This is a genomic window from Streptomyces sp. NPDC017520, assembly GCF_044329855.1.
In the GTDB taxonomy this organism is placed as follows: Bacteria; Actinomycetota; Actinomycetes; order Streptomycetales; family Streptomycetaceae; genus Streptomyces.
Map to the genome: position 1 here is coordinate 465,977 of NZ_JBIRKB010000002.1, position 56,330 is coordinate 522,306.

48 protein-coding genes (2 of these 48 running past the window's edge) are annotated in these 56,330 nt (G+C 71.9%); 24 read left to right on the top strand and 24 right to left on the bottom strand.

What is annotated here, in order from left to right:
• The 7 genes from pulA to ACH4KB_RS06190 form a co-directional block, all read right to left on the bottom strand.
• Window positions 1–755: the beginning of a pullulanase-type alpha-1,6-glucosidase gene (pulA, locus tag ACH4KB_RS06160; RefSeq protein WP_398064050.1), read on the bottom strand. The gene continues 4,564 nt to the left of window position 1, outside the view; the window shows 755 of its 5,319 coding nt (coding positions 1–755); its start codon is at window positions 753–755; its stop codon lies beyond the left edge, outside the window.
• 127 nt (window positions 756–882) lie between these two features.
• The gene (locus ACH4KB_RS06165) at window positions 883–2,619 is read right to left on the bottom strand and encodes a carbohydrate-binding module family 20 domain-containing protein (protein ID WP_398064053.1); all 1,737 of its coding nucleotides are present in this window, start codon (window positions 2,617–2,619) and stop codon (window positions 883–885) included.
• 513 nt (window positions 2,620–3,132) lie between these two features.
• Window positions 3,133–4,191, bottom strand: a complete 1,059-nt coding sequence (locus ACH4KB_RS06170) for a LacI family DNA-binding transcriptional regulator (RefSeq protein ID WP_398064055.1) — start codon at window positions 4,189–4,191, stop codon at window positions 3,133–3,135.
• A complete protein-coding gene (locus ACH4KB_RS06175; protein ID WP_398064058.1) occupies window positions 4,176–5,852 on the bottom strand; it encodes a glycoside hydrolase family 13 protein in 1,677 nt (558 codons plus the stop codon). Before ACH4KB_RS06175 ends, ACH4KB_RS06170 begins: the two co-directional genes overlap by 16 nt.
• A gap of 118 nt (window positions 5,853–5,970) precedes the next feature.
• Window positions 5,971–6,849 carry a sugar ABC transporter permease gene (locus ACH4KB_RS06180; protein WP_398064061.1) on the bottom strand — a complete coding sequence of 293 codons (879 nt, stop codon included), beginning with the start codon at window positions 6,847–6,849 and terminating at the stop codon, window positions 5,971–5,973.
• Window positions 6,846–7,865: a carbohydrate ABC transporter permease gene (locus tag ACH4KB_RS06185; RefSeq protein ID WP_398064063.1), complete on the bottom strand. Its 1,020-nt coding sequence runs from the start codon at window positions 7,863–7,865 to the stop codon at window positions 6,846–6,848. The genes ACH4KB_RS06180 and ACH4KB_RS06185 overlap by 4 nt, the downstream gene beginning before the upstream one ends.
• Before the next feature lie 19 nt (window positions 7,866–7,884).
• The gene (locus ACH4KB_RS06190; RefSeq protein ID WP_398064065.1) at window positions 7,885–9,156 is read right to left on the bottom strand and encodes an extracellular solute-binding protein; all 1,272 of its coding nucleotides are present in this window, start codon (window positions 9,154–9,156) and stop codon (window positions 7,885–7,887) included.
• A 346-nt stretch (window positions 9,157–9,502) separates the two neighbouring features.
• Between ACH4KB_RS06190 and ACH4KB_RS06195 the strand changes: the two genes are divergently transcribed.
• Window positions 9,503–10,546 carry a LacI family DNA-binding transcriptional regulator gene (locus tag ACH4KB_RS06195; protein ID WP_398064067.1) on the top strand — a complete coding sequence of 348 codons (1,044 nt, stop codon included), beginning with the start codon at window positions 9,503–9,505 and terminating at the stop codon, window positions 10,544–10,546.
• A 76-nt stretch (window positions 10,547–10,622) separates the two neighbouring features.
• The gene (locus ACH4KB_RS06200) at window positions 10,623–11,591 is read left to right on the top strand and encodes a phosphatase PAP2 family protein (RefSeq protein WP_398064070.1); all 969 of its coding nucleotides are present in this window, start codon (window positions 10,623–10,625) and stop codon (window positions 11,589–11,591) included.
• Window positions 11,592–11,984: 393 nt separating this feature from the next.
• Here the strand turns inward: ACH4KB_RS06200 and ACH4KB_RS06205 are convergent, their stop codons facing one another.
• From ACH4KB_RS06205 to ACH4KB_RS06215, 3 genes are all read right to left on the bottom strand, one after another.
• Window positions 11,985–14,981 (bottom strand): bifunctional [glutamine synthetase] adenylyltransferase/[glutamine synthetase]-adenylyl-L-tyrosine phosphorylase, encoded by a 2,997-nt coding sequence (locus ACH4KB_RS06205; protein WP_398064073.1) that lies wholly within the window; start codon window positions 14,979–14,981, stop codon window positions 11,985–11,987.
• An 86-nt stretch (window positions 14,982–15,067) separates the two neighbouring features.
• On the bottom strand, window positions 15,068–15,925 hold the full coding sequence (locus ACH4KB_RS06210; RefSeq protein ID WP_398064075.1) for a putative protein N(5)-glutamine methyltransferase: 858 nt from the start codon (window positions 15,923–15,925) through the stop codon (window positions 15,068–15,070).
• A gap of 255 nt (window positions 15,926–16,180) precedes the next feature.
• Window positions 16,181–17,680, bottom strand: a complete 1,500-nt coding sequence (locus tag ACH4KB_RS06215; RefSeq protein ID WP_398064656.1) for an MFS transporter — start codon at window positions 17,678–17,680, stop codon at window positions 16,181–16,183.
• Window positions 17,681–17,893: 213 nt separating this feature from the next.
• Here ACH4KB_RS06215 and ACH4KB_RS06220 point away from each other — a divergent pair, with 213 nt between their 5' ends.
• Window positions 17,894–18,505 (top strand): TetR family transcriptional regulator, encoded by a 612-nt coding sequence (locus ACH4KB_RS06220; RefSeq protein WP_398064078.1) that lies wholly within the window; start codon window positions 17,894–17,896, stop codon window positions 18,503–18,505.
• A gap of 123 nt (window positions 18,506–18,628) precedes the next feature.
• Here ACH4KB_RS06220 and ACH4KB_RS06225 read toward each other — a convergent pair whose 3' ends face one another.
• Complete coding sequence (locus ACH4KB_RS06225; protein WP_398064081.1) at window positions 18,629–19,393, bottom strand: GntR family transcriptional regulator; 765 nt, start codon at window positions 19,391–19,393, stop codon at window positions 18,629–18,631.
• A gap of 159 nt (window positions 19,394–19,552) precedes the next feature.
• Here ACH4KB_RS06225 and ACH4KB_RS06230 point away from each other — a divergent pair, with 159 nt between their 5' ends.
• A complete protein-coding gene (locus ACH4KB_RS06230) occupies window positions 19,553–19,891 on the top strand; it encodes a hypothetical protein (protein ID WP_398064658.1) in 339 nt (112 codons plus the stop codon).
• Window positions 19,892–20,102: 211 nt separating this feature from the next.
• The gene (locus tag ACH4KB_RS06235; protein ID WP_398064083.1) at window positions 20,103–20,399 is read left to right on the top strand and encodes a hypothetical protein; all 297 of its coding nucleotides are present in this window, start codon (window positions 20,103–20,105) and stop codon (window positions 20,397–20,399) included.
• A gap of 156 nt (window positions 20,400–20,555) precedes the next feature.
• On the opposite strand, the gene ACH4KB_RS06240 is transcribed toward ACH4KB_RS06235, so the two are convergent.
• On the bottom strand, window positions 20,556–20,693 hold the full coding sequence (locus tag ACH4KB_RS06240; protein ID WP_398064085.1) for a hypothetical protein: 138 nt from the start codon (window positions 20,691–20,693) through the stop codon (window positions 20,556–20,558).
• A gap of 57 nt (window positions 20,694–20,750) precedes the next feature.
• Here ACH4KB_RS06240 and ACH4KB_RS06245 point away from each other — a divergent pair, with 57 nt between their 5' ends.
• The gene (locus tag ACH4KB_RS06245; protein WP_398064087.1) at window positions 20,751–21,482 is read left to right on the top strand and encodes an alpha/beta fold hydrolase; all 732 of its coding nucleotides are present in this window, start codon (window positions 20,751–20,753) and stop codon (window positions 21,480–21,482) included.
• A gap of 295 nt (window positions 21,483–21,777) precedes the next feature.
• Here the strand turns inward: ACH4KB_RS06245 and glnA are convergent, their stop codons facing one another.
• Window positions 21,778–23,139: a type I glutamate--ammonia ligase gene (glnA, locus tag ACH4KB_RS06250; RefSeq protein ID WP_003969536.1), complete on the bottom strand. Its 1,362-nt coding sequence runs from the start codon at window positions 23,137–23,139 to the stop codon at window positions 21,778–21,780.
• A 288-nt stretch (window positions 23,140–23,427) separates the two neighbouring features.
• Between glnA and ACH4KB_RS06255 the strand changes: the two genes are divergently transcribed.
• From ACH4KB_RS06255 to ACH4KB_RS06280, 6 genes are all read left to right on the top strand, one after another.
• Entirely contained in the window at window positions 23,428–24,120 is a 693-nt protein-coding gene (locus ACH4KB_RS06255) for a DUF3105 domain-containing protein (protein WP_398064089.1), read from the top strand.
• A 53-nt stretch (window positions 24,121–24,173) separates the two neighbouring features.
• Entirely contained in the window at window positions 24,174–24,917 is a 744-nt protein-coding gene (locus ACH4KB_RS06260) for a DUF305 domain-containing protein (RefSeq protein ID WP_398064660.1), read from the top strand.
• Between the two features lie 211 nt (window positions 24,918–25,128).
• Window positions 25,129–25,554 carry a CBS domain-containing protein gene (locus ACH4KB_RS06265; RefSeq protein ID WP_050357946.1) on the top strand — a complete coding sequence of 142 codons (426 nt, stop codon included), beginning with the start codon at window positions 25,129–25,131 and terminating at the stop codon, window positions 25,552–25,554.
• A gap of 141 nt (window positions 25,555–25,695) precedes the next feature.
• Window positions 25,696–26,163: a hypothetical protein gene (locus ACH4KB_RS06270; protein WP_398064091.1), complete on the top strand. Its 468-nt coding sequence runs from the start codon at window positions 25,696–25,698 to the stop codon at window positions 26,161–26,163.
• Between the two features lie 93 nt (window positions 26,164–26,256).
• On the top strand, window positions 26,257–27,885 hold the full coding sequence (locus tag ACH4KB_RS06275) for a multicopper oxidase family protein (RefSeq protein ID WP_398064093.1): 1,629 nt from the start codon (window positions 26,257–26,259) through the stop codon (window positions 27,883–27,885).
• A 121-nt stretch (window positions 27,886–28,006) separates the two neighbouring features.
• Complete coding sequence (locus tag ACH4KB_RS06280) at window positions 28,007–29,761, top strand: NAD+ synthase (protein ID WP_398064094.1); 1,755 nt, start codon at window positions 28,007–28,009, stop codon at window positions 29,759–29,761.
• A gap of 201 nt (window positions 29,762–29,962) precedes the next feature.
• Here the strand turns inward: ACH4KB_RS06280 and ACH4KB_RS06285 are convergent, their stop codons facing one another.
• Both ACH4KB_RS06285 and ACH4KB_RS06290 read right to left on the bottom strand, forming a co-directional pair.
• Window positions 29,963–31,204: an MFS transporter gene (locus tag ACH4KB_RS06285; RefSeq protein ID WP_398064096.1), complete on the bottom strand. Its 1,242-nt coding sequence runs from the start codon at window positions 31,202–31,204 to the stop codon at window positions 29,963–29,965.
• A gap of 163 nt (window positions 31,205–31,367) precedes the next feature.
• Window positions 31,368–32,393: an endonuclease/exonuclease/phosphatase family protein gene (locus ACH4KB_RS06290; protein WP_398064098.1), complete on the bottom strand. Its 1,026-nt coding sequence runs from the start codon at window positions 32,391–32,393 to the stop codon at window positions 31,368–31,370.
• A 380-nt stretch (window positions 32,394–32,773) separates the two neighbouring features.
• Between ACH4KB_RS06290 and panB the strand changes: the two genes are divergently transcribed.
• The 3 genes from panB to ACH4KB_RS06305 all read left to right on the top strand — a co-directional run bounded on the left by panB (window position 32,774) and on the right by ACH4KB_RS06305 (window position 35,729).
• Window positions 32,774–33,673 carry a 3-methyl-2-oxobutanoate hydroxymethyltransferase gene (gene panB, locus ACH4KB_RS06295; protein WP_398064100.1) on the top strand — a complete coding sequence of 300 codons (900 nt, stop codon included), beginning with the start codon at window positions 32,774–32,776 and terminating at the stop codon, window positions 33,671–33,673.
• A gap of 185 nt (window positions 33,674–33,858) precedes the next feature.
• The gene (locus ACH4KB_RS06300) at window positions 33,859–34,872 is read left to right on the top strand and encodes an ATP-binding cassette domain-containing protein (RefSeq protein ID WP_398064102.1); all 1,014 of its coding nucleotides are present in this window, start codon (window positions 33,859–33,861) and stop codon (window positions 34,870–34,872) included.
• Entirely contained in the window at window positions 34,869–35,729 is an 861-nt protein-coding gene (locus tag ACH4KB_RS06305) for an ABC transporter permease (protein WP_398064105.1), read from the top strand. The genes ACH4KB_RS06300 and ACH4KB_RS06305 overlap by 4 nt, the downstream gene beginning before the upstream one ends.
• Before the next feature lie 109 nt (window positions 35,730–35,838).
• Here the strand turns inward: ACH4KB_RS06305 and ACH4KB_RS06310 are convergent, their stop codons facing one another.
• Window positions 35,839–39,240: an AfsR/SARP family transcriptional regulator gene (locus tag ACH4KB_RS06310; RefSeq protein WP_398064107.1), complete on the bottom strand. Its 3,402-nt coding sequence runs from the start codon at window positions 39,238–39,240 to the stop codon at window positions 35,839–35,841.
• A gap of 175 nt (window positions 39,241–39,415) precedes the next feature.
• On the opposite strand from ACH4KB_RS06310, the gene ACH4KB_RS06315 reads away from it, so the two are divergent.
• On the top strand, window positions 39,416–40,222 hold the full coding sequence (locus ACH4KB_RS06315; RefSeq protein ID WP_398064108.1) for a site-2 protease family protein: 807 nt from the start codon (window positions 39,416–39,418) through the stop codon (window positions 40,220–40,222).
• Between the two features lie 32 nt (window positions 40,223–40,254).
• Here ACH4KB_RS06315 and ACH4KB_RS06320 read toward each other — a convergent pair whose 3' ends face one another.
• Entirely contained in the window at window positions 40,255–40,437 is a 183-nt protein-coding gene (locus ACH4KB_RS06320) for a hypothetical protein (protein ID WP_361867166.1), read from the bottom strand.
• 149 nt (window positions 40,438–40,586) lie between these two features.
• On the bottom strand, window positions 40,587–41,297 hold the full coding sequence (gene npdG, locus ACH4KB_RS06325; protein ID WP_398064111.1) for an NADPH-dependent F420 reductase: 711 nt from the start codon (window positions 41,295–41,297) through the stop codon (window positions 40,587–40,589).
• A 200-nt stretch (window positions 41,298–41,497) separates the two neighbouring features.
• On the opposite strand from npdG, the gene ACH4KB_RS06330 reads away from it, so the two are divergent.
• Entirely contained in the window at window positions 41,498–42,811 is a 1,314-nt protein-coding gene (locus ACH4KB_RS06330) for an MFS transporter (protein WP_398064113.1), read from the top strand.
• 143 nt (window positions 42,812–42,954) lie between these two features.
• On the opposite strand, the gene ACH4KB_RS06335 is transcribed toward ACH4KB_RS06330, so the two are convergent.
• Window positions 42,955–43,233 carry a hypothetical protein gene (locus tag ACH4KB_RS06335; RefSeq protein ID WP_398064116.1) on the bottom strand — a complete coding sequence of 93 codons (279 nt, stop codon included), beginning with the start codon at window positions 43,231–43,233 and terminating at the stop codon, window positions 42,955–42,957.
• A gap of 58 nt (window positions 43,234–43,291) precedes the next feature.
• Between ACH4KB_RS06335 and map the strand changes: the two genes are divergently transcribed.
• Entirely contained in the window at window positions 43,292–44,149 is an 858-nt protein-coding gene (gene map / locus ACH4KB_RS06340) for a type I methionyl aminopeptidase (RefSeq protein ID WP_398064119.1), read from the top strand.
• Window positions 44,150–44,403: 254 nt separating this feature from the next.
• The gene (locus tag ACH4KB_RS06345; RefSeq protein WP_398064121.1) at window positions 44,404–45,069 is read left to right on the top strand and encodes a heme oxygenase (biliverdin-producing); all 666 of its coding nucleotides are present in this window, start codon (window positions 44,404–44,406) and stop codon (window positions 45,067–45,069) included.
• Between the two features lie 109 nt (window positions 45,070–45,178).
• On the opposite strand, the gene ACH4KB_RS06350 is transcribed toward ACH4KB_RS06345, so the two are convergent.
• The 3 genes from ACH4KB_RS06350 to ACH4KB_RS06360 all read right to left on the bottom strand — a co-directional run bounded on the left by ACH4KB_RS06350 (window position 45,179) and on the right by ACH4KB_RS06360 (window position 49,249).
• Complete coding sequence (locus ACH4KB_RS06350) at window positions 45,179–45,850, bottom strand: PhzF family phenazine biosynthesis protein (RefSeq protein WP_398064123.1); 672 nt, start codon at window positions 45,848–45,850, stop codon at window positions 45,179–45,181.
• Window positions 45,851–45,973: 123 nt separating this feature from the next.
• Window positions 45,974–47,698, bottom strand: coding sequence for an HtaA domain-containing protein (locus ACH4KB_RS06355; protein ID WP_398064125.1), 1,725 nt, complete (start codon window positions 47,696–47,698; stop codon window positions 45,974–45,976).
• A gap of 90 nt (window positions 47,699–47,788) precedes the next feature.
• Complete coding sequence (locus ACH4KB_RS06360) at window positions 47,789–49,249, bottom strand: HtaA domain-containing protein (RefSeq protein WP_398064128.1); 1,461 nt, start codon at window positions 49,247–49,249, stop codon at window positions 47,789–47,791.
• 133 nt (window positions 49,250–49,382) lie between these two features.
• On the opposite strand from ACH4KB_RS06360, the gene ACH4KB_RS06365 reads away from it, so the two are divergent.
• The 4 genes from ACH4KB_RS06365 to ACH4KB_RS06380 all read left to right on the top strand — a co-directional run bounded on the left by ACH4KB_RS06365 (window position 49,383) and on the right by ACH4KB_RS06380 (window position 53,586).
• Window positions 49,383–50,495: a hemin ABC transporter substrate-binding protein gene (locus tag ACH4KB_RS06365; protein ID WP_398064130.1), complete on the top strand. Its 1,113-nt coding sequence runs from the start codon at window positions 49,383–49,385 to the stop codon at window positions 50,493–50,495.
• Window positions 50,492–51,601, top strand: a complete 1,110-nt coding sequence (locus ACH4KB_RS06370; RefSeq protein WP_398064132.1) for a FecCD family ABC transporter permease — start codon at window positions 50,492–50,494, stop codon at window positions 51,599–51,601. The genes ACH4KB_RS06365 and ACH4KB_RS06370 overlap by 4 nt, the downstream gene beginning before the upstream one ends.
• On the top strand, window positions 51,598–52,437 hold the full coding sequence (locus ACH4KB_RS06375; RefSeq protein WP_398064134.1) for a heme ABC transporter ATP-binding protein: 840 nt from the start codon (window positions 51,598–51,600) through the stop codon (window positions 52,435–52,437). Before ACH4KB_RS06370 ends, ACH4KB_RS06375 begins: the two co-directional genes overlap by 4 nt.
• A 120-nt stretch (window positions 52,438–52,557) precedes the next feature.
• Complete coding sequence (locus tag ACH4KB_RS06380; protein WP_398064136.1) at window positions 52,558–53,586, top strand: hypothetical protein; 1,029 nt, start codon at window positions 52,558–52,560, stop codon at window positions 53,584–53,586.
• Between the two features lie 98 nt (window positions 53,587–53,684).
• On the opposite strand, the gene ACH4KB_RS06385 is transcribed toward ACH4KB_RS06380, so the two are convergent.
• Window positions 53,685–54,431 (bottom strand): bifunctional DNA primase/polymerase, encoded by a 747-nt coding sequence (locus tag ACH4KB_RS06385; protein ID WP_398064138.1) that lies wholly within the window; start codon window positions 54,429–54,431, stop codon window positions 53,685–53,687.
• A gap of 197 nt (window positions 54,432–54,628) precedes the next feature.
• Entirely contained in the window at window positions 54,629–55,258 is a 630-nt protein-coding gene (locus ACH4KB_RS06390; protein WP_398064140.1) for a TetR/AcrR family transcriptional regulator, read from the bottom strand.
• A 416-nt stretch (window positions 55,259–55,674) separates the two neighbouring features.
• Here ACH4KB_RS06390 and ddaH point away from each other — a divergent pair, with 416 nt between their 5' ends.
• Window positions 55,675–56,330 carry the 5' portion of a dimethylargininase gene (gene ddaH / locus ACH4KB_RS06395; RefSeq protein WP_398064662.1) on the top strand. Its footprint extends 259 nt past the window's final position, so 656 of the gene's 915 nt are visible here — the first part of the coding sequence; the start codon lies at window positions 55,675–55,677; its stop codon lies beyond the right edge, outside the window.

Here is a 56,330-nt window from a genome sequence, read left to right on the forward strand (position 1 = left end):
CGGTTGTGGTACATCGTCGGGTCGTTGAGCCAGGAGGGGACCTTCTCGCCGGTGCCGGGCGTCTGCACCGGGGTGTACGGGAAGGAGTCCTCGTCGACCTCTCCGACGCCGTCGCGGTCGTCGAAGGGGCGGCCGGTCTCATCGAGGTAGGGGAAGGCGCCCTTGGGCTGGTAGCCGTAGGCCTTCTCCGCGTAGTCGACGGTGTCGGCGGTGTGGTTGGTGATGACGTCGAAGAAGACCTTCATGCCCTTGGCGTGGGCCTTGTCGATCAGCCGCTCCAGGTCGGCGTTGGTGCCGAAGTGCGGGTCGACCTGGGTGAAGTCGGTGATCCAGTAGCCGTGGTAGCCCGCCGAGGCGTCCTTGCCGGTGCCCTGCACGGGCCGGTTCTTGAAGATCGGCGCCATCCAGATGGCGGTGGTGCCGAGCTCCTTGATGTAGTCCAGCTTCTGGGTCAGGCCCTTGAGGTCGCCGCCCTGGTAGAACCCCTTGTCGGTGGGGTCGAAGCCGTGCTCCAGCCGCGATCCGGTCAGCCCGCCCCGGTCGTTGGAGGTGTCGCCGTTGGCGAACCGGTCGGGCAGCACGAAGTAGAACTGTTCGCGCGTGAGGTCGTGCCGGTCCGCCTCACGGGCGAGCTTGGCGTCCGAGGGCGGGGCCGGAGGCCGGGGCGACGCGGCGGCGGTGGCCGCCGGGACGACGGGCAGCAGCGCCGCGCACAGGGCGGCCACCGTCCATCGTCCGAGGATGGTTCGGGACACGGAGGGTGCTCCTTGGGGCTTGATCGGTGGGTCGAGCGGCAGGCCGAGCGGTGGGCCGAGCGGTGGTCGGTCAGCGGGGAAGCGGGCCGGTGGCGATGTGCCACCGGCCCGCTGGAAGGGGCGGGGGTCAGCTGCGCCAGACGTCGGCGGTCAGCGTGACCTTCCCGGAGGCCGGGACGGTGGCGGTGCGGTTGGCGCCGCTCTCCCAGGTGACGTTGCCGGCCGCGTCCTTGCGGACGTACTTGTAGGCGAACGTGGTCCCGGCGGGCAGGTTCACGTCCAGCTTCCACACGGGGTACGCCGCCGGGTCGAGCTTCGGCGCGCTCGCCGGGTTCCAGTTGCCGAGGGCGGCCTGGTCACCGGTGACGTGGATGTTCTGGCCGAGCTGGGTGGTGGCGTTGACGCCGAAGGAGGCGCCGGAGGTGCCGTTGCCGGGGTCCGGGTCGGGGTTCGTGCCGCCTCCTCCGCACGTCCGGGCACCGGTGTGCAGGGCGACGGCGGTGCCGGCCGGGACGCTGGCGGTGAACTGGCCGGAGCCGTTGACGCTCACGCCCTTGCCGGACTGGACGTCGCAGTAGTCGCCGGCGGGCAGCGAGGTCTGGAAGGTCCGGTTCAGTGCGGAGCCCTCGTGGTTGATGGCGACGTACGCCTTGTTCCCCCGGCCGAAGGCGATCTGGTCGCCGCCGTTGTCCCACCAGTTGGTGACTCCCTGGCCGCGTGCGGTGTTGCGGAAGCCGACCATGGAGGAGATCTCGCGCCAGGCGTGCTGGCACTTCCAGCCGTCGCTGTAGCAGGCGTTCACCTGGCCGCCGTTGGGCGGTCCGGCGTCATGGTCGCTGAACTCGTAGCCGGAGTGGACGTCCGGGGAGCCGTAGGGGTAGGCCAGCATGAAGACGCCGGCCAGGGTGTAGGCGGAGCCGTTCTTGTAGTTGAGGGTGTCGCCGCCGCGCTCGGTGTCGTGGTTGTCGACGAAGACGGCGGACTTCCCGGACTCCATGAAGCCCCAGCCCTCGCCGAAGTTCTTCAGGTGGGCGAGGTTCTCGTTGAGGAAGACCTGCTTGAGGCTCCGCCCGTACCGGAACTCCTGGACGTCTCCGCTGCCCAGGTACTCGGAGGGCGAGACGGCCTCACCGGCCCCGAAGATCGCCTCGTGCTTCCAGTAGACGTTCGGGTTGGTCAGCCGGGACTTGATGTTGGCCAGGTCGCCGGCGGGCATGTGCTTGGCGGCGTCGATCCGGAAGCCGTCGACGCCGAGCGAGAGCAGGTCGTTGAGGTAGCCGGCGATCCTGCCGCGTACGTAGTCCTCGCCGGTGTCCAGGTCGGCGAGGCCGACCAGTTCGCAGTTCTGGACGTTGCCGCGGTCGTTGTAGTTGTTGCCGATCTGGGTCCGGCAGTTGTCCATGTCGGCGCCGGAGTAGAGGCCCGGGTAGTCGTACTTGGTGTACGCGGAGCCTCCGGTGCCGGTGCCGCTGCCCGCCGACATGTGGTTGATGACGGCGTCGGCGACGACCTTCACCCCGGCCGAGTGACACGTGTTCACCATGGCGGAGAAGGCGGCCCGGTCGCCGAGCCGGCCGGCGATCCTGTAGCTGACGGGCTGGTAGGAGGTCCACCACTGGCCGCCCTGGATGTGCTCCTGGGGCGGCGAGACCTGGACGTAGCCGTAGCCCGCCGGACCGAGGGTGTCCGTGCAGGCCTTGGCTATGGAGGCGAACTTCCACTCGAACATCACGGCGGTGACGTCCTTGTCGCCCGGGGCGGCGGCCTGAGCGGTGCCGGCGGCGCCGAATCCGGTGGGGACGACGAGGGCGGCTGCGGCGGCGGCCACGAGGGCGAGCGCGGCAGACAGGGGTCTGCGTGCCATGTCTTTCCTCCTGCGGGTGGGGGAAACGGGGATGACGGTGCAGCCTCGGTCGGCAACGCGCCGTGCCCTCAAGGCCTTGAAGGTTCTTGCTGCAAGAATGCAAATCTTGCCGCGGAGCAGACCGTACGAGCCCTCCCGTCGCCGGTCAACCCTTTGGACATCTCCCGCTCACATCCACGAAACAGCGGAGTTTCCTTCCTCGCCTCTTCGCGATTTCTCGCTGCAAGGCCTTTCGCAAGATATTGCGGGCCTGTTACGTTTCATCCCGACTCCGGTCCGGTCGGCCGGGGGATCCGGCACCGCTGCACGTCGTCGGACCCCACGCGCCCGGCCGACCGGGCCGGTCACGGCAAGAGAGGCACCCGGAGTCGCTACAACTCCCCGCCGGCCCGTCCTGGGCCGACTCCTGGTGCCTCTCCTGTGCGTGCCCGCCGTTCCCGTACGTGCCTGTCCCGTACGAGCCAGCTGCCGCTTCCGAGCCCGCTGCCGTACGAGCCCGCTGCCGCTTCGCGGTCAGCCGTTGCGCACCGCCGCCGTCGAGCCCCGTACGACGAGCTCCGGCTGGAAGACGTACTCGGTGCGCTGCACCGGGCTGCCCCCAATCTCCTCCAGCAGCGCGCCCACGGCGGCCGCCGCCATCGCCTGCACGGGCTGGCGCACGGTGGTCAGCGGCGGGTCGGTGAACGCGATGAGCTGGGAGTCGTCGAAGCCGACGACCGAGACGTCACGGGGCACCTCCAGGCCCCTCCCCCGGGCGGCGCGGACCACGCCGAGGGCCATCAGGTCGCTGCCGCAGACGATGCCGGTGCAGCCCGCGTCCAGCAGGGCGCCGGCCGCCACCTGGCCGCCCTCGACGCTGAACAGCGTGGAGCAGACGAGCAGTTCGGCCTCGGACCGGTCCATGCCGAGCACCGAGACGGCCGCCTCCACGAACCCGTCGCGCTTGCGACGGGAGGGGACGTAGCGCTGCGGGCCGATGGCCAGGCCGATCCGGCGGTGGCCGAGTTCGGCGAGATGCCCCAGGGCCATCCGTACGGCGGCGTTGTCATCGGGCGAGACGAACGGGGCGCTGATGCGCTCGTTGTAGCCGTTGATCAGGACGAACGGTACGCCGCGCTCGGTGAGCGCGGCGTACCGGCCCGGGTCGGCGGAGGTGTCCGCGTGCAGCCCGGAGAGGAAGACGATGCCGCCGACGCCCCGCTCGACGAGCTGCTCGACGAGTTCGTCCTCCGTCGCGCCGCCCGGCAGCTGGGTGCAGAGCACGGGGGTGTAGCCGTGCCCGGCCAGCACCTGTTCGACGGACTGCGCGAACGCCGGGAAGATCGGGTTGGTGAGTTCGGGCGTCACCAGGCCGATCAGTCCGGCGCTGCGCTGCCGCAGCCGTACGGGACGCTCGTAGCCCAGGATGTCGAGCGCCGCGAGCACCCGCTGACGCGTGGAGTCCGCGACGCCCTGCTTCCCGTTCAGGACCCGGCTGACCGTCGCCTCGCTGACCGCCGCCTGTCCGGCGATGTCGGAGAGGCGGGGCGCCGCCGTGGTCCTGGGCGCGGGCAGTGTCACACCGTCCACCACACCGTGGTGTCGGCGGGCAGCTCGGCCTCGGCGCCGTCCACGGTGACCGGGGAGCTGGCGAGCAGCACCCGGCCGCGGGCGGCGATGCGGACGGGGGCACCGGTGGTGTTGACGGTGCAGACGAAGCCGGGGCGGGAGAAGACGAGGACGCCCTCGGGGCCGTCCAGCCACTCGACGTCCGTGCCCGCGCCGAGGCCCGGGTGTTCCCGGCGGGCGGCGATGGCGGCCCGGTACAGCTCCAGGGTGGAGCCCTCCACGCCGGTCTGCGCCTCGACGGACAGCTCGCCCCAGCCCGTGGGCTGCGGGAGCCAGCTGCCGCCGTCGCCGAAGCCGTACGAACTGCCCTCGCGGGTCCACGGGATCGGGACGCGGCAGCCGTCGCGGAAGCCGTCCTGGCCGTCGGCGCGGAAGAACGAGGGGTCCTGGCGGGCCTCGTCGGGCAGGTCGGTGACGTCGGGCAGGCCGAGCTCCTCGCCCTGGTAGACGTAGGCGGAGCCGGGCAGGGCGAGCATCAGCAGGGAGGCGGCGCGGGCCCGGCGCAGGCCCAGCTCGCGGTCGCCGGGGGTACGGATCTGGGTGCCGAGGCCCGCCGGGTTGGCGAAGCGGGTGGCGTGCCGGGTGACGTCGTGGTTGGAGAGCACCCAGGTGGCGGGAGCGCCGACCGGGCGCATCGCGGCGAGCGAGGTGTCGATGACCTCGCGCAGTTCGGCGGCGTCCCAGGCGGTGGACAGGTACTGGAAGTTGAACGCCTGGTGCATCTCGTCGGGACGCACGTAGTTGGCGGTGCGCTCGACGGTCGGGGTCCAGGCCTCGGCGACGGCGATCCTCTCGCCCGGGTACTCGTCGAGGATGGTGCGCCAGCTGCGGTAGATCGCGTGCACGCCGTCCTGGTCGAAGAACGGCATGACGTCGTTGCCGAGCAGCCTGAGCTGGTCGTGGGAGCCGAGGTCGGGCAGCCCCTCGGCCTTCACGAGGCCGTGGGCGACGTCGACGCGGAAGCCGTCGACGCCCATGTCGAGCCAGAAGCGCAGGATGGAGCGGAACTCGTCGGCGACGGCCGGGTGCTCCCAGTTGAAGTCCGGCTGCTCGGGGGCGAAGAGGTGGAGGTACCAGTCGCCGGGGGTGCCGTCCGGGTTCACCGTACGGGTCCAGGCGGGGCCGCCGAAGATGGACTCCCAGTCGTTGGGCGGGAGTTCGCCGTCGGCGCCCTTTCCGGGGCGGAAGTGGTAGCGCTCGCGCAGGGCGGAGCCGGGGCCCTCGGCCAGGGCACGCTTGAACCACTCGTGCTGGTCGGAGGAGTGGTTGGGGACCAGGTCGACGATGATGCGCAGGCCCAGGCCGTGGGCCTCGCGGATCAGCGCGTCGGCGTCCAGCAGGTTGCCGAACATCGGGTCGATGGCCCGGTAGTCGGCGACGTCGTAACCCGCGTCGGCCTGCGGGGAGGCGTAGAAGGGGCTGAGCCAGACCGCGTCGACGCCCAGGTCCCTCAGGTGGGGCAGGCGGGCGGTGACGCCGGCGAGGTCGCCCATGCCGTCGCCGTTGCCGTCGGCGAAGCTCCGTGGATAGACCTGGTAGATCACCGCGTCCTGCCACCAGCCGGTGCGGTGGCCCGGGGCGTCGTCGGACGTGCCGGTGGAGGGGGCAGCGAGGTGCTGGGTCATGTCGTCCCTGGGGTGTCTGGGTGGGGAGCGGCGCCGGGGACCGGGTCCGGGTTTCCGGCGCCGCCGTGACGGGTGCGGTGGTGCGTGCGGGTGCTGGTGCGGGTGGCCAGGGGGCCTCTCAGCCCTTGACGGCTCCGGCGGACATGCCGGTGACCAGGTGCTTCTGCGCGAAGAGGAACACCAGGGCGGCCGGGATGGCGATGAGCACGGAGGCCGCGGTCATGGGGCCCCACTGGGCTCCGTACTGGTTGACGAACTTCTGGAGTCCGCCGGCCAGTGTGAGGTTCTCGTCGCCGACCAGGAAGGCGGAGGCGTACGCCACTTCGCCCCAGGCGGTGATGAAGGAGTAGAACGCGGTGACCGCGAGGCCCGGCTTGGCCAGCGGCAGGATGAGCCGGAAGAAGGTGCCGAACGGGGTGAGGCCGTCGACCTCGCCCGACTCGTCGATCTCGCGCGGGATGGTGTCGAAGAAGCCCTTCATCATCCAGGCGCAGAACGGCACCGAGATGGTGAGGTAGGTGATGACGAGCCCGGTGGGCTGGTTGAGCAGCCCCAGGGTCGACATGATGTTGTAGATCGGCACGATGAGGACGGCGACCGGGAACATCTGGGTGATCAGCAGCGTCCACATCAGCCCGCGCTTGCCGGGGAAGCGGAAGCGGCTCACCGCGTATCCGGTGGTGGCGGCGACGAAGACGCCGATCACGGTGGAGAGCGCGGAGATGATCACGGAGTTGGCGAACCAGTTGAGGAACTCCGTGTCGCGGATCAGGTTCGTGTAGTTGACGAACGTCGTCTCGCGGAAGAAGTCCGTGGTGGTCGCGAACTTGGCGGGCTTGAGCGAGGTCAGCAGGACCCACAGCACCGGGAAGACCGCGATCACCGAGGCGATGATCAGGGTGAGGTGCAGGGCGACGGAGGCGAGCGGGGAGCGCTCGCCGCGCAGCCGGACCTTGGGGGCGCCGTGCCGGGCGGGGGTTTCGGTCGCGGTGGTCACCAGTTGTCTCCCTGGGAGCGCAGGACTCGCCGGTAGACGACGGCGAAGAGCATCAGGAGTACGAGGATCAGCACGCCCCAGGTGGAGGACTGCGCGTAGTCGCGCGGGCTGATCTCGAAGGAGAACTTGTACGCCTGGGTCACGAGGATCTGGGTGGCCTCGCCGGGTCCGCCGCGGGTCAGCAGGAAGATCACCGGGAACATGTTGAAGGTCCAGATGGTGGAGAGCAGGACCACCGTGGTGGAGACCGGGCGCAGCCCGGGCAGCGTGATGTGGCGGAAGCGCTGCCAGGCGGTGGCGCCGTCCATCTCCGCCGCCTCGTACTGCTCGGAGGGGATGGACTGGAGTCCGCCGAGGAGGGCGACCATCATGAACGGGATGCCGAGCCAGACGTTGACGGCGATGACGGCGAACTTGGCCCAGGTCGGGTCGTTCAGCCACGGCACGGCGTCGATGCCGGCGCCGCCGAGGACCTTGTTGAGCAGACCGCGCTCCTCGTTGTAGAGGAAGCGCCAGGCGAAGACGGAGACGAAGCCGGGGATGGCCCAGGGCAGGATGAGGGCCATGCGGTAGGCGGAGCGCCCGGCGATGCGGCGGTTGAGGATGTTCGCCAGGGCCATGCCGAGGACGAACGTGATGCTCACGCAGGAGACGGTCCACACCAGCGTCCAGCCGAGCGTGCCGAGGAACTGCGAGCCGGTCAGCGCGTCGATGTAGTTGTCCGCGCCGATGAACTCGTAGGTGGCGGGGATCTCGTTGACGCCGATGGAGCGGGCGACGTTGCGCTCGTCCGCGTCGGTCATCGAGAGGTAGATGCCGCGGACCAGCGGATAGCCGATGATCACGCCGATCACGACGACGACCGGGGCGACCATGGCCCAGGCGTACCAGTGGACCGACAGCGCCCGCCTCAGACGGCCGGGGGTCGGTGGTGGGGTGCCAGTACCGCGGCTCCGGCCGCGGGCGACGTTCTCGCCCGCGGCCTTCACCACCGACTGGCTGGTGTGGACAGCCATCAGTCGGCCAACCTTCCTGTTACTTCCAGCCCTCGAGGAGCTTGCGGTAGGAGTCGCCGGTGGCCTTGGCGGCCTTCTCCGGCGTGGTCTGGCCGGTGAGGACCTTGGTGTACTCGATGCGCAGCGGCTCGAAGAGGCTGCCGCCCTCGGGGATCCAGGGGCGCTCGACGGCGGTCTCGACGACCGGCTTGAAGAAGCCGACGATCTCGCTGTCCACGGCCTCCTGCTTGGCGTACGCGGAGGTGCGGGTGGGCAGCAGGTTCAGCTCGCCGGCGGCGGTGGCCTGACTGTCCACGGACGTCATGTACTCGACGAAGGCGTAGGAGGCGTCGAGGTTCTTGGAGCCCGCGTAGACGGCGAGGTTGTGGCCGCCCTGCGGGGCGCCCTGGGCGGCGGAGCCGGCCGGGACCGGGGCGACGCCCAGGTTGTCCTTGTCCGTGAACTCCTTGCCGGTCAGGGTGTCGGCGACGGCCCAGGGGCCGTTGATCATCATCGCGACGTCGCCGTTCTTGAACGACTGCATCATGTTCTCCCAGCCGTCCGAGGCATCCGTCTTCGCGGTGCCGTCGTCGACCAGGGCCTTGACCGCCTTGAACGCCTTGACGCCCTCGGGCTTGTCGATGGTGACGCTCTTGGAGGAGGCGTCGACCATGTCGCCGCCCTCGCCGTAGAGGAAGGAGAGGAAGTAGTAAGGGTCGTCGCCGCGGAGGTAGAGGCCGGTCTTACCGGTCTTGTCCTTGATCTTCTTGGCCACGGTTTTGAGGTCGTCCAGGTCGGCGGGCGCCTCGACGCCGGCCTCCTTGAACAGCTTCTTGTTGTAGAAGACGCCCATGGAGTCGATGACCTGCGGGACCGCGTACGTCTTGTCCTCGTACTTGGTGGACGCGACGGCCTGCTTGAGGAAGTCGTCCTGGTTCTTCAGGGCGGGGGTGCCGTCCAGCGGTGCCAGGTAGCCGAGGTTGGCGAAGTCCGGCGTCCAGGCGACCTCGGAGCGGATCACGTCGGGGGCGCCGTCGCCGGCCTGGGCGGCGTTCTTGAACTTGTTCTGCGCATCGCCGAAGGGCACGTTGACGTACTTGACGTCGACCTTCGGGTGCTTCTTCTCGAAGCCCTCGGCCAGCTTCTTGAAGACCTTGTCCTCACTGCCGACGCTGGAGGTGTCCCACCAGGTCACCGTGCCGGAGAGCTCGCCCGAGCTCTTGCCGCCGCCGGACTTCTCGTCGCTGCCGCAGGCGGTCGCCGCGAGCGCCAGGGCCGCGACCAGGGCGGTGGCCGTTATGCCACGTCGCATCTGAACTCCTTCAACTGCCGTACCGCTCCGTCGCGGCGCCGGGTCGACGTGAACGTAACAAGGATGAAAGACGACCGAAAGACCTTGCGGAAGATTTCTGCAAGGCTTGGTGATCGTTACATTCGCGTGTCCTCAAGGTTGCCGTCAAGCCCCTTGACGAGGGTCGCTCATCCCTGGCAGGGGCAGGCGGAGCACGGCATATCCGCAGTGCGACGATCCGACCGCAGCCCGCGATCCGGGGCCGCAAGTCCTTGCAAGGCGTTGCCGGTGAGCCCTCCGGGGCCCTCCCCCGCACCGCCCCGCGCACGGTGGGCAATCCGACACGGGCCCGGTACAGTCCCATCCCATGACCGCACGGCTTGCCGATATCGCAACTCAGGCGGGGGTCAGCGAAGCAACGGTCAGCCGGGTCCTGAACGGCAAGCCCGGAGTCGCGGCGACCACCCGCGAATCCGTCCTCGCGGCGCTCGACGTGCTGGGGTACGAACGCCCGGTGCGGCTACGCAGGCGCAGCGCGGGACTGGTCGGCCTGATCACCCCGGAGCTGGAGAACCCGATCTTCCCGGCGCTGGCGCAGGTCATCGGCCAGGCGCTGACCCGGCAGGGCTACACCCCGGTGCTGGCGACACAGACGCCCGGCGGCTCCACCGAGGACGAGCTCACCGAGATGCTGGTGGACCGGGGTGTTTCCGGCATCATCTTCGTCTCCGGGTTGCACGCGGACACCTCGGCCGATATGCAGCGCTACGAGCAACTGCGCGGCCAGGGCGTCCCGTTCGTCCTCGTGAACGGCTTCTCCGCCAAGGTGCAGGCGCCGTTCATCTCCCCCGACGACCGGGCGGCGATGCGCCTGGCGGTGACGCACCTGGTGGCCCTGGGCCACACCCGTATCGGCCTGGCGGTCGGCCCCAAGCGGTTCGTTCCGGTGCTCCGCAAGATCGAGGGCTTCCACGCGACGATGCGGGAGCAGCTCGGCCTCGCACCGGACGAGGTGGAGGAGTTGATCCAGCACTCCCTGTACACGCTGGAGGGCGGTCAGGCCGCCGCCTCCGCCCTGATGGAGCGCGGCTGCACGGCGGTCGTGTGCGCGAGCGACATGATGGCGCTCGGGGCGATCCGGGCGGCCCGCCGGCTGTCGAAGGACGTGCCGCGCGATCTCTCGGTCGTGGGGTACGACGACTCGCCGCTCATAGCGTTCACGGACCCGCCGCTGACGACGATCCGGCAGCCGGTGACGGCGATGGGCCAGGCCGCCGTCCGCACGCTCCTGGAGGAGATCGGCGGAACCCCGGCACCGCACAGCGAGTTCGTCTTCATGCCCGAGCTGGTGGTTCGCGGCACGACGGCCTCGGGCCCCGCAGGCGGCTCAGGGGCGCCCTCTCGTCCTTGAGACGCAGAACGTGCGACCGGAACCCGACCGGAGGATGATCGGGGGCACGGGAATCACTATGGAAGACTCTCTGCCTATGGGTGAAACACAGGTGACCACGCACGAAGGCCGGTCAACGGCCGACCCTTCACCCATCGCGGCCCAGGCGGCCCCCGAAGCCGCCCCCGCGTCTGTCACTCCCCCGGCTTCCGGGAAGACCGGCCGACTGCTCGCCCGGCTCCGCTCCCTGCGGACGCCCCGCCGCCCCCGGCTCTGGTTCGAGATCCTGCTCATCGCGGTCAGTTACTGGCTGTATTCGCTCGTGCGCAATGCGGTTCCGGAGCAGAAGGCTCAGGCGCTGCGCAACGCGGACTGGATCTGGTCGGCGGAGAAGTCCCTGGGCCTCGCCTTCGAGGAAACGGTCAATCACGCGGTCAATTCCGTGACATGGCTGATCGTGTCGATGAACTACTACTACGCGACGCTGCACTTCGTCGTGACCATCGGCGTCCTCGTGTGGCTGTTCCGCCGCCACCCGGGCCGTTACGCGGCGACGCGGCTGGTCCTCTTCGCGACGACGGGCGTGGCCCTGCTCGGCTACTACCTCTACCCGCTGGCGCCCCCCCGTCTGATGAACGGCGCGAACTTCATCGACACCGTGCTCCTGCACGAGACGTGGGGCTCGATGGCCTCGGGCAACTTCAAGAACATGTCGAACCAGTACGCGGCGATGCCGTCGATGCACATCGGCTGGTCGCTCTGGTGCGGCCTGACGATCTTCGCCCTGGCCTCGGCGCCCTGGGCCCGCATCCTGGGCCTGCTCTACCCGACGCTCACCCTGGTCGTCATCGTGGCCACCGCTAACCACTTCTGGCTGGACGCGGTGGGCGGCATGGCCTGCCTCGGGTTCGGCTACGGGATCTCCCGCGTCTGGTACGGCTCACTGCCGCACCGACTACCGAAGTGGGTCCCGGACCGCCGGGGACGCTTGACGGGCCTGCGGTCAGCCCGACTGCCACGCCCGGCATCGGAGCCACGGCCGGAATCCAGCCGCTCCAGCGTATGAGGAACGGGGCCGCCCCGCCCGCTCCGGCGCGCCCTTTCAGCCCTCCGGCGATCCTCATCCAGCCCGTCCGGCGCTTCCTTCCAACCTTCCGGCGATCCTCTTCCCGCCCGCCCGGCGCTTCCTTCCAGCCCCTCCGGCGATCCTCATCCAGCGCGTCCGGCGCGTCCTTCCAGCCCGTCCGGCGCTTGAGGACGTCCTTCCCAGCCCGTCCGGCGCTTGAGGACGTCCTTTCCAGCCCCTCCGGCGCTTGAGGAGCGGGGTCCGGGGCGGAGCCCCGAATCCACCAGCCCGCCGGCGCTTGAGGACATCCTTCCCAGCCCCTCCGGCGCTTGAGGAGCGGGGTCCGGGGCGGAGCCCCGAGGGGCCCCGGGGCCGAGCCCCGGGAGCACGCCCTCAGGACGCCGCCCCGTAGAACCGCTCCTCCACCACCGCCCGCGCCCGCCGAGTGATCCGCCGGTAGTCGTCCAACATGTCCCCGACATGCCCCGGCTCGTACCCCAGGTACCGCCCGACCGCCGCCATCTCCCGCGGGTCGGACGGAAACGTGTCGCCAGGCCTCCCCCGCACCAGCATCACCGCGTTGCGGACCCGCGTCGCCAGGACCCACGCCTCGTCCAGCGTCTGCGCGTCCTCCACCGGAATCAGCTCCGCCGCACACGCGGCGGCCAGCGCCTCACGCGTACGCGTCGTGCGCAGCCCCGGCTCCGCCCACCCGTGCTGCATCTGCATCAGCTGCACCGTCCACTCGACATCGCTCAGCCCGCCCCGCCCCAGCTTCGTGTGGAGCGTGGGGTCCGCGCCGCGCGGCATCCGCTCGGACTCCATCCGCGCCTTGAGCCGGCGGATCTCCCGTACGGCGTCCTCACCGAGCCCTTCCATCGGATACCGCAGCGGATCGACCAGCTCGATGAAGTCGCGCCCCAGCTCCTCGTCGCCGGCCACCGGCTCGGCCCGCAGCAACGCCTGGCTCTCCCAGACCAGCGACCAGCGCCGGTAGTAGGCCTCGTACGACTTCAGCGTGCGGACCAGCGGCCCGCTCTTGCCCTCCGGGCGCAGGTCGGCGTCGATCAGCAGCGGCGGATCGGCGGTCGGCAGCTGAAGCAGCCGCCGCATCTCCCCGACGACCGTGTTGGCGGCCCGGGCCGCCTCCTCGTCGCTCACGCCCTCGCGCGGCCGGTGGACGAAGAGGACGTCGGCGTCGGAGCCGTAACTCAGCTCGTGGCCCCCGAAGCGGCCCATGCCGATGACGGCGAACCGGGTCGGCAGGGTGTCGCCCCACCGCGCGCGGACGGCGGCCCGCAGCGCGCCCGCGACAGTGACGGCGTTGAGGTCGCTGACGGCCGAGCCGACGCGGTCGACGAGGGCCCCGTGATCCTGCTCGGCGGGGTTGTCCTCGGTGCCGTACGAGCCGATGAGGTCGGCGGCCGTCGTACGGAACAGCTCGCGGCGGCGCACCCCGCGCACCACCGCGACGGCCGACTCCGCGTCCCCGGCACGCCCCACCGCGGCCAGTACCTCCTGCTCCAGGTGGACCCGGGTGCGGGGCGTGAGCCCCTCCGGGTCGCCGAGGATCGCCACCGCCTCCGGGGCCCGCATCAACAGGTCCGGGGCGAGGCGGCCGGCCGAGAGGACCCGGGCGAGGTTCTCCGCGGCGGCGCCCTCGTCGCGCAGGAGCCGCAGGTACCACGGGGTCTTGCCGAGCGCGTCGGACACCTTGCGGAAGCCGAGGAGCCCGGCGTCCGGGTCGGCGGAGTCCGCGAACCAGCCGAGCAGCACCGGCAGCAGGGTCCGCTGGATGGCGGCCTTGCGGGTGACCCCGGAGGAGAGGGCCTCCAGGTGCCGCAGGGCGGCCGCCGGGTCGGCGTACCCGAGGGCCTCCAGGCGGATCGCGGCGGCCTTCGCGCTGAGCCGGGACTCGGCGGGGGCCAGCTGGGCGACGGCGTCCAGCAGCGGCCGGTAGAAGATCTTCTCGTGCAGCCGCCGTACGACGGAGGCGTGCCGCTTCCACGCCTTGTTCAGCTCGGCCACCGGGTCGGTGCGCATCCCGAGCGACCGGCCGAGCCGCCGCAGATCCGTCTCGTCGTCGGGGACGAGGTGGGTGCGGCGCAGCCGGTAGAGCTGGATGCGGTGCTCCATGGAGCGCAGGAAGCGGTACGCCTCGTCGAGCTGGGCGGCGTCCGCGCGCCCCACGTACCCGCCCTCGGCGAGCGCTTCCAGCGCGTTGAGGGTGGAGCCGCTGTGCAGGGAGGCGTCGCTGCGCCCGTGCACCAGCTGGAGGAGCTGCACCGCGAATTCGACGTCGCGCAGTCCGCCGGGGCCGAGCTTCAGCTCCCGCTCGATCCGGTCGGCGGGGATGTTGTCGACGACACGGCGGCGCATCTTCTGCACGTCGGGGACGAAGTTCTCCCGGTCGGCGGCCCCCCAGACGAGCGGCGACACCGCCTCGACGTACTCCGCGCCCAGCCCGGGGTCGCCGGCCACCGCGCGGGCCTTCAGCAGGGCCTGGAACTCCCAGGTCTTGGCCCAGCGCTGGTAGTAGGCGAGGTGGGAGCTGAGGGTGCGCACGAGCGGCCCGTTGCGGCCCTCGGGGCGGAGGTTGGCGTCGACCTCCCAGATGGTGCCCTCGGCGGTGGTCTCGGAGCAGATCCTCATCATGTGGGCGGCCAGCCGGGTGGCGGCCTGCATGGCTTCGGTCTCGTCGGCCCCGTCGCGCGCCTCCCCGACGAAGATCACGTCGACGTCGGAGACGTAGTTCAGCTCGCGTCCGCCGCACTTGCCCATCGCGACGACGGCGAGCCGGCACCGGGCCGCGTCCTCGGGTGCGGCCGTGCGGGCGATGGCGAGAGCGGCGCGCAGGGTGGCGGTGGCGAGGTCGGCCAGTTCGGCGGCGGTCTGCGCGAGGTCGGTCGTCCCGCACACGTCCCGGGCGGCGAGGGTGAGCAGGCACCGGCGGTAGGCGACCCGCAGCGAGTCCGGGTCGACGGCGGCGGCGAGCCCGCGCTCGAAGTCGGCGACCCCGGGGTTCAGGTCGACCGCCTCGTAGGTGACGAGCGCCTGCCAGTCGCGCGGGTGCCGGGCCAGATGGTCGCCGAGCGCCTCGGAGGCGCCGAGGACGCCGAGGAGCCGGTCGCGCAGGGGTTTGGCGGTGACGAGGGTGTCGAGCAGCACCTGACGCCCGTCCTCCGCCTCGGCCTCGGCGATCCGGACGAGGCCACGCAGGGCCAGGTCCGGATCGGCGGTGGCCCCGAGCGCCTCCAGGAGGACGGGATTGGACCGTACGGAGGCCAGCGCGTCCAGGTCGAGGAGCTGGTCCGCGGCGGACGGGTCGGTGAATCCGTGCCGCAGCAGCCTGGTGAACGTACTGCTTCTGCGCCCCGGCACCGTCGTCATTCCGTGCTCTCCCGCCAGCCGAACCGAACCGTGTCCCCGTGCGTCGCCCCGGCGCGGCTCCGTCGCCGCCCCGGGGCCCTTCGAGCCTAGTCCCGTGCCGGCGGATTCGGGGCGGCGACCGGGTCCCCCGACGGAGTGGGCCCCTGGTGTTCCGCTGCCCCGACGGGGGCCGTCCCGACGAGGACGGTGGCGTACAACTCCTCGGAGACCAGGACCCGGGGGCTCAGCCCGGCGGCGCGCAGGATGTCGACCGCCGTGTCCCGTTGCCGCTCGCTCGCCTCCATGAGCAGGCTGCCGCCGGGCGCGAGCCACCGGGGCGCTTCGGCGGCGACCCGGCGCATGACGTCGAGCCCGTCGCCGCCCCCGTCCAGGGCGACGCGCGGTTCGTGGACGCGGGCCTCGGCGGGCAGCAGCTCCACGTCGTCGGTGGGGACGTAGGGGACGTTGGCGAGCAGCACGTCGACCCGGCCGCGCAGGGTGGCGGGCAGCGGGGCGAACAGGTCGCCCTCGTAGACGTGCCCGAGGTCGCCGACGTTGCGCCGGGCGCAGCGCACGGCGGCGGGTTCGACGTCGCAGGCGTGCAGTTCGGCCGTGTCCGCAGCGGAGGCGAGGGCGACGCCGAGCGCACCGGAACCGCAGCAGAGGTCGACGACGACGGCCCGGCGGGGTGCGAGGGCGGCGGCCTGCGCGACCAGGAACTCCGTACGGCGGCGGGGCACGAAGACTCCCGTGTCCACGACGAAGCGGCGGCCGTGGAAATCCGCCCAGCCCAGGACGTGTTCGAGGGGCAGCCCGGCGGCTCGGCGCCGGACGAGGGCGGACAGTTCGTCGACGGACGCGGCGGCCTCATGAAGGAGACGGGCCTCGTCCTCGGCGAAGACGCAGCCGGCGCTGCGGAGGGCGAGGACGGTGGAGGAGAAGGAACTCAACGGGTTGACCGGCATACGAGCGAAGCCTTTCGGGAAAACCGATGGGCGCTCCGCGATCGACTTATGCCGTCCGGTCGGCTGCTGCCGGTCGTACGACGCGATCGCGCGGGGTGAGCACCCAGTCTGATCCAGCGGTAATGGGTCTCACCTCCTCGGTCGATCTCGTCGATCCCCGTGGCGTACGGGGGTGGTAACACTACAACAGCCCGTTTCCGCGCCCCGTACGGGGCGCGGAAACGGGCTGTCGGCCCGGATCCGGTGTCGCCGGTCCTACAGATCGACGCTGTCCCGCAGCTTGGTGGGCGTCAGGAACAGGGAGGCGATCACACCGATCACGGCGATGCCGGCCGAGATGAGGAAGATGTGGCCGGTGGCCTCCCCGTACGCGGCCCGCACGACGTCCTGGACCTGGGGCGGCATGGCGGCGATGTTGAGGGTGGAGCCGCTGGAGCCGGACGCGGCCGGGTCGACCCCGAGTTTCGTCAGCCCGTCGGTGATCCGGGTGGCGACCTGGTGGGCGAGGACCGCGCCGAGCACCGAGACGCCCATGGTGCCGCCGAGGGAGCGGAAGAAGGTGATCGCCCCGCTGGCCGCGCCGATCTCGCTGAGCGGGACGGTGTTCTGGAGGACGAGCACCAGGTTCTGCATCGACATGCCGACTCCGACGCCCACGCCCAGCATCCCCAGCGACACCAGGACGAGCGAGGTCCGGTGGTCGATGAAGGACAGCCCGAGGAAGCCGAGGGCGAGCACGATCACGCCCGCCACGATGAACGGCTTGACCTTGCCGGTCTTCGACACGAGGCGTCCGGCGACGGTCGAGGAGACGAGTACGCCGGCCATCAGCGGGATGGTGAGCAGTCCGGCCTCGGTGGGTGAGTAGCCCCGGCCGATCTGGAAGTACTGGCCGAGGAAGACCGCGCCGCCGAACATGGCCATGCCGACGGCGAGGCTGGCGACGATCGCGAGGGCGGGGTCGCGGCGGCGGACGACGTGCATCGGGACGACGGGCTCCTTGACCCGGGTCTCGACGGATACGGCCGCACCGAGGATGAGTGCGCTTCCGCCGACCATGAGGCCGCTCTGCCAGGAGATCCAGTCGAAGTCGGCGTCGACGAAGGTGACCCAGAGGAGCAGGAGGCTGACTCCGGCGGCGATCAGCGACGCGCCGAGGTAGTCGACCTTGGTGTCGGCCTTGCGGACCTCGGCGAGGTGCAGGGTGCGGGCGAGGATCACGGAGGCGACCAGCGTGAAGGGCACGGCGATGAAGAAGCACCAGCGCCAGCCGAGCCAGGAGGCGTCGGTGATGAACCCGCCGAGCAGCGGCCCGCCGACGGTGGCGACGGCCATGACGCCGCCGAGGTAACCGTTGTAGCGTCCGCGCTCCTTCGGGCTGATCATCGCGGCGATGATCACTTGGACGAGCACCTGGAGCGCGCCCATGCCGAGCCCCTGTACGGCGCGGAAGGCGATCAACTGCTCGGTGGACTGCGCGAATCCGCAGGCGACGGAGGAGACGACGAAGAGCCCGATGGCTATCTGGAGCAGCAGCTTCTTGCTGAACAGGTCGGCGAGCTTGCCCCAGATCGGGGTGGAGGCCGTGGAGGCGAGCAGGGTCGCGGTGACGACCCAGGTGTACTGCGACTGCGTGCCGTCGAGGGACCCGATGATCTGCGGGAGCGCGACCGAGACCACGGTGCTGCTGATCATCGCCACGAACAGCACGATGAGCAGTCCGCTCAGGGCCCGCAGGACGTGCCGGTGGTCCATGGGTGCGGCGGCGGGGGCCCCGGCCGGGGCGGTGGCGGTGTCTGCTGCGCTCACGCGCAACCTCCGGGAAGTTCGTACGAGAGGCCCGTACGGGGCGGGCGTGACGGTTTTCCGCGCGCGCCGGGTACGGGAGGGAGAAGACTTCACCATACATGCACACTGGGCAATTTTGCCCACTGAGCAACAATCTCGCACCCGGGGGATAATGCCCCCATGGACAGCAGCACTGCGGGACCGGGGCCGGGACCGGGACTCCGGGAACGCAAGAAGGAAGCCACCCGACAGGCCGTGCACGAGGCGACCCTGCGCCTGACGGTGGAGCACGGCTTCGACCAGGTGACGGTCGAGGCGGTGGCGGACGCGGCCGGGATCTCCCGCAGGACGTTCTCCAACTACTTCACCAACAAGGAGGACGCCCTCCTCTACGGCGAGGAGCAGCAGATCAGGGCCCTGGTCCGTACGGTGCGGGACCGCCCCGCCGACGAACCCGCCTGGCCGGCCCTGCGCGCGGCGGTGGCCCAGTTCTCGGAGCGCGTGGCGCCACCGGAGCGCGAGTGGGCGGTGCGCACCCGACTGGCGATGCGCCACCCCTCGCTGCTGGCCCGCCAGTTGGCCAACCACGCCACCCTGGAACGCGACCTGGCCGAAGCGGTCGCCGCCCGCCCCGGCCCGGCCTCGGCCCCGGTCCGCCCGATCGTCCTGGCGGCGGGCTTCCTCTCCTCGCTCCGGATCGCGATGCGCATGTGGATCGAGGAGGACCTGACGCGCGAGCCGGCGGCGGTGATCGACGAGATCCTGGACGAGATGGGGCGGGGGTTCGCCTGAGGGCGGGCCTTCGACCCTCCCTCACGGCTCAGCGGCTCGCCAGGTCCGGGCGCACGATGCCACCCGGGCGTCCGGACCTCAGCCCGGGCCTCCGGCCCCCAACCCGCGACCTGCTGGCAGGGCTCAGGAATCCGGCTGCTCGACGCGGATCTCGTAGGCGATCTCCCAGCGGATGTCCGGCACGATGATGTCGGCCGTCTCCACCGGGCGCCCCTCGCGGTCGAAGTACGTGCGCTCCACCTCGATGACCAGGTCGCCGATGGAGATCCCGAGCAGATTCGCCTGTTCCCGCGTCGCGCGGGCCGGGCGGGGAAGCTCGATGCCGGTGGCGATGTTCACGCCGATGGACCGCATCCGCTCGACGACGCCGAGCTTGCCGTGCGGACCCATCTCGGGGAGCAGGACCGGGGTGCCGTCGGTGATGGCCATCGGCTCCCAGCTCTTGGCGAGTTGTGCGGGCAGGCCATCGGCGAGGAACTCGTAGTCGGTCACGACGCAGAGGTCGCCGGGCTCGATCGCCAGCCGTTCGGCGATGTCCTCCGGCGCGGGAACGCGTGCCGTGCTGGTGCACTCCCAGTCGGCCTCGTGGTCGAGCTCGCTCATGTCCGAGGCGAAGGGGCTTCTGCCGCGCTGCTCGCGGTGGCGTGAGCGGACCATGCGCCGACGCTCGCGGGCCCGGCGGACGTAGGTGCCGGAGCCGGCCCGCCCTTCGAGGATGCCCTCGATGATCAGGCGCTCCATGGCCCGCTGCGCCACGGACTGACCGACGCCGTACTCCTCGGCGAACCGGGCCCGGGACGGCAGCTTGTCGCCCACTGCCCATTCACCGGCCCGGATACGAGCCCGCAGAGCATCCGCCACCTGCAAGTACGGCGTATCACGTGGCATTTGAGCAGCTCCGTGTGTTCGGCGTCGATATGGGCGTCGCTGTTGACAAAGCTAACCCATCAGGTTGAAGCTGAATACTCAGCATTACATGGAGTGACATTCGGTCATCAGGGGAGAAGTGTGCGCTCTGCACAAGCGCGGGTCGCGGCGCTGACCGGCATGCTCGCCGCCGCCACGGGCACCGAACCGCGCCTCACCACCGGCCTGGACACCTTCCGCGTCGAGGCCGATCTCCCCTCCGAGTTGAGCGCGACCGCACACTCGGCCGTCCTGGCCGCCCTGGCCACGGCGGACCGCTACGGCCACACGCTCAACCGCACCGCCGAATACGTGTGGGCCGAGATCAGCAGAGAGGCGAACGTGACCACGACCGAATCCCCGGACACGGCGTACCGCGCCCTGCTCGGCCACACCCTGACCTGCACCGCGTGCCGGACCGGCGCGATCTGCCCCGCCGCGGCGAAACTCGTCCGCGTCTGGCGGGAGACCCGCCGATGAGACGCGGCGCGGGGCGCCGGCGCCAACGGGTCGCGGCCACGGCGAACCGCCGGCGCACGGCCGGGCCAACCCCCTGATCCGACCCGCCCCGGCCGTCCGCTCCTCGGCGGAACAACGGCCGGGCCGGGTTGCCGGCACACCCTCACCAGAGACGGAGGCACCTGATGCGCAGGACCCGCCAGGCGTTACCGGCACCACCCGGGAGGCCAGGATGATCGCCCTCTCCACGACGGACGTGCTCGACTGCGAGGCATGCTGGAACGCCCCGGTCACCGCCGCCCGCCATACCCCCACCGGCCGCGACCTGCTCTGCGAGGAGTGCGCGGAGGGCGACTACCCACGCCGCGTCGACCTCTTCCCCCCGTTCGGCATCTACGGCCTGACGCCCCGCAAGGTCCTGAACGACGGCAAACACGGCAGCGGCCCCCCGAAGACCCCGCCGGACCCGGGCCCTCCCCTGCCGAACCCGCCCCCGGCACCGTCACCGCCGGGTACGCCGCCGGTGTAGCGCTCCGGGTCACGCCGGCCCGCGCCCGTCACGGATAACGCGGATCCGGCCCGACACCGCTCACGGCGACTCGACCGCGCCCCGGACCGGCCGAGCCTGTAGTGGGTAGCCAAAGGGTGCGCACGCGAAATGCCATCCCCTGAGCGTTTCCGAGGGTCAGGCCGGAGCGTGGCGGCGGGCGCGGAGGAGTTCGAGGCCCTTCACGGCATAGACAGCGATCATGAGGACGAAGCCGGCGAGGAGGAGCCAGAACCAGGACGCCGCCACCGAGAGACTCAGCACCAGGCCGGTCATGAACATCAAGGTGCTTACGTAGAGTCAGTCCGAAGAGAGCGCGGATCTGGGGGATTCATGACGGCTGCCGATGCACCGCCCATCATCTTCGTACACGGGACGCGGTTCAGCGCGGGTCAGTGGAGCCCACAGCTCGCCGCGCTCCAAAAGGACTTTCGGGTAGCCGCCGTTGACCTACCAGGCCACGGCGCGCGCTCTGCCCAACCCTGGAGCCTGAACGCGGCGACGGAGATCATCGCTTCCGCGGTGGACTCGCTCGACCACGGGCCGGCTCTGGTCGTCGGGCACTCGCTTGGCGGATACGCCTCGCTGGAATTCGCACGACGCTGCCCGGAGCAGCTGCGGGGGCTGGTTCTCGCGGGGGCCAGCGCCTCAACGTGTAGTCCGTGGGCAGCACCGTATCGGTGGGCTATGGGGCTTGTCCCTCGTATACCGGCGGACCGGTTGACCCGCTGGAACGACAGGTTGCTACGTCGGCTCTATCCCCCCGAAGTCGTGGACGCCACCATCCGCTCCGGTTACGCCTTCCATACTCTGCCGGCCGCCTGGGGCGAGGTCCTGGGCCGTTTCGACGCGGACGCGATGCGTCATGTGGTGGCTCCCGTGCTCATCCTGAACGGCGAGAAGGACACCGTCTTCCGGTCCGACGAGATGGACTTCGTCCGCGCGCATCCGCAGGCCCGCGTCGAGTTGATCCCGCGGGCGAGGCATCTCGCGAACTTCGACGATCCAGATGCCTTCACCGCTGCCATCCGCCGCTTCGCCCTAGAACTACCTGCTCACAGCTGAGCGCGCCGGAGCAGGGTCCACCAGGGCTGCCCGAGCACCGGGAGACCGCGAACGCCCGGGCCTGCCGACGTCGCGTGCCCGCCGGCCGTCTGCCGTGCTCACTCAAGATCACCACAGGGCAGACGTCGCCCGATCCGGCACTGGCTTTCCCGGTGGACAAGGCGTAGTCGGGCCCGCCGTCCGTCGGGCCTGACGGCCCTCAGGCGGCCCAGGGTTGCTCATGGCTGCGGGCGGGTCGCTTCGGATGAACCGGGCGACCCGCCCGCATCGCGCTCTCCGAGCCGCTGACCCGCTACTACAGCACCGGCAGCAGGTTCTTCAGCTCGAAGGCCGTGACCTCGCTGCGGTACTCCTCCCACTCCTGCTTCTTGTTGCGCAGGAAGAAGTCGAAGACGTGCTCGCCCAGGGTCTCCGCGACCAGCTCGCTCTTCTCCATCAGCGAGATCGCCTCGCCCAGGTTCTGCGGGAGCGGCTCGATGCCCATCGCGCGGCGCTCCGCGTCGGAGAGGGCCCAGACGTCGTCATCCGCGCCGGCCGGGAGTTCATAGCCCTCCTCGATGCCCTTGAGGCCGGCGGCGAGCAGGACCGCGTAGGTGAGGTACGGGTTGGCGCCGGAGTCGATGGAGCGGACCTCGACGCGGGCCGAGCCGGTCTTGCCGGGCTTGTACATCGGGACGCGGATGAGGGCGGAGCGGTTGTTGTGGCCCCAGCAGATGTACGAGGGGGCCTCGCCGCCCGCGCCGGCCGCGCGGGACGAGCCGCCCCAGATGCGCTTGTAGGAGTTGACCCACTGGTTGGTGACGGCCGAGATCTCCGCCGCGTGCGTCAGCAGGCCCGCGATGAAGGAGCGGCCGACCTTGGAGAGCTGGTACTCCGCGCCCGACTCGTAGAAGGCGTTGCGGTCGCCCTCGAAGAGGGAGAGGTGGGTGTGCATGCCCGAACCCGGGTACTCCGAGAACGGCTTGGGCATGAACGTGGCCTGCACGCCCTGTTCCAGCGCCACCTGCTTCATCACCAGACGGAACGTCATGATGTTGTCCGCCGTGGAGAGCGCGTCCGCGTACCGCAGGTCGATCTCCTGCTGGCCGGGGGCGCCCTCGTGGTGGCTGAACTCGACCGAGATGCCCATCGATTCGAGCATGGTGATCGCCTGGCGGCGGAAGTCCATACCGACGTTCTGCGGCGTGTGGTCGAAGTAGCCCGAACTGTCCGCCGGGGTCGGGCGGGTGCCGTCGACCGGCTTGTTCTTCAGCAGGAAGAACTCGATCTCGGGGTGGGTGTAGAAGGTGAAGCCGAGGTCGGACGTCTTCGCGAGGATCCGCTTCAGTACGTAGCGGGGGTCGGCGAAGGACGGGGAGCCGTCCGGCATCAGGATGTCGCAGAACATCCGCGCGGTGCCGGGGGCCTCCGCGCGCCAGGGCAGGATCTGGAAGGTGCCCGGGTCCGGCTTGGCGATCATGTCCGATTCGTACACGCGGGCGAAGCCCTCGATCGCCGAGCCGTCGAAGCCGATGCCCTCGTCGAACGCCTGCTCCAGCTCGGCCGGAGCCACGGCGACGGACTTGAGGAACCCGAGGACGTCGGTGAACCACAGCCGCACGAAGCGGATGTCGCGCTCCTCAAGGGTCCTGAGGACGAATTCCTGCTGCTTGTCCATTGCCACATCCTTGCAGTTCAGACGGTCCGTGCACCACCGCCCGGGGTAGGGGGACACTTCAGTATCGCGACCCGGGATTTCCCCCAGATTACGCACACGGTGTGAGAGAGAGCACTCGGCCACCCACTACGATCGGCGACCGTGGCGCACGGGGGCGGCAGCCGAGCAGTGGCCCGCTTTCCGCCCGGCTTTCCGCCCGGCTTCCCTCCCGCCCTTCCGCCCGTGCGCGCGCATCGGTTCACGGACCGTCCCCCTCCTCCCGGCCCCTTCGCAGAAGGATTCGACGACATGAGCATCGACCCCCGGTTCCCCCAGCCCCAGGCCCCCGACCCGCGCGCCCGCGCCACCCGCAACCGGGCCATCGCCATAGGGCTGAGCGCTGCCGTCGTGGCCGGTCTCGTCGCCTTCGGCTCGTACCTGCTGCTGGAGAACTCCGAGGCGAACGAGAAGTCCGACGACGCCTCCTCGGCCCAGGACGGCAAGCACCCGGGCGGTCACGGCGGCTCCCACGGCGACGCCACGGGCGGGGCCATCGAGGGGCTGAAGTCCTGGGACGCGGCGAAGCTCGGCCGCCAGCACGTCGCGGGCTCGGTGGACTATCCGATGAAGCCTCCGGTCGGCGGCGACCACAACCAGTCCTGGATGAACTGCGACGGCGACGTATACGAAAAGGCGCTCCCGGACGTCAACGCCGTGCACTCCCTGGAGCACGGCGCGGTCTGGGTCACCTACAACGGCAAGGCCGCGGACGCCGATGTCGCCGCACTGGCCGAGCGCGTCAAGAAGACCCCGTTCACGCTGATGAGCCCGTACGCCGGCCAGGAGGGCGCAATCATGCTCAGCGCCTGGGGCAAGCAGGTCGCCGTCGACTCCGCCGACGACAAGCGGGTGGACCAGTTCCTCGCCCAGTACGTCCAGGGCGCGCAGACCCCCGAGCCCGGCGCACCCTGCACCGGCGGGCTGGCCACGGTGCCGCGGTGACGGCCGGGGAGCGGACGGCCGAGGACGACGCCGTCGGAACCCCGCACGCCGACGTGGAGCGGCGGAAGACCCGGCGTGTCCGCCGGGCGGCCGGCGCCGCCGTGGCCCTCGCCCTGCTCTTCGCGGGGGCGGCCACCGTCGCCTCCGCGCGGGGCGACCGGGACGGCTCGGGAGCGGGGGACGCGTCTGTGCGCGTTCCGGGGGCCTCGTCCGCCGACGCCGGGTTCGCCCGGGACATGGCCGTCCACCATCAGCAGGCCGTCGAGATGTCGTTCATCGTCCGCGACCGCACGGACGACGAGGACGTACGCCGTCTCGCCTACGACATCGCCAACACCCAGGCCAACCAGCGCGGCATGCTGCTGGGCTGGCTCGACCTGTGGGAGCTGCCGAAGGTCGCCCCGGGCGGGGAGCAGCCCATGGCGTGGATGGCCGGTACGGGAGGCCACGAGCACGGCGGAACCGGGACCGATACGGGTGGGTCCGAGCACGGCGGGCACGGCTCGGGCGGTACCGAGGCGGCTTCCGGTGCGGACGGGGTGCTCATGCCCGGCATGGCGAGCCGCTCCGAACTGGCGCGGCTCGGCCGTCTCGACGGTGAGAAGGCCGAGGTGTTCTTCCTCCAGTTGATGACGGACCACCACAAGGGCGGCGTCGACATGGCCGAGGCCTGTGCGTCCCTGTGCGCCGTCCCGGCCGAGCAGCGGCTCGCCCGGGGCATGGTCGAGGGCCAGCAGTCCGAGCTGGGGCTGATGCGGGACATGCTGGCCGAGCGGGGCGCCTCGCCTCGGTCCTGAGCCCGGGGCCTGGGCTCCGGGGCCTGGGCTTCGAGGCCTGGGCTTCGGGGCCTGGGCTTCGGGGCCCCACGCGACGGGTGCGTCAGCTTTCGTCCTGTCGGCGACGCACCCGAACGGGTGATTGCGGTCGCGGGGCCCCGGCGGGCCGGTGACGATGGGTTGCGCTCGGGGCCGTACGGCAGTGCCATCGGCACGCAGGAGGAAATCCCCCATGACGACCGCCAAAGACATCATGCACAGCGGGGCCCGCTGGATCCCGGCCCACGAGACGCTCGACCGTGCGGCGCAGCTGATGCGCGAGCACAACGTGGGCGCGCTCCCGGTGTCCGCCAACGGTGACTCCGACCGGATGGTCGGCATCATCACCGACCGCGACATCGTCGTCGGCTGTGTGGCCAAGGGCCACGACCCGGCGAAGGTCACGGCGGGCGATCTCGCGCAGGGCACGCCCCGCTGGATCGAGGCGGAGGCCGATGTGAACGCGGTCCTGGAGGAGATGCAGACCCATCGCATCCGCCGGCTGCCCGTCGTCGAGAACAAGAAGCTCGTCGGCATGATCAGCGAGGCCGACCTCGCGCAGCACCTCACCGAGGAGCAGATCGCGGGCTGGGCCGAGAAGGTCTACTCCCGCAGCTGAGCCCCCGTACGACGACGGCCCGGCGCCCTCCCCCCCCTCCCCCCTCTCCGCCCGCCCCGGCGGAGTGACGGAAGGTGATCAGAAGGCGCCGGGCCGCCCCCACCCCAGGGCCGCATACCCGCCAGGGGTAGGGTGGCCCGCATGGCGGGCAGGACGCGGAGCAGGAGCGTGACGTACGGGCAGCTGATGCTGTTCGCCGCTCTGCTGTTCGGCGTCGTCACCATGCACACGGTCGGGCATCCGGCGGAGCACGGCGGTTCGTCGACCCCGCCTGCCGCCATGGCCGAGCACCCGGCCCAGGCCCCGGGCCAGGACCGGGCCGCAGGGCTCGCCCCGGCTCCGGGCGTCGTCGACGCCCAGCAGTCCCAGCAGTCACCGCACGACTCCCCCGGCTCCGGCGCGCCCATGAGCGGCATGGATCCGCTCTCCGTCTGCCTCGCCGTCCTCGGCGCCTGGGGCCTAGCTCTCCTCGGTTCCTGGCTGCTCGGGCTGCGCGCCGACGGGCGGCCCCTCGGTACGCCGGTGGGTGCGGGGCTGCTGCGGGCCCTGCGGCCGATTCCGCCGCCCCGGATATCGGTGCTCGACAGCGTCTCGGTGCTGCGTATTTAGGAGTGGGCGTCTCACCTCCGCCTTCTCTCCAGCAGCAACAGCCCTTCGGTTCTCAGCCCTTCAGTTCTTCAGTTCTTCAGAGGTGTATTCGGCATGCCCACGCAACCCACTCGACGCGCCGTGCTCGGCGCCGCTCTCGCCGCCGCCGGCACGGGAGCCCTCGCCGCCTGTTCCGACGGCGGCGGCGATCACGGCAGAGGCCACTCCCCCGGCGGAGCGCAGGACTCCGGTACGTACGTCTCGCCCGGCGGCAAGGAAGTCGAGGCGGCCGAGGCGGCGCGCGGCTCCGGCCCCGTGCGCAAGGTCTCCCTCACCGCCGCCCGTGCCCGGCTCGACCTCGGCGGCGGTCTGACCGTCGCCTCCTGGGCGTACGGGGACCGGCTTCCCGGGCGCGAGGTGCGGGTGACGGCCGGCGACACGCTCGCCCTGACCCTCGCCAACCATCTGCCGGAGCCCACCTCCCTGCACTGGCACGGCCTCGCCCTGCGCAACGACATGGACGGGGTCCCCGGGCTGACCCAGCGGGACATCGCGCCGGGAGCCGACTTCGCCTACCGGTTCGCCGTGCCGCACCCGGGGACGTACTGGTTCCACCCGCACTCCGGCGTCCAGCAGGACCGGGGGCTGTACGCGCCGCTGATCGTCGAGGACCCGAAGGAGCCGTTGGCGTACGACAAGGAGTGGGTCGTCGTCCTCGACGACTGGGTCGACGGGGTGGACGGGTCCACTCCGGACGCCGTCCTCAAGGAGCTGTCCGGGGGCATGGGCGGCGGGACGGACCACGGCGCGCACACCATGTCGGGCGAGAGGGACGAGGGAACCGAGGGAATCGAGGGGGCCGAGAAGGACACGGCGGACGGCGGCGGTGACGGGCCCTCGCGGATGATGATGGGGGCCACCAGCGAGCTGCTCGGCGGGGACGCCGGTGATGTGGCCTACCCGCACTACCTGGTCAACGGGCGGGTGCCGCAGGACCCGTCCTCCTTCTCCGCTCGGCCCGGCGACCGCATCCGGCTGCGGATCATCAACGCCGGCGGCGACACCGCCTTCCGGGTCGCACTCGGCGGGCACCGGATGACCGTGACGCACACCGACGGCTTCCCGGTCCGGCACACCACGGGGGACGCGCTGCTGCTGGGAATGGGCGAGCGGTACGACGTCCTCGTCACCGCCGGCGACGGGGTCTTTCCGCTCACCGCGCTGGCCGAGGGGAAGAAGGCCGGGAAGAAGGAGGCGTCGGCGCTGGCCGTGCTGCGGACCGGGAGCGGGGCCGCGCCCGCCGCCTCCGTACGGCCCAAGGAGCTGGACGGGAAGCTGGTGGAGGCGGGGCGGCTCGCGCCGGACCCCTCGGTCGCGCTGTCCTCCCGCGCGCCGGACCGGACGATCCGGATCCGGCTCACCGGCGGGATGGCGAAGTACGACTGGGCCTTCGACGGGCAGCCGTACAGCGCGAAGCAGCGGCGGCCGGTGGAGGCGGGCGAGCGGGTGCGGGTCGTGTTCGACAACGGGACGGCCATGTGGCATCCCCTCCATCTGCACGGGCACACCTTCGCACTCGGCGGGAACGCCGCCGGGGCCCGCAAGGACACCGCGATCGTGCTGCCGCACCGGTCGCTGACCGTGGAGTTCGACGCGGACAACCCCGGGCTGTGGATGGTCCACTGCCACAACGTCTACCACGCGGAGGCGGGGATGATGACGGTCATCGGGTATCGCGGCTGACCCTGCGATCCCTGGCGGGTCGAAGCTGATAGCCGCTTCGACCTGCGGTTTCGGCGGGCCGGAGCAGATTTTGCCCGGCCCGCCGGGACATCGCGTCAGAAAGACGATTACACTGGGCCCCGTGCCTCAACTACGCCTCGCACTGAATCAGATCGACTCCACCGTCGGCGACCTCGCCGGCAACGCTGAGGCGATCGTCCACTGGACCCGGCACGCCGCCGAGCAGGGCGCCCACCTGGTGGCGTTCCCCGAGATGGTGCTGACCGGATACCCCGTCGAGGACCTGGCCCTGCGGTCGTCCTTCGTCGAGGCCTCGCGTCAGGCGCTCCGCGCGCTGGCCGCCCGGCTCGACGCGGAGGGCTTCGGCGAACTGCCGGTCGTCGTCGGCTACCTGGACCGCTCGGAGCACGCCGCGGCGCGTTACGGGCAGCCCGCCGGCTCCCCGCGCAACGCCGCCGCCGTGCTGCACCGCGGCGGGATCGCGCTCAACTTCGCCAAGCACCACCTGCCGAACTACGGGGTGTTCGACGAGTTCCGGTACTTCGTGCCGGGCGACTCGATGCCCGTCGTCCGGGTCCGCGGCATCGACGTGGCCCTCGCGATCTGCGAGGACCTGTGGCAGGACGGCGGGCGCGTCCCGGCCGCCCGGTCCGCCGGGGCCGGGCTGCTGCTGTCGATCAACGCCTCGCCGTACGAGCGGGACAAGGATGACACCCGGCTGGAGCTGGTCCGCAAGCGGGCCCAGGAGGCCGGCTGCACGACGGCCTATCTGGCGATGATCGGCGGCCAGGACGAGCTGGTCTTCGACGGCGACTCGATCGTCGTCGACAAGGAGGGCGAGGTCATCGCCCGCGCCCCCCAGTTCTCCGAGGGCAGCGTCATCCTCGATCTGGAACTGCCCGCCGCCGAGGCCGTGGCGCCCTTCGGTGTGGTGGACGACGGGCTGCGCATCGACCACGTGGTGCTGTCCGACCGGCCCGTGGACGCGTACGAGCCGGAGCTGGCGGGCGGGTACGCGGAGCGGCTGGGCGACGAGGAGGAGATCTACTCCGCGCTGGTCGTGGGGCTGCGCGCGTACGCCGCGAAGAACGGTTTCAGCAGTGTGCTGATCGGGCTCTCCGGCGGCATCGACTCGGCGATCTGCGCGGCCATCGCCTGCGACGCGCTCGGCGCCCAGCACGTGTACGGGGTCTCGATGCCGTCGAAGTACTCCTCGGACCACTCCAAGGGCGACGCGGCCGAGCTGGCGCGGCGGACCGGGCTCAACTTCCGTACGGTGCCGATCGAGCCGATGTTCGACGCGTACATGGGGTCGCTGGAGCTCACCGGTCTCGCCGAGGAGAACCTCCAGGCGCGGCTGCGCGGCACGATGCTGATGGCCCTGTCCAACCAGGAGGGGCAGATCGTGCTGGCGCCGGGCAACAAGTCCGAGCTGGCGGTGGGCTACTCCACGCTGTACGGGGACGCGGTCGGCGCGTACGGGCCGATCAAGGACGTCTACAAGTCGTCGGTCTTCCGGCTGGCGAAGTGGCGCAACCGGGCCGCCGAGGAGCGGGGGCAGACCCCGCCGATCCCGGAGGCCTCGATCACCAAGCCGCCGAGCGCGGAGCTGCGGCCGGGGCAGGTCGACACGGACTCGCTGCCGGACTACGACGTCCTGGACGCGATCCTGGAGATGTACGTCGACCGGGACCAGGGTCTTGACGCCATCGTGGCGGCCGGGTTCGACGCGGAGCTGGTGGCGAAGACGCTGCGGATGGTGGACGCGGCGGAGTACAAGCGGCGGCAGTATCCGCCGGGGACGAAGATCTCGCCCAAGGGGTTCGGGAAGGACCGGCGGCTGCCGATCACGAATCGCTGGCGCGAGTCGTCGTAGCGGGTGGCGGGCGGTTACCGGGGGCGTCCGGTCGCCGCCTCTGTCCTCAAGCGCCGGACGGGCTGAGTGGTACGGCGGCCACGCGTGGCTGCCGGGTCCGTCCGGCGCTTCGTTCTGTCCTCAGGCGCCGGACGGGCTGAAATGGCCGGGCAGAGCTGCCGCCGACGAGAGAGCGGGCCCGCCCCGCCGAGGGTTCCGTCCTCAAACGCCGGACGGGCTGGAGTTGGTGTCGGGCCGGCTTGGTGTCGGTTCGCGGGGTGTGGTGCGGGGGCCGCCTGCCACTACGCGGGAATTCGGGGACGCGTCCCGGTCCAGGTAGCCCGCCGTCGCCGCTGTCGCCAGGCCGATCACTGCCAGCACCGCGCCCACGAGGGCCGGGGACGTCCAGCCCCAGCCCGCCGCGATGGCCATACCGCCCAGCCAGGCGCCGCCCGCGTTGGCCAGGTTGAACGCGGAGTGGTTGGAGGCGGAGGCCAGCGTCGGGGCGTCCTTCGCCTTGTTCATCACCAGCATCTGGAGCGGGGTCGTCGTCATGAAGCCCACTCCGCCCAGCAGCACCACCATCACCAGCGCCGCCCACTGGACGTGCACCGTGAACGGGAACGCCACCAGGATCACCGCGAGCGCACCGAGTGATCCGTACAGGGTCGGGCGCAGCGCCCGGTCCGTGAGGGGGCCCGCGGCCAGGGCGCCCAGGGTCATCCCGATGCCGAAGAGGGCCAGGACCAGGGTGACCGAGGATTCGCCGAAGCCCATCGCCTTCGTGGTCATGGCCGAGAGGTACGAGTACACCGCGAAGACCCCGGCGAAGCCGAAGACGGCGGTGAGCAGGCCGAGGATCACCTGACGGTTGCCGAGCGCGCGCAGTTCGCGGCGGACGTCCTGCTGCGCCTCGACGGGGATGTGGGGCACCAGACGGGTGAGGGCCGCCATCGCGGCGAGGCCGATCGCCGCGACCACGAGGAAGGTGGCCCGCCAGCCGAGGTGCTGGCCGAGCAGGGTGGCGGCCGGTACGCCGACGATGTTCGCCACCGTCAGGCCGAGGAACATCGTCGCGACGGCCCGTGCCTGGCGGCCCTCGGAGACCAGCCGGGTGGCGACGACCGCGCCGACGCCGAAGAACGCGCCGTGCGGGAGGCCGGCGAGGAAGCGGCCGGCGATCAGCCAGCCGAAGTCGGGGGCGAGCGCGGAGGCCAGGTTGCCGACGGTGAACAGGGCCATGAGCGCCAGGAGCATCTTCTTCCGCGGGACGCGGGAGCCGAGGCCGGTGAGGAGAGGTGCGCCCAGGACGACGCCGATCGCGTACGCCGACACGAGGTATCCGGCGGTGGGCACGGAGGTGCCGAGGTCGTCCGCCACGTTGGGGAGCAGCCCCATCATGACGAACTCCGTCGTGCCTATGCCGAAGGCGCTCACGGCCAGGGCGAGGAGAGCCAGGGGCATGGGGAGGGGCCTTTCGCGATCACTCGGGGCGGGGGGCAGAACGAAGAGCCGTCGCCTCGGTGTGGATGCCGGGCGACGGCTGGGTCTTCTTATGTATGCGGCTGGAACAAATTGTCGCAGACGTTTTATGCCGCGAGGTGAACGGCCGGTTGCACGAGGACGGTCACAGCTCCACGCGGGCGGCAATCGGGAGGTGGTCGCTGTCGGTCGCCGCGAGGGTCCAGGAGGCCAGCGGCTCGACGCCCTTGACCATGATCTGGTCGATCCGGGCCATGGGGAACGAGGCGGGCCAGCTGAATCCGAAGCCGTCGCCCGCCGCGCCCTGGGTGGAGCGCATCTGCGCGGTGACCGCGTTCAGCGAGCGGTCGTTCATCGTGCCGTTCAGGTCGCCGAGCAGCACGACGCGCTCCACCCGTTCGTCCGCGATGGCCTCGCCGAGCGCGTCGGCGCTGGCGTCGCGCTGGTTGGCGGTGAAGCCGGCGCGCAGCTTCACGCGGACGGACGGCAGGTGGGCCACGTACACCGCGACCTCGCCCTGCGGGGTCCTGACCGTCGAGCGCATGGCCCGGACCCAGCCCATCTTGATGTCGACGGGCTTGGTGTCGGCCAGCGGGTACTTGCTCCACAGGCCCACGGTGCCCTGGACGGAGTGGTACGGGTAGCGGTCGGCCAGCGACTTCTCGTACGTGGAGACCTGCCTGCCCGGGAGTTCCTGGAGGGCCACGACGTCCGCCCCGGAACCGGCGACCTGCTGGGCGGTGCCGTCGGGGTCGGGGTTGCCGGCGTTGACGTTGTGGGTGGCGACGGTGAGGTCGCCGCCGCCGCCGGACTTGTCGGTGAGCAGGCCCCCGAAGACGTTGAGCCAGACCACGACGGGCAGCAGCAGCGCGATCACGGCGGTCGCCGAGCGCCGCAGCAGGCCGAGGATCAGCAGCACCGGGATGAAGAGCGCGACCCACGGCAGGAACGTCTCGACGAGGCTGCCGAGGTTGCCGAGCCGGTTGGGGATCTGCGCGTGGACGACCATCAGCAGGGTCAGCAGCACTGAGCAGAGGGCCAGCACGATCCCGCGCCGCCAGACGCCCCGGTCGGACCTCAGCCTGTCCCACAGGCTCCGGAAGCGGGACCCGCCGGCCTCCGGCTGCCCCGCGCTGCCGTGGTCCGTGTCCGCTCCGTACGCCTGCACCATCGCGCTGTCCTCACTGCCTTGCCCTGCACATCGCCGCGCCCTCGACCCTAGGCGATGAGCGGCGTCTTTCCGGCCGTCGGCCCACAGAGCGGCCCGGCGTCCTCACGACCGTACGGAGTGCCCGTACGGAAAGCAGGACGACGGAGGCGGGACACCGGGTTCCGGTACGGGGCCGGCCGGGGGGTGCTGTGACAGAACGGTCACACTCGTACGGGGGCGGGCCCGATACGGGACCGTCTCGTATCGTCAAGGCTTCCCCCTCGGTCACCCTTCGGACACGCGTGCGGGCCCACTTCCCGAGTGGCGGGGCGGGGTGCCACCATGGAGGGGATCCGGGGACGCCGTCAGGGTGCCTCGAGATGACGAAGGAGCCACCGGCCATGTCGCTTCAGGCTGCACAGAATCCGCCTTCCCCCACGGGCACCTCCTCCCCCGCAGGGGCGTCCGCCGACAGCAGCAAGGCGCTGTACGGAGGGAAGTCCACCCGCCGCATCACCGTCCACGACATCGCCGCCGCCACGGAGCGTGGCGAGAAGTGGCCGATGCTCACCGCCTACGACGCGATGACCGCGTCCGTCTTCGACGAGGCCGGCATCCCGGTCATGCTCGTCGGGGACTCCATGGGCAACTGCCACCTCGGCTACGAGACCACCGTGCCCGTCACGATGGACGAGATCGCCATGCTGTCCGCCGCCGTCGTCCGGGGCACCAAGCGCGCCCTCGTCGTCGGCGACCTGCCCTTCGGCTCGTACCAGGAGGGTCCCGTCCAGGCGCTGCGCAACGCCACCCGGCTGGTCAAGGAGTCGGGCGTCGGCGCGGTCAAGCTGGAGGGCGGCGAGCGGTCCCACGAGCAGATCCGGCTGCTGGTCGAGGCCGGTATCCCGGTCATGGGTCACATCGGCCTGACCCCGCAGTCCGTCAACGCGATGGGCTACCGGGTCCAGGGGCGCGGCGAGGAGGCCGCCCAGCAGCTGCTGCGCGACGCCAAGGCCGTGCAGGACGCGGGCGCGTTCGCCGTCGTGCTGGAGCTGGTCCCCGCCGAGCTGGCCGCCGAGGTCACCCGTACGCTCCACATCCCGACCGTCGGCATCGGCGCCGGTTCCGCGACCGACGCGCAGGTGCTCGTCTACACGGACATGGTCGGGCTGACCGGCGGCAAGGTGCCGCGCTTCACCAAGCAGTACGCGAACCTGCGCCAGGTGCTCGGCGACGCGGCGAAGGAGTTCGCGGACGAGGTCGTGGGCGGCGCCTTCCCGGCGCCCGAGCACACCTTCCACTGATGCCCGCGCACTGACCCACGGGCCTTCCGGCGCGTTTTCGTCCCGCGCCCACCAGCCATTTCCCGCACCACCGACAGCCCGCCGACATCCCCCATCGGCGGGCTGTCGCCCGTCCGGCGTCCGGTTCCGGGCCGTGTCGGCGGCCTGTCGGCGAGCTGTCGGTGGGCGCTGGTCTGCTGGTGGACATGGAACGAATCGACAAGAACCCCAGCAGCGGCCGGAACGCCGTCGAGGTGCGGGGGCTGGTCAAGCACTACGGCGAGACCAAAGCACTGGACGGCGTGGACCTCGACGTCCGCGAAGGCACCGTCCTCGGTGTGCTCGGCCCCAACGGCGCGGGCAAGACCACCCTCGTACGCTGCCTGTCCACCCTGATCACCCCCGACTCCGGCCGCGCGGTCGTCGCGGGCTTCGACGTGGTGAGGCAGCCCCGGCAGCTCCGCCGCACCATCGGCCTCACCGGGCAGTACGCCTCGGTCGACGAGAAGCTCTCCGGCTGGGAGAACCTCTACATGATCGGGCGGCTGCTCGATCTGCCCCGCAAGAAGGCACGGGCCCGCGCCGACGAGCTGCTGGAGCGGTTCTCGCTCACCGAGGCCGCCAAACGGGCCTGCATGGAGTACTCCGGCGGAATGCGCCGCCGGCTCGACCTGGCCGCTTCCATGATCGGCAGCCCCTCCGTGCTCTACCTGGACGAGCCGACGACGGGGCTCGACCCCCGGACCCGTAACGAGGTCTGGGACGAGGTGCAGCGGATGGTCGCCGAGGGCGCGACCGTACTGCTGACCACCCAGTACATGGAGGAGGCGGAGCAGCTCGCCAAGGAGCTGACCGTGATCGACCGCGGAAAGATCATCGCCCGGGGCGGGGTCGACGAACTGAAGGCGAAGGTCGGCGGACGCACCCTCCAGATCCGGCCCTCGGACCCGGCGGAGCTGGCCGCGATGGCGCAGGCGGTCCGGGAGGCGGGCCTCGACGGCGTCGCCGGTGCGCAGGCGGTGCCGGACGAGGGCCTGCTGTACGTGCCGATCCTCAGCGACGAGCAGCTGACCGCCGTCATCGGGCTGCTGGGCGTCCGGGGCTTCTCCCTCGCCCACGTCTCCACCGCCCTGCCCAGTCTCGACGAGGTGTTCCTCGCGATCACCGGCGACAAGGCCACGCCCCTCTCCGACCAGGCTCCCCAGGAGGTCGCCGCATGAGCACCACGACACTGACCCCCGCTCCCGCCGGGACCGCGGGCGCCACGCCGTCGAAGCCGGCGGTGGCCGACGAGGGCCGCATCGGTCTGCGGGCCAATCTGCGGCACATCGGGGCTCTGGCGCGGCGCAATCTGCTCCAGATCAAGAAGGACCCCGAGTCGATGTTCGACGTCCTTCTGATGCCGATCATCTTCACGCTGCTGTTCGTGTACGTCTTCGGCGGCTCGGTCGGCGGCAGCCTCGGCGGGAACCGGCAGGACTACCTGAACTATCTGGTACCCGGGCTGATGGCGATGATGGGCATGAACATCGCCATGGCCGTCGGCACCGGGGTCAACGACGACTTCCGCAAGGGCGTCATGGACCGGTTCCGGACGATGCCGATAGCCCGCTCCTCGGTGCTGATCGCCAAGATCGTGGTCGAGCTGGGCCGGATGATGGTCGCCATCCTCATCCTGCTCGCGATGGGCTTCGCCCTCGGCATGAGCCTCGGCACGTCCGTGCTCGGACTCCTGGCGGCGGTCGCGCTGTCGGCGGTGTTCGGCGCCGCCATCATGTGGATCTTCATCGTGCTCGGGCTGGCCATGAAGACGGCCCAGGCGGTCCAGGGGATGGGAATGCTGGTGCTGATGCCCCTGCAGTTCGGTTCCTCCATCTTCGCGCCGCCCACGACCATGCCGGGCTGGCTCCAGACGTTCACCGACTACAACCCGCTGTCCAATCTGGCCGACGCGGTGCGGGGCCTGATGATGGGCGGCCCGGTCGCGGACTCCGTCTGGGTGACGCTCGCCTGGGCGGCGGGCATCACCCTGGTGATGGCTCCGCTGGCGGTGTCCAAGTTCCGCAAGAAGGCCTGAGCGAGCGGGCCCGAGCAAGCCGGCCCGAGTCAGCGGGCCCGAGTCAGCCGGCCCGAGTCAGCGGGCCCGAGTCAGCCGGTCCGAGTCAGCGGGCCCGGTCGCAGGAGCGTTACGCCGGAGGGCTGCGGCGGTACGTCTCCGCCAGGGCGGTGGCCTCGTCGAGAGTGAGGCCGCCGCCCTCCGCGTACGCCGCCGCGTACGCCGCGTCGTCGTCGAGCCGGTCCCGGGCGGCCTGCTCGGCGAGGACCAGGCTGCGGTGCTCCATCACGCTCGGCACATGCCCCTTGGGCAGGAGACGCGCCTGGAACGCCAGCAGCCGGGCGGCGTCCTCCGCAGCCCGGGCGTCGCCGAGTCCGGCGAGCGCGTGGGCGATGGCCGTCAGATGGGCCGACGGCATCTGCGGGGCCACCATCATGGACAGCGGCTCCAGCGCACTGTCCAGCGCGATCAGCGCGTTGTCGAGGGCGGAGGCATGGGCGCCGTCGAGGTTGTCCAGCCAGGCCAGCACGCCGTAGACGAATCCGCCGAAGATGGCGACATCGCGGGACCGGAAGTCCTCGCGGACCCGCTGCGCCTCGCGGCGCGCCTCGTCGACCCGACCCTGGAGCCCGAGGACGAACCCCAGGTGCATACGGGCCATGGGAGTCGCCTCGTGGCCCATCTCCCGCCCGTTCTCGGTGACGTCGCGCAGGATGGTCTCGGCCTCGGAGAGGCGGTCGAGCTCGATGAGGGCGCCTGCGTACCGGGCCCGCAGCAGTGCCGCCTGGCTCTGGGCGCCGATCTTGCGCGCGTACTCCACGGCGGCTCGGTAGTCGTCCAGGGCCGCCAGGAAGTCCCCGGCGCGCTCGTTGGCCTCGCCCCGCGCGGAAAGGGCCTCGGCAGCCCCCCAGTCGTCGCCCAGCCGCGTGTAGATCTCCAGGCTCTCGTCGGCGTCGGCGCGCGCGTCCGCCACCCGCTCGGGGCTGTTGGACAGAAGGTTGGCGCGGGTGTGGAGCGCGTTGCCCAGCTCCCACTCGCCGCCATGGACCCGGGAGGCCCGGACCGTCTCGTCGAGCACCGCGAACAGCCGGTCCATATCGCCGGTGAGCATGATCGCGAACAGCCAGAACGTTCCGGGCATGCGGCAGGTCTGCGGCATGCCGGGCCGGTAGGTGTCCGCGATGATCCTCAGACGCGCCTTGCCCTCGGGGGTCGACCATTGGCTGATCGCGTTGTCCACACCGGCCAGCTGGATCAGCGCCACCCCGCGCCGCGCCTCCGCGAGCTGTTCGTCGTCCATCGGCGGCGGCCGGTCGGTGGCCCCTTCCATGAGCACCGGAGCCCGGACGCCGGGCGGGGCGAAGGGGTCGGGGCCCAGCGAGGCGGCGAGCTCGCTCCACTGGCGGGCTTCCGAGCGCAGGTCCCGCAGCATCCAGTACCAGGCCATCGACAGCACGATGCACAGCGCCTCGTGCTCGTCCCGGGCGGCGACGGCGTGACGGAGCGCCGAGCGCAGGTTCTCGTACTCGCGCTGGAACACCGCGATGGCGTCGCGCTGCCCGCCGCCGCGCATCCTGGGCCCGGTGATCCGGGCCAGCTCCCGGTAGTGGACAAGGTGGCGCCGCTCGACGGCGTCCCGTTCGGCGGCCTCCTCCAGGCGCTCCGCGGCGTATTCGCCGACCGTCTCCAGCAGCCGGTAGCGCATCTCCTCGTCGTCGCCGGGCGCGGCGACGACGAGGGACTTGTCGACCAGGGACCCGAGCAGGGCGGCGACGTCCGGGGAGTCGACGGCGACGCCGTCGGCCGGTGCGGGCAGGGCGCAGACCTCCTCGGCGGCGGCGAGGGAGCAGCCTCCGGCGAAGACGGAGAGCCGGCGCAGCACGGCGCGTTCGGCGGCGTCCAGCAGGTCCCAGGACCAGTCGACGACGGCGCGCAGGGTCTGCTGGCGGGGCAGCACGGTCCGGCTGCCGTTGGTGAGGAGGCGGAAGCGGTCGTCGAGCCGGTCGGCGATCTGGCGCGGGGTGAGCATCCGCAGCCGGGCGGCGGCCAGCTCGATGGCGAGCGGCAGCCCGTCCAGGCGGCGGCAGATCTCGTCGCAGGCGGCAGCGGTCGACCCGTCCGCGTCGGTGCGGAAGCCGGGGCGGGCCGCCGCCCCGCGCTCGGCGAGCAGGCGCAGCGCCATCGGGTCCGGCAGCGGGTCGACGGGGCGGACGAACTCGCCCGGCACGCCGAGGGGTTCGCGGCTGGTTGCCAGGACGGTGAGCTGCGGGCAGTGGGTCAGCAGCCGCTCGGCGAGGGCGGCGGCCGCTCCGATGACGTGCTCGCAGTTGTCCAGGAGGAGGAGCATCCGGCGCGGGGCGCAGTGCTCGGTGAGGCGTACGAGGGGGTCGGCGGCGGTGCGGTCGGTGGCCCGCAGCTCCTCGGCGCCGGCCCCGCGCAGCACGGTCTCGCGGGCGCCGAGCGCGGTCAGGACGGCTTCGGGCACGCTCTCCGGGTCGTCGACCGGCGCCAGTTCGGCGAGCCAGACGCCGTCGGGCCAGCTCTCGGCGGCGGCCTCCGCGGTCTCCTGGGAGAGGCGGGTCTTGCCCGCGCCGCCGGGGCCGAGCAGGGTGACGAGCCGGCTCCGGGCGAGGTCGTCGCGGAGCGCGGCGATGTCGCTGTCGCGGCCGACGAAGCTGGTGAGCCGGGCCCGGAGGTTCCCGGGCGGTGTCCGGGGCGCGGTCGGAGGCGCCGGGGAAGGGGCCGCACCCATGGCGGGCGGGGTGCCCGGGGTGGGGCGGGGTGCGGGTCCCGGCACGGGCGGCGCGGCCGGTCCCTGGTGGAGCAGTTCGGTGTGCAGGGCCCGCAGGCCCGGGCCCGGGGCGGTGCCGAGGCGGTCGTCGAGCAGGGTGCGGACCTCCTCGTACGCGGCCAGCGCCTCGGCGGGGCGGCCGGCGTCCCGCAGGGCCGTGATGCGCAGGACCTGGAGCGGTTCGTCGAGCGGGTGGGCGTCGCAGAGCACGGCCAGCTCCGGCAGCGCCTCCCCCGCTCTCCCGAGGGCGAGGAGAGCCCCGAACCCGGCGCGTCGCGCGTCGAGCCTGCGGGCCTCCCAGCGGGACGCCTCCGCCGCGCGGTCGGGCAGATCGGCGAGGGCGGGCCCGTGCCACAGGGCGAGGGCCTGCCCCAGGAGGGCGAGGGCCTGCGAAGCGTCGCCGTCCTCCAGGGCCCGGCTCCCCTCCCCCGCCAGGCGTTCGAAGCGGTGCAGGTCCACGGCGTCCGGCGGGGCGGCGAGCCGGTAGCCGCCCGCCACGGACTCGACGGCACTCCGGCCCAGGGCCCGCCGCGCCCTTCCGACCAGGGCCTGGAGGGCGCCGGCCGCGTCGGCGGGCGGGTCGCCGTCCCACACCTCGTCGACGAGGACTCCGGCGGGGACGGTCCGCCCGGGGCGCAGCGCGAGCACGGTGAGCAGGGCGCGCAGCCGCGCCCCGCCGAGGGGGACGGCCGTGCCGTCGTCGCGGATGGCCCGGGTGGTGCCGAGGATGCAGTAGCGCACGGGCCCATTGTCCGTGACGGAGGGGGGCGCGGCGTTGACCGGGTGGAACTCCACAAGCGGTCTCCGGCGTTCCTCCCCTGTCGGATCGTACGATTCCCCTTCCCGCGTCCCAGGGCCGCACCCCCACGCCGTACAGTCCCTCCCCCCGCCCCCTCACCCCAGGAGCCGATCGCCGATGACCACCGCAGCCACCCGCGGCGACCGGAGGATCAGCCCGGTCTTCCTCGGTATCGCCGCCGTCACCGCGGTCGCGGGCTGGGCGGTCTGGACGGATTTCGCGGACGCCACCGGCTTCGCGGTGTTCCTGTTCGTCACCGGGGCCTGGATCGTCTCGCTCTGTCTGCACGAGTACGCGCACGCCCGGACCGCGCTGCACGGCGGGGACCTCTCGGTCGCGTCCAAGGGCTATCTGACGCTCAACCCGCTGAAGTACACGCACGCGCTGCTCAGCATCGTGCTGCCGGTGCTCTTCGTGATCATGGGCGGGATCGGGCTGCCCGGCGGCGCGGTGTACATCGAGCGCGGCCGGATCCACGGACGGTGGAAGCACAGTCTGATCTCGGCGGCGGGCCCGCTGACGAACGTGGCGTTCGCGGTGGTGTGCACGGCCCCGTTCTGGCTGGACGCGCTCGACGGGGTGCCGCTCGCCTTCCGCTACGCGCTGGCGTTCCTGGCGATGCTCCAGGTGACGGCGGCGATCCTGAACTCCCTGCCGATCCCGGGCCTCGACGGGTACGGGGTGGTCGAGCCCTGGCTCTCGTACCGGATCCGCCGCCAGGTGGAGCCGATCGCGCCGTTCGGGCTGATCGCGGTGTTCGCGATCCTGTGGATCCCCGAGGTGAACATCGTGTTCTTCGACGCGATCCACGCGCTGCTGCGCGGGCTGGGCGTCGAGGAGTTCCAGCGGTACTGCGGTTACGACCTGTACCGCTTCTGGCGGGGCCTCTTCGACGAGCAGGACCCGGGGTGCGCGGTGGGCTGACCGCGGGGCCCGGGTCCTGCGGCCCGCCTCGTTCAGCCCGCGTCGGCGGCGACGGCCAGCCGGTGCCTGCGGATGTAGAACCAGGTCATGTTCGACGAGAGCCCCGCGACGAGAACCCAGACGATCCCGAGCAGGCTGCCCTGCGCGAAGGAGACCGCGGCCGCCACCACGGCGAGGACGCAGACGACGAGGGCGTAGAGAGCGATGCGGGGCATGGGGGTCGACTCCTGTCGGGAACGGGTCGCGGTCCCGTCCAGTGTCCCCCATGCCCCGTTGTGCCCCGACCGGGACCGGTCGGGGCCGGTCGGGGCCGGTCGGAACCTGTCGGAACCGGTCGGGGCGCAACGGGACCGGTCGGGGTCGGTCAGACGTCGGTGGTGCGCAGTCCGGCGTGGGCCTTGTAGCGGCGGTTGACCGAGATCAGGTTGGCGACCAGCGACTCCACCTGGTGGGCGTTGCGCAGCCGGCCCGCGAAGATGCCCCGCATGCCCGGGATCCGGCCGGCCAGCGCCTGCACGAGGTCCGTGTCGGACCGGGCCTCGCCCAGGACCAGCACGTCGGTGTCGATCTCCTCGATGGACTCGTCCTGGAGCAGCACGGCCGAGAGGTGGTGGAAGGCGGCGGTGACCCGGGAGTCCGGCAGCAGGGCCGCGGCCTGTTCGGCTGCGCTGCCCTCCTCCGGCTTGAGGGCGTAGGCGCCCTTCTTGTCGAAGCCGAGCGGGTTGACGCAGTCGATGACGAGCTTGCCGGCGAGTTCCTCGCGCAGGGACTGAAGCGTCTTCGCGTGGCCGTCCCACGGCACCGCGACGATCACGATGTCGCTGCGCCGGGCGCACTCCGCGTTGTCCGCGCCCTCGACGCCGAAGCCCAGCTCGGCCGCGGCCTGCTCGGCGCGGGCGGCGTCGCGGGAGCCGAGGGTGACCCGCTGTCCGGCGCGGGCGAGCCGGTAGGCGAGGCCGCGCCCCTGCGGGCCGGTGCCGCCGAGCACGCCCACGCTCAGGGCGGAGACGTCGGGGAGGTCCCAGGGGTCCTTGGCGGGGGGCTTGGGCGCGCTGCCGCTGTCCTGTGTAGTCATGGGCCCGACCCTACTGCCAGGTAGCCCCCGGGAGGCCGTCGCTGCGGGGCCCCCGCGCCGCTCCCCGCCCGCTCCCCTCGGTCCCCCGTACGGGTCCGGCAGCGGTCGGCAGACGTCGGCGACCCCCTCAGCCCGGTCCGGCGGGGCTCACGGAATATCTGCTTGCCCGCAACGCCCGGCAGTGCGGATCATGGCCCTTCGTGACCGCAGCTCCTCCCTCGCCCTCCCCCTCCTCATCGCCGCCGTCGGCCCGGCTCCGCGCGCTGCTGCCGGACCTCTCGCCGTGGCGCTCCTCGGCGGACTTCCGGCTGCTGTGGGTCCAGGGCCTGATCACGTACTTCGGCAGCTTCATGGCGCTCATCGCGCTGCCGCTCCAGATCAAGGACCTCACGGGTTCCCCGCTCGCGGTCGGGGCGATGGGCGCGGTGGAGCTGGTGCCGCTGGTGGTCTTCGGGCTGTACGGCGGGGCGCTCGCGGACTCGGTGGACCGCCGCCGGGTCATCCTGCTCACCGAGGCGGGGCTCGGGGTGCTCGCCGCGATCCTGCTGGTGAACGCCCTGCTCCCGGAGCCGCTGCTGTGGCCGCTGTACGTGGTGGCCGGCGGGGTGTCCGCGCTCGCCGGGCTCCAGCGGCCCGCGCTGGACTCCCTGATGGCCCGGATCGTGCCGCACGCACAGCAGACGGCGGCGGCCGCGCTGAACTCGCTGCGCTGGCAGATCGGGGCCATCGCGGGCCCGGCGCTGGCCGGTCTGGTGGTGGCGTACGCCGGTCACGGCACCGCGTACGGGGTGACGGTGTGCACCTTCGCCGCCTCCGTCGTGCTCTGTCTGCGGCTCTCCCCGGCCCCGCCCGCGCGGGACGCGCAGAAGCCGTCGCTGCGCGGGATCGTCGAGGGGGCGCGGTACGCCTGGAGCCGGCCGGTGCTGCTGGGGACGTACGCCATCGACATGGCGGCGATGTTCTTCGCCTTCCCGAACACGATCTTCCCGTTCCTCGCGGACGATCTGGACGCGGAGTGGTCGCTGGGCCTGATGTACGCGGCGGGTTCGGTCGGCTCGCTGGCGCTGGGGCTGACCAGCGGCTGGACGAGCCGGGTGCGCAGGCACGGGCTGTTCGTGGTGTTCGGTGCGACGGCGTGGGGGCTGGCCATCGCCGCGGCCGGCTGGTTCTCCAGCGTGTGGGTGGTGCTGCTCTGCCTGGCCGTCGCGGGGGCGGGCGACATGCTGAGCGGGCTGGGGCGGGCGACCATCTGGAACCAGACGATCCCGGAGGAGCTGCGGGGCCGGCTGGCGGGCATCGAGGTGCTCTCGTACAGCGTCGGCCCGCAGCTGGGCCAGGTGCGGGCCGGGGCGATGGCGGGCTGGACCGGAACCCGGTCGGCGATCTGGACGGGCGGAGTGGCGTGCGTGGCGTCGGTGGTGCTGCTGACGGCCGCCCTGCCGAAGTTGGTGCGGTACGACTCGGAGACGGATGAGGACGCGGTGCGGAGGCGGGAGGCCCGGGTGGAGGGGTGACCCGGGCCGGGCCGGGTGGCCCGGGTTCCGGGGCTCCGCCCCGCGCCCCGCTCCTCAAGCGCCGGAGGGGCTGGAAAAGATGTCCTCAATCGCCGGACGGGCTTGAGGTACCCGCCGATCGGGGCCCGCGGGAAAGAGCGCCCTCAATCGCCGGACGAGCCTGAGGTGCCGCCGGGCGGGCTTGAGGTGCCGCCGGGCGGGCTGGACTTGCCCTTCTCCTCGTCGTGCCATTTGGGGTCGGTGTCCCACTCCAGGTTCCGGTCGCGGGCCGTGTCCATCGCGTGTTGTGCCGCCTCGCGGGAGGTGTAGGGGCCGAACCGGTTCTGCGCCGGGCACTCCGGGCCCTCCTCGACCTTCTTGTGCTCCAGGCAGTAGTACCATTCGCCCGGTTTGCCTACCGTGCGCTTCTTGAACAGGGCCATCGACGGCTCCTTTCCTTATCGCCATGGTGCCCCGGGGCCGCTGGTTAGACTCGCTGGCATGTCTGGCCAGTCGCTTCTCGTACCAGGGGAGATCACTCCCGTCCGTTCCGTCCCCGGAAACATCCGGCGTCCCGAGTACGTGGGGAAGCCGGCCCCGACGCCGTACACCGGCCCGGAGGTCCAGGACTCCGACACCGTGGAGCGGATGCGCGTCGCGGGCCGTATCGCCGCCCAGGCGATGGAGGAGGCCGCCAAGCACATCGCCCCGGGCGTCACCACGGACCAGCTCGACAAGGTCGCCCACGACTTCATGGTCGATCACGGCGCGTACCCCTCGACGCTCGGCTACCGGGGCTTCCCGAAGTCTCTGTGCACCTCGCTGAACGAGGTCATCTGCCACGGCATCCCCGACTCCACCGTGCTGCGCGACGGCGACATCGTGAACCTGGACGTCACCGCGTACATCAACGGCGTGCACGGCGACAACAACGCCACCTACCTCTGCGGCGACGTCGACGAGGAGTCGCGGCTGCTGGTCGAGCGCACCCGGGAGTCGCTGAACCGGGCCATCAAGGCGGTCAGGCCCGGGCGCCAGATCAATGTGATCGGCCGGGTCATCGAGTCGTACGCGAAGCGGTTCGGCTACGGGGTCGTCCGCGACTTCACCGGGCACGGGATCAACTCCTCGTTCCACTCCGGCCTGATCATCCCGCACTACGACAGCCCGCACGCCACCACGGTGATGCAGCCGGGGATGACGTTCACCATCGAGCCGATGCTGACGCTGGGCACCCACGAGTACGACCTGTGGGAGGACGGCTGGACGGTGGTGACGAAGGACCGGAAGCGGACGGCCCAGTTCGAGCACACGCTGGTGGTCACCGAGACCGGAGCGGAGATCCTCACCCATCCGTAAATCACCCCGACCGTAAATCACCCGGCCGTAAGTCACCCGGCCGTAAGTCACCCCGAAATTCGCATAACAGGACTCCCCCTTCCCTCCGCGCGTAGCCTTTTACCGACAGACAGTCGGGAACCAGTTGACTTAGGTAAACCTAAGTAGGAGGATCGGGCGTATCGGCACGCGCCGCCGCACCGTCGCGGCGGCCGCTGCCGATATGTCCGTCTCTTTCTGGACTTCCCGTCCCCCTCGGTCCCCGGAGGCCCGCCTTGGACGCAACCGCCACCGTCACTCCCTTCTCGACGCTCATCCGCACCGCGTCGCACGAGCAGCACACCGAGGCCGAGACCTCGACCTTCATGAGTGACCTGCTCGGCGGGCGGCTGGGAGTGGACGCCTACACCCGCTACACCGAGCAGCTGTGGTTCGTGTACCGGGCACTGGAGGATGGAGCGGAGACCCTGCGCGAGGACCCGGTGGCCGGCCCCTTCATACAGCCGGAGCTGATGCGCTCCACCGAGCTGGAGCGCGACCTGGCGCACCTGCGCGGGGCCGGCTGGCGCGAGAGTGTCGAGCCGCTGCCCGCCACCGCCGCGTACGCGGCCCGGGTCGCGGAGTGCGCGCGCACCTGGCCCGCCGGTTACATCGCCCACCACTACACCCGCTACCTCGGCGACCTCTCGGGCGGTCAGATCATCCGCGACAAGGCGGAGAAGACGTGGGGCTTCGAGCGCAAGGGCGACGGCGTGCGCTTCTACGTCTTCGAGGAGATCACCAACCCGGCCGCGTTCAAGCGGGGTTACCGCGAGCTGCTGGACGCGGTGAACGCGGACGACCTGGAGAAGCAGCGCATCATCGAGGAGTGCAAGCGGGCCTTCGCCCTGAACACCGCGGTCTTCCGCGAACTGGGCGAGGTCTTCCCGCTCAGCGCGTGACCGGGCGCGGGCGAGTTCGCCCGTGAGCGTGCGGCTCCACCGGCTTCCGGTGGAGCCGCATGCGTGGCCGGGGCGAGGACGGCCCGGCAGCGGGCGGCCCGTCCCGGGTTCAGCCCCGGACGGCCATCAGGACGCGGCCCCCGACCTCCACCGTGCCGTCCGGCGCGGGTGCGGTGAGGATCTGGGAGCCGCGTCCTTGTGTGATGTTCAGGGCGCGGCCGAGTCGCGCGCTGAGCAGCAGGGCCGCCGCGCCCGTCGCCTCGTCCTCGACGATCGCCTCCCCGCGCCTCGGGAAGGCCCGTGCCCGCACCCGCCCGGCCGCCTCGTCCTCCCATGCCCAGGCGTAGAGCCACCCCTCGCCGGACGGCGGTCCCGGCAGCGCCTCGATCTCGGCGGCGCTCCCGTACTGCTGGAGCGTGCGCGGCGGGACCCACTCGGGGCGGGCGGTGATCCAGGTGAACTCCCCGTCCTGGCGCGCGAACACGTCCCCGACCGCCAGCTCCAGGACCTCCAGGTCCAGCAGCCACGCGGTGCCCACCAGCGGGTGCCCGGCGAACGGCAGCCGGAGCCCCGGGGCGTGGATGTCCACCCGCCCGCGCTCCGGGTCGTCGACGAACACGGTCTCGCTGAAGCCCAGCCGCCGGGCGAGGAGTTGCCGGGAGGCCTCGTCGGGGTGGTCGCGTCCGTCGCGTACGACGCCGAGGGCGTTGCCGTACCGGCCGTCGGGTCCGCAAAACACCCGCAGTACGTCGATGCCCCGGGGTACGTCGTAGTCGCTCACGGGGGCATTCAAGCACTGCCGGGTCCCGGGACGGGAACCGGCGGGGAGGGCAGCGGGGCCGTACCGGCGAGCACTGCTGCCGCCGGTACGGCCCCGGGGCCGTTCGGGATGGTGCGGGTTGGGTCAGGCGGTGGAGTCGCGACGACGGCGCGCCGCGATCACGACGCCCGCGCCGGCCGCCACGACGACGCCCGAGGCCGCGATCAGGGCGCCCGTCGGGACGTCGGAGCCGGTGGCGGCCAGGGCGCCGGAGCCGCCGACCGTGCCGCCGGTGGAGGAGCCGCCGCCGACCGTGCCACCGCCGCCGGTGGTGGAACCGCCGGTCGTGGAACCGCCGGTCGTGGAACCGCCGGTGGGCTCCCCGGCCTCGCAGGCGATGCCGTCACCGTCTGCGTCGAGGTTGGTCGAGTACCCCGCCTCGCCGTTCTTGATGGGAGTCACACCGGCCGCCTCGGCCGCGGCGCAGTTCTCGTAGCCGGCGGAGCCGCCCGGAAGCTGGGCGTCCTTGTCCAGGGAGACCGCGACGTTCAGGGCGTCGAGCTGCTCGCCCTTGTCGTAGAAGCCGCCGAACGCCTTGGCGCCGCCCCCGGTGAGTGTCGCCGGGATGTTCTTGAGGTTCACGATGCCGTTCTTGGCGGCGAGCGCGCCCGCGGGCACCTTCAGGTCGGCGAAGTCCACTCCGGTCAGCTCCTCGACCTTGGGATTCCGGTTCGCTTCGGTCGGGAGCGCCTTGGTGGAGACGTCGGCGACGAGCTTGCCGGCGGCGCCCTTGATCTCGACCTTCAGGTTGCTGAGGGAGAGGTCGAGCTCGTACGCGCCGCTCTTCTCGTGGCCGAGGAAGCGCACCTTGCCCTGGAACGCGGCGTTCAGCGTGTTCTTGTCGGCGTCGAGGTGACCGGTGGCCTTGCTGAAGCGGTAGACGTCGCCGGCGGTGGTCGCGCCGCCGCTCGTCTCGACCTTGCCGTGCGCGATCGGGCCGACGACGTAGGAGCGGAACTTCTCGTTGACGCCCCAGTTCAGGGTGCCGTCGACGACCGGGCCACTGACGGGCGCGGCGGGGTCGGAGGCGGTGGGCGTCGGGGCGGTGGGCGTCGGGGCGGTGGGCGTCGGGGCGGTGGGCTTGCCGGTGGCCGGGGGCGTCGCCGGCGGGGTGGCCGGGGGCGTGGCAGGCGGGGTCGCGGGGGGCGTGGTCGGAGGCTTCGTCGCCTGCTTGACGGAGAGCGTCGCCGGGTCGAGCTCGGCGCCCTTCTCGTAGAAGCCGGCGAAGGCCTCGGAGCCGTCGGCGGTCAGCGTGGCGGGGATGTCGGAGAAGACCATCGCGCCGCCCGCTCCGCCGCCCCGCTTGGCCTTGGTCATGTCCAGATCGGCGATCGGGGCGTCGTTCTTGGTGACGACGGTGCCGTCCATCTTCTTGCTGGTGAAGTCGGCGGTGACGATGCCGGTCTCGCGCCCCGAAGCGACCTTGACGTCACTGAGCTGGACGTCGAGCAGCCCGTGGTGGCCCTCGAACCGGACGCTGCCCTTGAACGCGGTGTCGGAGCCGTGCGTCGAGACGTCGTACGAGCCCTTGCCGTCGGTGAAGGTGAACACCCCGTTGCCGGAGGCCTGCTCGGCGCCGTCCGCGACGGTGATCTCTCCTCCCGCGATGGGGCCCGCGATGTACTTGCGGAAGGACTCCTTGATGCCCCAGTCCAGCGTGCCGTCGACCAGTTCCAGCTTCGGGGCGGCGGCGGGCGCGGCCTCGGCGGAGCCGTCGGCGGCGAGGGCGGGAAGGGCGAAGGTCGCGCCCAGGACGGCGGCCGTGGCGACGGCCGCGGCGAGCGTTACGGGGCGGCGGGTTGCTGCCATGTCGGTGGGTCTCCTAGTGGAACAGGGGGCGGGGGAAGAGAGGCGTGGGGGGAGGGGGTGACGACCCATAAGGCGCTCATGGGCGCCGGGTCAGGAGGTCTTGGGGGCGTCGGAGCCCGTGGGGGCGTCGACGTCGGGGCCCTGCGCGGGCCTGCGGCGGCGCAGGGCGAAGAACGCCCCGGCCGCGACGAGCAGCAGCACACCGCCGCCGATTCCCGCCCAGGCGCCGGCGCCCGGGCCGGAGTCGGAGGAGGCGGCCGCCGGTGCGGCGGAAGGCTCCTCGGCGGCCTTCTGCGTGGGCTCGGCGGTCGCGGGCGGCGCACTGCCGAGGTCCGGCAGTGCGGGCAGTCGGGCCTTCTCGTCGACGGTCACGGCGAGCGAGACCGGGTCCATCGCGGTGCCCGCGCTGTACAGGGAGCCGAACGCCTTGGCGCCGTCGGCGGTGAGGGTGGCGGGAGCCTCGGTGAGGGCGGCGAGGCCGTCCTTCGGCGCGAAGTCCTTGGCCTCGAAGGTGATGAGCGGGACGTCCTCGGTGGTCGTGCCCGCGCTGGTGACGTCGGCCGACAGGGTGCCCTCGCCCTGGGCGACGGCGACGGTGACCCCGGCGAACTTCAGGTCGAGGTCGTGGGCGCCGGTGAAGCGGATGCTGCCGCCGAAGTCCGCGTCCAGCGTCTGCTTCTTCGCGTCGTACGTCCCCTTGCCCTGCGGGAAGCGGAACAGGGCCCCGCCGTCCTGGGCGCCGTCGGCGAGCTTCCACGTGCCCTGGCCGATGGAGCCGGTGACGTACTCGCGGAAGGTGCGGCGTACGCCCCAGTCGACGGCGGCGTCCTCGAAGCGGCCCGCCTTCTCCTTCTCGTCCTGCTTCTTCTCGTCCTTCTCCTTCTCGTCCTTCTTCTCCGGGGCGGACGGCTTCGGCTGGGCGGCCGTTCCCTTGGTGTCGACGGAGAGGCTGATCGGGTCGAGCGGGGTGCCCGCGGCGTAGTAACCGGCGAAGGCGGAGGCGCCCTCGGCGGTCAGCGTGGTGGGGACGTTGGTGAGGGCGATGGGGGTGGAACCGCCCTTCATGTCGATCCCGCCGAGGCCGAGCTCGGCCAGCGGCACTTGGGAGCGGCTGGAGACCTTGCCGGTCCCCCGCTCCTTGCTCGCCATGTCCGCGTGGAGCATGCCGCTGCCGCCGCTGATCCGGATGGTGGGGCGGCTGATCGTGAGGTCCAGCTCGTTGTTGCCGTCGGGCTTCTTGTGGCCGGTGAAGTGCACGCCGCCGGAGAAGCCGGAGTTGAGCGCTCCGGTGTCCGGGTCGTAGGAGCCGGTCGCCGAGTGGAAGCGGAACTGGCTGCCGCCGACCGTGGCCGCGCCGCCGGTCAGGCTCCAACTGCCGCTGGCGATGGGGCCGGTGACATAGCTCTGGAAGGAGGACTTGATGCCCCAGTCCAGTCGGCCGCCCTGCACCGTACGGCCGGCCGCTTGCGCGGTGCCGGCGGGGAGCAGGGCCCCCAGCAGCACCGCGAGGAGCGCGACGGCGAGCGCGCGGGTGGATCTGGACGACGGCATGGGGCCCTCCGAGGACTGGATACTCAGGTAAGGCTAACCTAAGCTATTCCCAGTCGGGGCCGGAACCCTCTCCGGTCACGCCGTTACCGGCGAACGGCCGACCGCACGCCGCAGAACGACAGGACGGTGCCCCGTGCACATCTCGCAGGCCTTCGCCACGAGGAGCCGCCAGGGCTCCGAGGGCCCGGACGCCGGACGGCCCTTTCCCCGTCGCCCGGCCCGGGGCAGGGCGGCCGCCGCCCTCACCGCCGCTGTCACCCTCGCCCTGGTCCTGACCGGCTGCGGCGGGGGCGAAGACGGGGGCCGAGGCGGCAACTCCGCGCCGAAGTCCGCCGGGAGCACCGCCGACGCCGACCGGGTCGAGCCGCTGGCCGCCCCGCCCGCGCCGAGACTGCCGGTGACGGTCGACTCGGCGGACGGCGCGAAGGTCACGATCGGCTCCACCGACCGGATCGTGCCGCTGACCGGGTCGCTGAGCGAGATCGTCTTCACGCTCGGTTTCGGAACGCAGGTGGTCGCCCGGGACATCACCGCCACCTTCGAACAGGCCGAGAAGCTCCCGGTGGTGACCCGGGCCCACGACGTGTCGGCGGAGAGCGTGCTCTCGCTGAAGCCGACGATCGTCCTCGCCGACACCACCACCGGACCGGCCGAGGCGATCGACCAGATCCGCGACGCCGGTATCCCGCTGCTCGTCGTCGAACCCGCCAAGGAGCTCGCCGACGTCGGCCGTCGCATCGACACCGTCGCCGAGGCCCTCGGCGTACCGTCCGCCGGCACCGAGCTCAAGGAGCGGACCGAGTCCAGGATCGCCGCCGTCCAGCAGTCCATCCCGGACCACGCGGACGGCGAGAAGCCCCGGGTCGCCTTCCTCTACCTGCGCGGCTCGGCCTCCGTCTATCTGCTGGGCGGCGCGGAGTCCGGGGCCGGTTCGCTGCTGGAGGCGGCGGGCGCGGTCGACGCCGGCAAGGAGTCCGGCCTGGACAAGGACTTCACCGCCATCACCAGCGAGGCGCTCGCCAAGGCCGCGCCGGACGCGATCCTCCTGATGACCAAGGGGTTCGAGTCGGTCGGCGGCATGGACGGTCTGGTGAAAATCCCCGGCATCGCGGAGACCCCGGCCGGCATGGACCGCCGGATCGTCACCGTCGACGACGGAGTGCTGCTCAACTACGGCCCGCGCACGGACCGAGTGCTCGCCGAGATCGTCGAGCAGCTGTACGCGAAGGGCGGCCAGGGCCAGTGACCACCTCGTACGAGGAACGCGCCGGGACCGTCGAGAAGGCCCCGGGCGAAGGCGCGGACGGCGTCGCTCCCAAGTCCCCCCGGAGCAGGGCGTTCACGCTCACCGCCGTACTCTCCCTCGTCCTGCTCGCCGGCTGTCTGCTCTCCGCGGCGATCGGCGCGTACTCCATTCCGCTCGGCGACGTCCTGTCCTCCGTACAGCACCGGATCGGGCTCGGCGGCCAGGAGTTGGACCGGGTCGGCGAGAGCGTCCTGTGGAACGTACGGCTTCCCCGGGTCGTCCTCGCCCTGCTCGTCGGCGCCTCCCTCGGCTGTGCGGGCGCGCTGATGCAGGGCGTCTTCGGCAACCCGCTCGCCGAGCCCGGGGTGATCGGCATCTCGGCCGGCGCGGCCGTGGGCGCGGTCGCCTCGATCGCGCTCGGCCTGAGCTTCTTCGGCAACTGGACCATCACCGTCTGCGCGTTCGCCGCCGGCCTGGTCACGGTGCTGCTCGTCTACACGCTCTCCCGGTCCGGCGGCCGGACCGAAGTGGTGACGCTGATCCTCACCGGTATCGCCGTCAACGCGTTCGCGGGCGCGCTGATCGGCCTGTTCATCTTCTTCGCGGACAACGCGCAGATCACCCAGATCACCTTCTGGCAGCTCGGTTCGCTCTCCCAGGCCACCTGGCCCAAGGTGCTCGCCGTGCTGCCGTGCGCGCTGGCCGGGCTCCTCATCGCCCCCTTCCACTCCCGCAAGCTGGACCTGCTGGCGCTCGGGGAGCGGCCCGCCCGGCACCTGGGCGTGGACGTGGAGCGGTTGCGGATCGTGCTGGTGCTGGTGGTGGCGCTGCTGACGGCCGCCGCGGTCGCCGTCGCCGGGATCATCTCCTTCGTCGGGCTGCTCGTCCCGCATCTGCTGCGGATGGCCAACGGCCCCGGCCACCGTTTCCTCGTCCCGGGCAGCGCGCTCGGCGGCGCCCTGGTCCTGGTGGCGGGCGACCTCGCGGCCCGTACGGTGGCGGCCCCCGCCGAGCTGCCGCTCGGGGTGCTGACCGCGCTCTTCGGCAGCCCGTTCTTCTTCTGGCTGCTGCGCAGGACCCGTCGTAAGCAAGGTGGTTGGGCATGAGGACGCTGAGAGACCTGTTCGCGGTACGCCCCCGGGAACTGCCCTCGCCCGTGGCCCCCGGCTCCCCTGTCGTCGAGGCCGTCGGTCTTCTGGTCCGGCTCGGGCAGCGGCAGGTGCTGGACTCCGTCGGCCTGACCGCGCACGCGGGCGAGGTGGTCGCCCTGGTCGGGCCGAACGGCGCGGGCAAGTCGACGCTGCTGGCGGCGCTGGCCGCCGATCTGCCCGCCGCGAGCGGCGAGGTGCGGATCGGCGGGCGTCCGGCCACCGCGTGGTCCGCGCCCGAACTGGCGCTGCGCCGCTCGGTGCTGCCGCAGTCCGCCGCGCTGTCCTTCCCGTTCCCGGTGGAGGACGTCGTACGGATGGGGCGGGCGCCCTGGGCCGGTACGGAGCGGGAGGACGAGGACGACGCGGCGGTGGCCGAGGCGATGGCGGCCACCGAGGTGACGCGGTTCGCGGGCCGCCCGTTCTCGGCGCTGTCGGGCGGCGAGAAGGCCCGGGTGGCGCTGGCCCGGGTGCTGGCGCAGCGGGCCCCGCTGATGCTGCTCGACGAGCCGACCGCCGCCCTGGACCTGCGCCACCAGGAGCTGGTGCTGCGGGTCTGCCGGGACCGGGCCGCCGCCGGGGACGCGGTGGTGGTCGTGCTGCACGACCTCGGCCTCGCCGCGGCGTACGCGGACCGGGCCGCCGTCCTGCACGAGGGGCGGATCGCGGAACTGGGCCCGCCGGAGACGGTGTTCAGCGGTGAGCTGCTCGGTGAGGTCTACCGGCAGCCGGTGGAGGTCTTCCCCCACCCCCGCACGGGCAGGCCGCTGATCGTGCCGGTGCGCGGGGTCTGACGCGCCCCTGGGCCACGGTATGGACGCTGTATCCGGTCCCCCGGCCGCCCGCCGTCCGCCGCCCCGGTAGGGTTTCGACGGTCAGTGCGGGCGACGGATCAGAAGGCGCGGAAGCAACGGATGACGAGACACCCTGGGCTGGGCCGGCTGACGGCGGGGCTCGCGACGGCGACGGTGCTGTGCGTGACGGCGAGCGGCTGTGTGACGGTGTACGGGGAGCTGGAAGTGCTCCCCGGGGCGAAGAAGCCGGAGGCCGCACAGGCGCTCAAGGACTTCACCGACGCCTACAACGCGGCGGACAAGGCGTTCGATCCGGCGCTGGACGCGGACCGGGTGACGGGTTCGCTCGGCGCGATCAACCAGGCCGGGCTGAAGGCGCGGCAGACGTACAGCCCCGAGGGCAACAAGGCACACAAGCCGCTGGTGCTGGACGACGCGACGTACGTCGTCCCCAAGAAGGCGGGGTGGCCGCGCTGGTTCCTCGCGGACACCGACTCCAACCGCGACCAGGACGGCGGGAAGCTGGACACCCGCTGGCTGGTGGTGTTCGTACGGTCGGGCCCCGACGCACTGTGGAAGGCGTCCTATCTCGCGGCCGTCCCGGCGTCCCAGGTACCGGAGTTCACCCTGGACGAGGACGGGTTCGCCGCTCCGGTGGAGCCCGGGGACGACGGCCTGGCCGTGGCGCCCGCGGAGCTGAGCGCCTCGTACACCGGCTATCTGCAGAGTGGCGCCCCGGATGTGTTCACGCCCTCGACGGCGACCTCGGGGTGGCGCGAGACGCGCCGCACCACGCGGCGGGCGGGGTTCTCGTACCAGTACGTCGACCAGCCGCTGACGCGTGCGGCGTTCGCGCCGCTCGGGCTGCGCACCGAGGACGGCGGGGCGCTGGTCTTCTTCAGCAGCAAGCACTTCGAGCGGCAGACCGCGGCGAAGGGGCTGCGCCCCGAGGTCAACGCGGATGTGAAGGCGCTGCTCACCGGCGAGGTGAAGAGCAGTCTCACCAAGGAGCGGGTCTCCAGCCAGCTGGTGCACGTCCCGCCGCGCGAGGGGACGGCCGGCTCCGAGTCCGGATCCGGATCCGGATCCGGCGGCAAGGTGCGGATGCTGAACCGGCTGCCGGGTCTGGTCGCGGCGAAGGGCGAGTAGGCGGGCAGGGCGTCACGCCCGCCGCCACGCCGCCGGGCGTGACGGCATCCGACGGCGCCCGGCCCTCCGGCCGGGCGGTCGCACACCGGACCGGCGGCTCAGCGGCTCAGGGGCCAGGCGATCGAGTCGTGGTCCAGCTCGCTCTGCTCGGCACTGCCCGCATACCGCGCGCAGGCGTCGGTGAGCGTCTCCAGCAGGGTCAGCGGATCGGGCAGCTCGTGCTCGGGGCCCCGCACCCAGTGGACGTCGAGCTCACCGGGGAGCCGGGCGGGCGGCAGCAGGACGTAGCTGCCCCGGCAGTGCCAGCGCAGGCCCGGGTGGGCGTCCATGGTCTCGGGGTGGCAGTCCAGCTCGCAGGGCCACCACTCGTCCTCGTCCTCGGGGGTGCCGCGGGTGGCGGTGAAGAAGAGCATCCGGTCCTCGCCGGACTGGGCGACCGGGCCGACGTCGATGCCGGCGTCGAGAAGGCGCTCCAGGGCGCTGCGGCCCGCGGTGAGCGGGACGTCCAGCACGTCGTGGATCATGCCGGTCGCCGTGATGAAGTTGGCCAGCGGCTGGCCGGTGGCCCAGCGCTCGATCTGGGCGCGGTCGGTGGTCGACTGCGTCTGCCAGGCGAAGGAGATGGGATGCCGGGCGGGGGTGGGACAGCCGATGCGTTCGCACGAACATCGGTATCCGAGGGGGTGGGCGGCGGGGGCGATGGGCATACCCGCGTCGGCGACCGCCAGGAGCAGCGCGACCCTGGCCGACTCGTCGGCCTCGGCCCCCGGTGATTTGGGACGTCGCCGCAGCCACTGGGAGATCCTGCTCTCTGTGCCGCGGAAACGGCCGGAATCGGCGCCCATCTATCCCCTCACCTCAGCAGTTCACCTCAGCGTTGCCTCTCCATCGTCGCACCATCCTGCGGTTCGGGTGGCCAGAGTTCACCAGCGGGGCCGTGTACCACCGCACCGAGTGAGCACCATCACGCCCGATGTCACCCCATATCGGACGTCTCCCACCATTGCCGGTGGGCGCTGGGGCCCCCGCCGGGCCCTCGGGGTCAAGGTCGCGGGGTGAGCCCGCCGAGGGCGTAGTCGACGATCGCGTCGGCGTACGTGTGGGTGAGGGGCAGAGTCCGCAGCAGCCAGCGGTGCATCAGCGGGCCGATGAGCAGTTCCAGGGCGATCCGGGGGTCGGCGTCGGCGCGCAGGTCCCCGGCCTCCTGGGCGGCCCGCAGGCGGGTGACGTACAGCGCGAGCTGCGGTTCGAGCAGCTTCGTGACGAATTCGGCGCCCAGCTTCGCGTCGACGATGCCTTCGGCGGTCAGCGCGCGGGTGGGGGCTTCCAGCGCCGGGTCGTTCAGCTCGTCGACGGTGGCCCGCAGCACGAGTTTGAGGTCGGCGGTCAGATCGCCGGTGTCGGGGATGCCCTGCGCGGCGTCGCCGGACGGCGGCCCGGCCTCCTCGGCGGCCCGGGCCGCCAGGTCGAGGAAGGCCTCCATCAGCACGGCGGCCTTGGAGGGCCACCAGCGGTAGATGGTCTGCTTGCCGACCCCGGCGCGGGCGGCGATACCCTCGATCGTCGTGCGCTGGTACCCCACCTCTGCGACGAGGGCGAGGGCGGCGTCGTGGATCGCGCGGCGAGAGCGGTCGCTGCGGCGGCTGGAGTCGGGTGCCTTGGTGGGTGCCATGCGCCCAATCTAGCGCCGACCGAACCGATACGTATCGTCTTGCGGTGGCCACGGAGCGTGTGATTGCGGTGGCCGCGGAGCGTGTGGCGGGCAGCGGGACATCGGGGCGGCGCCGGAGATGCGGGCGGCGCCGGAGATCCCGGCGGCGCGGGAGACCCGGGCGGCGCGGGACACCCGGACGGTGGCCGCGACCGGGCGGCGCCGGAGATGCGGGCAACGCCGGAGATCCCGACCGCGCGGGGCATCCCGACCGCGCGGGGCATCCCGGCCGCGCGGGGCGTCCGGGCGGCGCGGGCGTCCGGGCGGTGGCCGCGGTCGGGCGGCGCGGGCGTCCGGGCGGTGGCCGCGGTCGGGCGGCGCGGGCGTCCGGGCGGTGGCCGCGGTCGGGCGGTCCGGTGAACCACTCGATCGATCGACTGCGAAATCCGGCGCGCGCGGCGCACCATGGGCTCACGCACAGACCGTGCGCATCCCACCGTTCCGCGGCCCCGGCCGCCGTTCGCGAGGAGCCAGAGTTGAACCGTGACGCCACCCCTCGTCGCTACCTGATGTGCGCCCCGGCGCACTTCCGGGTCACCTACTCCATCAACCCGTGGATGGACCCGTCCAAACCCGTCGACCTGCCGCTGGCCCGGACCCAGTGGGAGGACCTGCGCGACCGCTACCGCGCCCTCGGCCACACCGTCGAGCTGATCGCCCCCCGTCCCGACCTGCCCGACATGGTCTTCGCCGCCAACGGCGCCACGGTGATCGGCGGCCGGGTGCTCGGCGCGCTGTTCGCGTACCGGGAGCGGTACGCGGAGGCCGGAGCCCACCGGGACTGGTTCCGGGAGCACGGTTTCACCGAGGTCCATGAGCCGGAGCACGTCAACGAGGGCGAGGGGGACTTCGCCGTCACCGCCTCCTACCTGCTGGCCGGACGCGGCTTCCGGTCCAGTCCGCTCTCGCACATGGAGGCCCAGGAGTTCTTCGGGCTGCCGGTCATCGGGCTCGATCTGGTGGATCCGCGCTACTACCACCTGGACACCGCGCTGTGCGTGCTGGACGCGGCGGCCGACGAGATCATGTACTA

Coding starts and splice junctions, on each gene's coding strand:
- ACH4KB_RS06165 (WP_398064053.1), bottom strand. CDS start 2,619: ATGGCACGCAGACCCCTGTCTGCCGCGCTCGCCCTCGTGGCCGCCGCC.
- ACH4KB_RS06175 (WP_398064058.1), bottom strand. CDS start 5,852: ATGACCCAGCACCTCGCTGCCCCCTCCACCGGCACGTCCGACGACGCC.
- ACH4KB_RS06185 (WP_398064063.1), bottom strand. CDS start 7,865: ATGGCTGTCCACACCAGCCAGTCGGTGGTGAAGGCCGCGGGCGAGAAC.
- ACH4KB_RS06190 (WP_398064065.1), bottom strand. CDS start 9,156: ATGCGACGTGGCATAACGGCCACCGCCCTGGTCGCGGCCCTGGCGCTC.
- ACH4KB_RS06195 (WP_398064067.1), top strand. CDS start 9,503: ATGACCGCACGGCTTGCCGATATCGCAACTCAGGCGGGGGTCAGCGAA.
- ACH4KB_RS06200 (WP_398064070.1), top strand. CDS start 10,623: ATGGGTGAAACACAGGTGACCACGCACGAAGGCCGGTCAACGGCCGAC.
- ACH4KB_RS06205 (WP_398064073.1), bottom strand. CDS start 14,981: ATGACGACGGTGCCGGGGCGCAGAAGCAGTACGTTCACCAGGCTGCTG.
- ACH4KB_RS06210 (WP_398064075.1), bottom strand. CDS start 15,925: ATGCCGGTCAACCCGTTGAGTTCCTTCTCCTCCACCGTCCTCGCCCTC.
- ACH4KB_RS06215 (WP_398064656.1), bottom strand. CDS start 17,680: ATGGACCACCGGCACGTCCTGCGGGCCCTGAGCGGACTGCTCATCGTG.
- ACH4KB_RS06220 (WP_398064078.1), top strand. CDS start 17,894: ATGGACAGCAGCACTGCGGGACCGGGGCCGGGACCGGGACTCCGGGAA.
- ACH4KB_RS06225 (WP_398064081.1), bottom strand. CDS start 19,393: ATGCCACGTGATACGCCGTACTTGCAGGTGGCGGATGCTCTGCGGGCT.
- ACH4KB_RS06230 (WP_398064658.1), top strand. CDS start 19,553: ATGCTCGCCGCCGCCACGGGCACCGAACCGCGCCTCACCACCGGCCTG.
- ACH4KB_RS06235 (WP_398064083.1), top strand. CDS start 20,103: ATGATCGCCCTCTCCACGACGGACGTGCTCGACTGCGAGGCATGCTGG.
- ACH4KB_RS06240 (WP_398064085.1), bottom strand. CDS start 20,693: ATGACCGGCCTGGTGCTGAGTCTCTCGGTGGCGGCGTCCTGGTTCTGG.
- ACH4KB_RS06245 (WP_398064087.1), top strand. CDS start 20,751: ATGACGGCTGCCGATGCACCGCCCATCATCTTCGTACACGGGACGCGG.
- glnA (WP_003969536.1), bottom strand. CDS start 23,139: ATGGACAAGCAGCAGGAATTCGTCCTCAGGACCCTTGAGGAGCGCGAC.
- ACH4KB_RS06255 (WP_398064089.1), top strand. CDS start 23,428: ATGAGCATCGACCCCCGGTTCCCCCAGCCCCAGGCCCCCGACCCGCGC.
- ACH4KB_RS06265 (WP_050357946.1), top strand. CDS start 25,129: ATGACGACCGCCAAAGACATCATGCACAGCGGGGCCCGCTGGATCCCG.
- ACH4KB_RS06270 (WP_398064091.1), top strand. CDS start 25,696: ATGGCGGGCAGGACGCGGAGCAGGAGCGTGACGTACGGGCAGCTGATG.
- ACH4KB_RS06275 (WP_398064093.1), top strand. CDS start 26,257: ATGCCCACGCAACCCACTCGACGCGCCGTGCTCGGCGCCGCTCTCGCC.
- ACH4KB_RS06285 (WP_398064096.1), bottom strand. CDS start 31,204: ATGCCCCTGGCTCTCCTCGCCCTGGCCGTGAGCGCCTTCGGCATAGGC.
- ACH4KB_RS06290 (WP_398064098.1), bottom strand. CDS start 32,393: ATGGTGCAGGCGTACGGAGCGGACACGGACCACGGCAGCGCGGGGCAG.
- panB (WP_398064100.1), top strand. CDS start 32,774: ATGTCGCTTCAGGCTGCACAGAATCCGCCTTCCCCCACGGGCACCTCC.
- ACH4KB_RS06300 (WP_398064102.1), top strand. CDS start 33,859: ATGGAACGAATCGACAAGAACCCCAGCAGCGGCCGGAACGCCGTCGAG.
- ACH4KB_RS06305 (WP_398064105.1), top strand. CDS start 34,869: ATGAGCACCACGACACTGACCCCCGCTCCCGCCGGGACCGCGGGCGCC.
- ACH4KB_RS06315 (WP_398064108.1), top strand. CDS start 39,416: ATGACCACCGCAGCCACCCGCGGCGACCGGAGGATCAGCCCGGTCTTC.
- ACH4KB_RS06320 (WP_361867166.1), bottom strand. CDS start 40,437: ATGCCCCGCATCGCTCTCTACGCCCTCGTCGTCTGCGTCCTCGCCGTG.
- npdG (WP_398064111.1), bottom strand. CDS start 41,297: ATGACTACACAGGACAGCGGCAGCGCGCCCAAGCCCCCCGCCAAGGAC.
- ACH4KB_RS06335 (WP_398064116.1), bottom strand. CDS start 43,233: ATGGCCCTGTTCAAGAAGCGCACGGTAGGCAAACCGGGCGAATGGTAC.
- map (WP_398064119.1), top strand. CDS start 43,292: ATGTCTGGCCAGTCGCTTCTCGTACCAGGGGAGATCACTCCCGTCCGT.
- ACH4KB_RS06355 (WP_398064125.1), bottom strand. CDS start 47,698: ATGGCAGCAACCCGCCGCCCCGTAACGCTCGCCGCGGCCGTCGCCACG.
- ACH4KB_RS06360 (WP_398064128.1), bottom strand. CDS start 49,249: ATGCCGTCGTCCAGATCCACCCGCGCGCTCGCCGTCGCGCTCCTCGCG.
- ACH4KB_RS06375 (WP_398064134.1), top strand. CDS start 51,598: ATGAGGACGCTGAGAGACCTGTTCGCGGTACGCCCCCGGGAACTGCCC.
- ACH4KB_RS06380 (WP_398064136.1), top strand. CDS start 52,558: ATGACGAGACACCCTGGGCTGGGCCGGCTGACGGCGGGGCTCGCGACG.
- ACH4KB_RS06385 (WP_398064138.1), bottom strand. CDS start 54,431: ATGGGCGCCGATTCCGGCCGTTTCCGCGGCACAGAGAGCAGGATCTCC.
- ACH4KB_RS06390 (WP_398064140.1), bottom strand. CDS start 55,258: ATGGCACCCACCAAGGCACCCGACTCCAGCCGCCGCAGCGACCGCTCT.